Annotated in this window: 47 protein-coding genes and 1 tRNA gene (2 of these 48 only partly in view); 21 read left to right on the forward strand and 27 right to left on the reverse strand. The window is 33.0% G+C overall.

Annotation, left to right across the window (positions count from 1 at the left end; translation table 11 throughout):
- Both ACVCZW_RS16940 and ACVCZW_RS16945 read left to right on the forward strand, forming a co-directional pair.
- Positions 1–679: the 3' portion of a polyprenyl synthetase family protein gene (locus ACVCZW_RS16940; protein WP_452230874.1), read on the forward strand. Its footprint begins 296 nt before the window's first position; 679 of the gene's 975 nt are visible here — the last part of the coding sequence; the start codon falls outside the window, past its left edge; it ends in the stop codon at positions 677–679.
- Positions 680–759: 80 nt separating this feature from the next.
- A complete protein-coding gene (locus ACVCZW_RS16945; protein ID WP_452230875.1) occupies positions 760–1110 on the forward strand; it encodes a hypothetical protein in 351 nt (116 codons plus the stop codon).
- 29 nt (positions 1111–1139) lie between these two features.
- Here ACVCZW_RS16945 and ACVCZW_RS16950 read toward each other — a convergent pair whose 3' ends face one another.
- A complete protein-coding gene (locus tag ACVCZW_RS16950; RefSeq protein ID WP_452232985.1) occupies positions 1140–1685 on the reverse strand; it encodes an alpha-ketoglutarate decarboxylase in 546 nt (181 codons plus the stop codon).
- A gap of 117 nt (positions 1686–1802) precedes the next feature.
- On the opposite strand from ACVCZW_RS16950, the gene ACVCZW_RS16955 reads away from it, so the two are divergent.
- Together ACVCZW_RS16955 and odhB are read left to right on the forward strand one after the other, a co-directional pair.
- Positions 1803–4559 carry a 2-oxoglutarate dehydrogenase E1 component gene (locus ACVCZW_RS16955; protein WP_452232986.1) on the forward strand — a complete coding sequence of 919 codons (2757 nt, stop codon included), beginning with the start codon at positions 1803–1805 and terminating at the stop codon, positions 4557–4559.
- A 21-nt stretch (positions 4560–4580) separates the two neighbouring features.
- Positions 4581–5792: a 2-oxoglutarate dehydrogenase complex dihydrolipoyllysine-residue succinyltransferase gene (odhB, locus tag ACVCZW_RS16960; RefSeq protein ID WP_452230878.1), complete on the forward strand. Its 1212-nt coding sequence runs from the start codon at positions 4581–4583 to the stop codon at positions 5790–5792.
- Between the two features lie 1220 nt (positions 5793–7012).
- Here the strand turns inward: odhB and ACVCZW_RS16965 are convergent.
- From ACVCZW_RS16965 to ACVCZW_RS16990, 6 genes are all read right to left on the reverse strand, one after another.
- Positions 7013–7645, reverse strand: a complete 633-nt coding sequence (locus ACVCZW_RS16965) for a response regulator (RefSeq protein ID WP_452230879.1) — start codon at positions 7643–7645, stop codon at positions 7013–7015.
- Between the two features lie 59 nt (positions 7646–7704).
- The gene (locus tag ACVCZW_RS16970) at positions 7705–8148 is read right to left on the reverse strand and encodes a retropepsin-like aspartic protease (protein WP_452230880.1); all 444 of its coding nucleotides are present in this window, start codon (positions 8146–8148) and stop codon (positions 7705–7707) included.
- Positions 8145–10721, reverse strand: a complete 2577-nt coding sequence (locus ACVCZW_RS16975; protein WP_452232987.1) for a CHAT domain-containing protein — start codon at positions 10719–10721, stop codon at positions 8145–8147. Before ACVCZW_RS16975 ends, ACVCZW_RS16970 begins: the two co-directional genes overlap by 4 nt.
- 47 nt (positions 10722–10768) lie before the next feature.
- Complete coding sequence (locus tag ACVCZW_RS16980) at positions 10769–12730, reverse strand: PKD domain-containing protein (RefSeq protein ID WP_452232988.1); 1962 nt, start codon at positions 12728–12730, stop codon at positions 10769–10771.
- A 248-nt stretch (positions 12731–12978) separates the two neighbouring features.
- A complete protein-coding gene (locus ACVCZW_RS16985) occupies positions 12979–13995 on the reverse strand; it encodes a hypothetical protein (protein WP_452230883.1) in 1017 nt (338 codons plus the stop codon).
- A gap of 77 nt (positions 13996–14072) precedes the next feature.
- Positions 14073–14513 (reverse strand): hypothetical protein, encoded by a 441-nt coding sequence (locus ACVCZW_RS16990; protein ID WP_452230884.1) that lies wholly within the window; start codon positions 14511–14513, stop codon positions 14073–14075.
- A gap of 153 nt (positions 14514–14666) precedes the next feature.
- On the opposite strand from ACVCZW_RS16990, the gene ACVCZW_RS16995 reads away from it, so the two are divergent.
- The 10 genes from ACVCZW_RS16995 to ACVCZW_RS17040 all read left to right on the forward strand — a co-directional run bounded on the left by ACVCZW_RS16995 (position 14667) and on the right by ACVCZW_RS17040 (position 21415).
- Positions 14667–15248: an RNA polymerase sigma factor gene (locus tag ACVCZW_RS16995; protein WP_452230885.1), complete on the forward strand. Its 582-nt coding sequence runs from the start codon at positions 14667–14669 to the stop codon at positions 15246–15248.
- Between the two features lie 4 nt (positions 15249–15252).
- Positions 15253–15999: a tetratricopeptide repeat protein gene (locus ACVCZW_RS17000; RefSeq protein ID WP_452232989.1), complete on the forward strand. Its 747-nt coding sequence runs from the start codon at positions 15253–15255 to the stop codon at positions 15997–15999.
- Positions 16000–16041: 42 nt separating this feature from the next.
- On the forward strand, positions 16042–16809 hold the full coding sequence (locus tag ACVCZW_RS17005; RefSeq protein WP_452230887.1) for a TatD family hydrolase: 768 nt from the start codon (positions 16042–16044) through the stop codon (positions 16807–16809).
- Between the two features lie 104 nt (positions 16810–16913).
- Positions 16914–17945: an asparaginase gene (locus ACVCZW_RS17010; RefSeq protein WP_452230888.1), complete on the forward strand. Its 1032-nt coding sequence runs from the start codon at positions 16914–16916 to the stop codon at positions 17943–17945.
- 75 nt (positions 17946–18020) lie between these two features.
- Positions 18021–18108, forward strand: a tRNA-Ser gene (locus ACVCZW_RS17015).
- Between the two features lie 163 nt (positions 18109–18271).
- The gene (locus tag ACVCZW_RS17020; RefSeq protein ID WP_055443845.1) at positions 18272–19042 is read left to right on the forward strand and encodes a MotA/TolQ/ExbB proton channel family protein; all 771 of its coding nucleotides are present in this window, start codon (positions 18272–18274) and stop codon (positions 19040–19042) included.
- A gap of 30 nt (positions 19043–19072) precedes the next feature.
- On the forward strand, positions 19073–19513 hold the full coding sequence (locus tag ACVCZW_RS17025) for a hypothetical protein (RefSeq protein WP_452230889.1): 441 nt from the start codon (positions 19073–19075) through the stop codon (positions 19511–19513).
- A gap of 1 nt (position 19514) precedes the next feature.
- On the forward strand, positions 19515–20147 hold the full coding sequence (locus ACVCZW_RS17030) for an ExbD/TolR family protein (protein ID WP_452230890.1): 633 nt from the start codon (positions 19515–19517) through the stop codon (positions 20145–20147).
- 20 nt (positions 20148–20167) lie between these two features.
- On the forward strand, positions 20168–20653 hold the full coding sequence (locus ACVCZW_RS17035) for an ExbD/TolR family protein (protein WP_452230891.1): 486 nt from the start codon (positions 20168–20170) through the stop codon (positions 20651–20653).
- A 63-nt stretch (positions 20654–20716) separates the two neighbouring features.
- Positions 20717–21415: a porin family protein gene (locus ACVCZW_RS17040; protein ID WP_452232990.1), complete on the forward strand. Its 699-nt coding sequence runs from the start codon at positions 20717–20719 to the stop codon at positions 21413–21415.
- A gap of 81 nt (positions 21416–21496) precedes the next feature.
- Here the strand turns inward: ACVCZW_RS17040 and ACVCZW_RS17045 are convergent, their stop codons facing one another.
- The 14 genes from ACVCZW_RS17045 to rplM form a co-directional block, all read right to left on the reverse strand.
- On the reverse strand, positions 21497–22105 hold the full coding sequence (locus tag ACVCZW_RS17045) for a hypothetical protein (protein WP_452230893.1): 609 nt from the start codon (positions 22103–22105) through the stop codon (positions 21497–21499).
- Positions 22105–23565 (reverse strand): RNA polymerase factor sigma-54, encoded by a 1461-nt coding sequence (gene rpoN / locus ACVCZW_RS17050; RefSeq protein ID WP_452230894.1) that lies wholly within the window; start codon positions 23563–23565, stop codon positions 22105–22107. The genes ACVCZW_RS17045 and rpoN overlap by 1 nt, the downstream gene beginning before the upstream one ends.
- Positions 23566–23685: 120 nt before the next feature.
- Positions 23686–23877, reverse strand: a complete 192-nt coding sequence (locus tag ACVCZW_RS17055) for a hypothetical protein (protein ID WP_452230895.1) — start codon at positions 23875–23877, stop codon at positions 23686–23688.
- 12 nt (positions 23878–23889) lie between these two features.
- Positions 23890–25323 (reverse strand): asparagine--tRNA ligase, encoded by a 1434-nt coding sequence (asnS, locus tag ACVCZW_RS17060; protein WP_452230896.1) that lies wholly within the window; start codon positions 25321–25323, stop codon positions 23890–23892.
- Between the two features lie 71 nt (positions 25324–25394).
- Positions 25395–27806, reverse strand: coding sequence for an efflux RND transporter permease subunit (locus ACVCZW_RS17065; protein WP_452232991.1), 2412 nt, complete (start codon positions 27804–27806; stop codon positions 25395–25397).
- Positions 27807–27929: 123 nt separating this feature from the next.
- Entirely contained in the window at positions 27930–29207 is a 1278-nt protein-coding gene (locus ACVCZW_RS17070) for a hypothetical protein (RefSeq protein ID WP_452232992.1), read from the reverse strand.
- A gap of 5 nt (positions 29208–29212) precedes the next feature.
- Positions 29213–29953, reverse strand: a complete 741-nt coding sequence (locus tag ACVCZW_RS17075) for a peroxiredoxin family protein (protein WP_452232993.1) — start codon at positions 29951–29953, stop codon at positions 29213–29215.
- A gap of 64 nt (positions 29954–30017) precedes the next feature.
- Positions 30018–30575: a ribosome recycling factor gene (gene frr / locus ACVCZW_RS17080; RefSeq protein ID WP_452230899.1), complete on the reverse strand. Its 558-nt coding sequence runs from the start codon at positions 30573–30575 to the stop codon at positions 30018–30020.
- Between the two features lie 118 nt (positions 30576–30693).
- Entirely contained in the window at positions 30694–31401 is a 708-nt protein-coding gene (gene pyrH, locus ACVCZW_RS17085) for a UMP kinase (RefSeq protein ID WP_452230900.1), read from the reverse strand.
- Positions 31402–31558: 157 nt separating this feature from the next.
- On the reverse strand, positions 31559–32191 hold the full coding sequence (locus ACVCZW_RS17090; protein ID WP_452232994.1) for a DUF6705 family protein: 633 nt from the start codon (positions 32189–32191) through the stop codon (positions 31559–31561).
- 115 nt (positions 32192–32306) lie between these two features.
- Positions 32307–33269 carry a translation elongation factor Ts gene (tsf, locus tag ACVCZW_RS17095; RefSeq protein WP_452230901.1) on the reverse strand — a complete coding sequence of 321 codons (963 nt, stop codon included), beginning with the start codon at positions 33267–33269 and terminating at the stop codon, positions 32307–32309.
- A gap of 96 nt (positions 33270–33365) precedes the next feature.
- Positions 33366–34142, reverse strand: a complete 777-nt coding sequence (rpsB, locus tag ACVCZW_RS17100; protein ID WP_452230902.1) for a 30S ribosomal protein S2 — start codon at positions 34140–34142, stop codon at positions 33366–33368.
- Between the two features lie 211 nt (positions 34143–34353).
- Positions 34354–34740 (reverse strand): 30S ribosomal protein S9, encoded by a 387-nt coding sequence (rpsI, locus tag ACVCZW_RS17105; protein ID WP_452230903.1) that lies wholly within the window; start codon positions 34738–34740, stop codon positions 34354–34356.
- A 1-nt stretch (position 34741) separates the two neighbouring features.
- Positions 34742–35197 carry a 50S ribosomal protein L13 gene (gene rplM, locus ACVCZW_RS17110; protein WP_452230904.1) on the reverse strand — a complete coding sequence of 152 codons (456 nt, stop codon included), beginning with the start codon at positions 35195–35197 and terminating at the stop codon, positions 34742–34744.
- Positions 35198–35441: 244 nt separating this feature from the next.
- Between rplM and ACVCZW_RS17115 the strand changes: the two genes are divergently transcribed.
- The 3 genes from ACVCZW_RS17115 (at position 35442) to ACVCZW_RS17125 (ending at position 40504) form a co-directional block, all read left to right on the forward strand.
- Positions 35442–37073: an ABC-F family ATP-binding cassette domain-containing protein gene (locus ACVCZW_RS17115; protein WP_452230905.1), complete on the forward strand. Its 1632-nt coding sequence runs from the start codon at positions 35442–35444 to the stop codon at positions 37071–37073.
- A gap of 101 nt (positions 37074–37174) precedes the next feature.
- Positions 37175–38344 carry a lipase family protein gene (locus tag ACVCZW_RS17120; RefSeq protein ID WP_452230906.1) on the forward strand — a complete coding sequence of 390 codons (1170 nt, stop codon included), beginning with the start codon at positions 37175–37177 and terminating at the stop codon, positions 38342–38344.
- Between the two features lie 198 nt (positions 38345–38542).
- Positions 38543–40504, forward strand: a complete 1962-nt coding sequence (locus tag ACVCZW_RS17125) for a YgiQ family radical SAM protein (RefSeq protein ID WP_452230907.1) — start codon at positions 38543–38545, stop codon at positions 40502–40504.
- Positions 40505–40717: 213 nt separating this feature from the next.
- On the opposite strand, the gene ACVCZW_RS17130 is transcribed toward ACVCZW_RS17125, so the two are convergent.
- Positions 40718–42988 (reverse strand): aminotransferase class III-fold pyridoxal phosphate-dependent enzyme, encoded by a 2271-nt coding sequence (locus ACVCZW_RS17130; protein ID WP_452232995.1) that lies wholly within the window; start codon positions 42986–42988, stop codon positions 40718–40720.
- A 269-nt stretch (positions 42989–43257) separates the two neighbouring features.
- Between ACVCZW_RS17130 and ACVCZW_RS17135 the strand changes: the two genes are divergently transcribed.
- Positions 43258–44325: a methyltransferase gene (locus tag ACVCZW_RS17135; RefSeq protein ID WP_452232996.1), complete on the forward strand. Its 1068-nt coding sequence runs from the start codon at positions 43258–43260 to the stop codon at positions 44323–44325.
- A gap of 648 nt (positions 44326–44973) precedes the next feature.
- Positions 44974–45777, forward strand: coding sequence for a tryptophan-rich sensory protein (locus ACVCZW_RS17140; protein ID WP_452232997.1), 804 nt, complete (start codon positions 44974–44976; stop codon positions 45775–45777).
- Between the two features lie 28 nt (positions 45778–45805).
- On the opposite strand, the gene ACVCZW_RS17145 is transcribed toward ACVCZW_RS17140, so the two are convergent.
- From ACVCZW_RS17145 to polA, 3 genes are all read right to left on the reverse strand, one after another.
- Positions 45806–49261 (reverse strand): DUF3427 domain-containing protein, encoded by a 3456-nt coding sequence (locus tag ACVCZW_RS17145; protein ID WP_452232998.1) that lies wholly within the window; start codon positions 49259–49261, stop codon positions 45806–45808.
- Entirely contained in the window at positions 49254–49652 is a 399-nt protein-coding gene (locus ACVCZW_RS17150; protein ID WP_452232999.1) for a (deoxy)nucleoside triphosphate pyrophosphohydrolase, read from the reverse strand. Before ACVCZW_RS17150 ends, ACVCZW_RS17145 begins: the two co-directional genes overlap by 8 nt.
- A 62-nt stretch (positions 49653–49714) precedes the next feature.
- A complete protein-coding gene (gene polA, locus ACVCZW_RS17155; protein WP_452233000.1) occupies positions 49715–52567 on the reverse strand; it encodes a DNA polymerase I in 2853 nt (950 codons plus the stop codon).
- Between the two features lie 219 nt (positions 52568–52786).
- Between polA and ACVCZW_RS17160 the strand changes: the two genes are divergently transcribed.
- Positions 52787–53716, forward strand: coding sequence for an isoaspartyl peptidase/L-asparaginase family protein (locus tag ACVCZW_RS17160; RefSeq protein WP_452233001.1), 930 nt, complete (start codon positions 52787–52789; stop codon positions 53714–53716).
- Positions 53717–53969: 253 nt separating this feature from the next.
- Here ACVCZW_RS17160 and ACVCZW_RS17165 read toward each other — a convergent pair whose 3' ends face one another.
- Positions 53970–54266: a GIY-YIG nuclease family protein gene (locus ACVCZW_RS17165; protein WP_452233002.1), complete on the reverse strand. Its 297-nt coding sequence runs from the start codon at positions 54264–54266 to the stop codon at positions 53970–53972.
- A 1107-nt stretch (positions 54267–55373) separates the two neighbouring features.
- On the reverse strand, positions 55374–56234 hold the full coding sequence (locus ACVCZW_RS17170) for a cyanophycinase (protein ID WP_452230922.1): 861 nt from the start codon (positions 56232–56234) through the stop codon (positions 55374–55376).
- A 104-nt stretch (positions 56235–56338) separates the two neighbouring features.
- Between ACVCZW_RS17170 and cphA the strand changes: the two genes are divergently transcribed.
- Positions 56339–57671, forward strand: partial view of a cyanophycin synthetase gene (gene cphA / locus ACVCZW_RS17175; RefSeq protein ID WP_452233003.1) — the 5' portion only. Its footprint extends 1310 nt past the window's final position; 1333 of the gene's 2643 nt are visible here — the first part of the coding sequence; its start codon is at positions 56339–56341; the stop codon falls past the right edge of the window.

Below are 57671 nucleotides of genomic sequence, written 5' to 3' on the forward strand. Positions count from 1 at the left end.
TATAAACACAGGTATTCTTTCTGGAGATGCGATGCTTATTTTAGCATATCAATTTTTCGAAAACTATGAACCAAAGATCTTTCAAGCGCTTGCTAAGTTGTTTAGTAAAACGGCGTTAGAAGTTTGCGAAGGGCAACAATATGATATAGATTTTGAAACCCGCGATGATGTTACTATTGCAGAGTATTTAAAAATGATTGAATACAAAACAGCTGTTTTAGTAGGTGCAGCAATGCAAATGGGAGCAATTGTAGCAGAAGCAACAAAAGAAGATCAAAATACAATTTACCAATTTGGTAAAAACCTAGGAATTGCATTTCAGTTACAAGACGATTTTTTAGATGCTTTTGGTGATCCTGAAACTTTTGGAAAACAAGTAGGAGGAGATATTATTGAAAACAAAAAAACATATTTATATCTAAAAGCTTTAGAATTTTCTTCGGAAGAAGATCAGCAACAATTGGAACATTTATTTAGTATAAATCCAACGGATTCTTCTGATAAAATTGAAGCTACAAAAGAGGTTTTTATTAGTAGTGGTGCTGCGGAAGCTACAAAACAAGCTATTGAAAAGTATACAAACAAAGCATTCTTAGTCTTAGAAACTTTAGATGTTTCCGAAGAAAGTAAAAACGAATTAAAGTTGTTTGGCCGACAATTAATGAATAGAGACGTTTAATTTGATTCCCAAACAGGAAAGCAATCGTATCCATAGAAAATAAATTAAAATCGATTCCCCTTTTGGCTGGAATGACAAAAATGAATATACCTACAACTTTTAACGATTTAATAGCAGAAGCAAATAGTCTTGCGCTTTATCAAAAACTAGTAAAACAACTTAATAAAGATTTTTTGTTTGCAAATATAGATTTAGATTTTGATGAAGAAATTCTACCAGCAAGTTTAAAACTAATGCTTCATGAAACGGTTTATAAGCTCATTCAAGAAAAATTTGCCGAGTATTTAAATCTTCTCTATATTATAGATGTGCCAGAAAAACAAGTAAAAGAGTTAAACGGGAATGATACACTTAAACTGGCAGAAGACGTTTCGTTTTTAATTTTGAAACGCGAATGGCAAAAGGTGTGGTTTAAAAATAAGTATAGTTGATTTCCTTTTTCTAAGGAATTACCATGAGATTAAAAATAAACTCTTACAAAAGGTATCCAAGCACTTCCATATACACTTTTGTCATTGTCATATAATACATCATATCGCATACCAATAGTGAAATTTTGTGATCTGTAACCAGCACCCAAAAATAAAGCTGGAGACCAATAGCTATCGTCTATATTACTAACGTAATTTGCATCAAAGTCTCTGTTTACATGCAGTTGCTCAAACTCTCCAGAAAGCTGTATTTCAGGAATCGGACTGTATAAACCAATAATACCACCACCTAGAATAGTAGATTTATAAAAGTTTTTACGTTTGTTATATGTTCCATTAAGTGTTACACCTAATGCAAATTGATCATCAAATTGGTAAATGGCGCTGGGAGCTAAGGTGCCGCTAAAGAAACCATCTCCAAAACCTAATCCAATTCCGCCTCCAATACGTACTTTTTGCCAAAACACACTTTTCTGTTTTCTAATATTGTCTTGTGCTTTTACAGATGTAGCAAGAAAACAGGAAAAGACTAAAAAAGTAATAATTTTTTTGGTAAAAGGGCTATATTTATTCATAATTGTGTAAAACATTGAATTTTTAATGTTATAAATATACTAAAACTACATCTATTTTTAGTAAAAGTTGTATTTTTGAAGAAATTTTGTTGAAGCTAGATTCTCTCAAAAAAAATAATGGATAAATATTCCTTTTTAAACGCAGCACATACAGCATACTTTGCTGAACTTTACGACCAATATTTAAAAAACCCAGACTCTGTAGAGCCTAGTTGGAGAGCCTTTTTTCAAGGTTACGATTTTGGTTCTGAAACCTTTGGAACAGAAGGGGAAACTGTGGAAACAGTTACCACACAAATTCCCGAAAACCTTCAAAAAGAATTTCAGGTTGTAAAGTTAATCGATGGTTACAGAACCAGAGGTCACCTTTTTACAGCAACCAATCCCGTTCGTGCAAGACGACAATACGCACCAACATTAGAACTTGAAAATTTCGGTTTGTCAAATTCCGATTTAGAAACTGTTTTTAGTGCAGGAGAAATTATAGGTATTGGTGCCCAAACATTACGTGAAATACGCAAACATTTAGAAGCAATTTATTGCAAATCTATTGGTGTGGAGTATATGTATATTAGAAATCCAGAGCGTATGCAATGGATTCAAAATAAGCTAAATGTTAACGATAATCAACCAAGTTTTTCTGCAGAGGAAAAAAGACATATCCTTAAAAAGCTAAACGAGGCAGTTTCTTTTGAAAGCTTTTTGCATACCAAATATGTTGGGCAGAAACGTTTTTCTTTAGAAGGTGGAGAGTCGCTAATCCCAGCTTTAGATGCCTTAATTGAAAAAGCATCCGGTTACGACGTAAAAGAATTTGTAATGGGAATGGCACATCGTGGTCGTTTAAGTACCCTTACAAATATCTTCGGTAAATCGGCAAAAGATATCTTTAGTGAGTTTGATGGTAAAGATTATGAGCAAGAGGTTTTTGATGGAGATGTAAAGTATCACTTAGGTTGGACTAGCGATAGAGTTACAGATGCAGGAAAAAAGATAAACTTAAATATAGCACCTAACCCTTCGCATTTAGAAACGGTTGGCGCAGTAGTACAAGGAATAACGAGAGCCAAACAAGACGATAAATACCCAGACAATCCATCACAAGTATTACCTATTATTGTGCATGGAGATGCTGCAATCGCAGGACAAGGCTTGGTGTATGAAATTGTACAAATGGCGCAATTAGATGGTTACAAAACCAATGGAACCATTCATATTGTTGTAAATAACCAAATAGGTTTTACTACCAATTATTTAGATGCAAGATCGAGTACCTATTGTACAGATGTTGCTAAAGTAACCTTATCTCCAGTACTTCATGTAAATGCAGATGATGTAGAAGCAGTAGTACATGCCGTTTTATTTGCACTTCATTTTAGAATGAAATTTAAGCGTGATGTCTTTATTGATTTGTTAGGTTATAGAAAATATGGACATAACGAAGGTGATGAACCTAAGTTTACACAACCTTTATTATATAAAGCAATAGCAAAGCATAGAAATCCTAGAGATCTTTATGCCGAAAAGCTGATGGCAGAAGGAATTATAGATGATACTTATGTTTCTAAATTAGAAGAAGACTATAAAAGTTCTTTAGAAGAAAAATTAGAAGATTCGCGTAAAATAAAGAAGACAGAAATTACACCATTTATGAGTAATGAATGGGTAAACTATGGTACTTCAGAAGAAGATGGAATGATGAAACCTGTGGATACTACGTATTCTACAGAAGAATTAGCAAGAATTACTAAAGTAATTTCTAACCTTCCAAAGGATAAAAAATTCATTCGTAAAATATCCCGTCTTATTGAATCTAGGCAAACGATGTTTGACGAAAACAGATTAGATTGGGCAATGGGAGAACATTTAGCATACGCAACGCTTTTAGAAGAAGGTTACGATGTTAGAATTTCTGGTCAAGATGTCGAAAGAGGAACATTCTCGCATCGTCATGCAGTGGTAAAAGTAGAAGACAGTGAAGAAGAAATCGTTTTACACAATAAATTAAGTGATACGCAAGGGCGCTTTTTTATATACAACTCCTTATTATCAGAATACGGTGTTGTAGGTTTCGATTATGGTTATGCAATGGCAAGTCCAAAAACATTAACCATTTGGGAAGCACAATTTGGAGACTTTAGTAATGGAGCACAAATTATGTTAGACCAATATATAACAGCAGCAGAAGATAAGTGGAAACTACAAAACGGTTTAGTTATGTTGTTACCACATGGTTATGAAGGGCAAGGAGCAGAGCATTCCTCTGCACGTATGGAACGTTATCTTCAAATGTGTGCAAAAGACAATATGTTTGTAGTAGATTGTACTACACCAGCAAATATGTACCATTTGTTACGTAAACAAATGAAAGCAAATTTCAGAAAACCGTTAATTGTATTTACACCAAAAAGTTTATTACGTCATCCACTAGTAGTATCTACTGTCGATGAATTTGCTAACGGAAGTTTCCAGATGCTAATAGATGATAAAAAAGCAAAAGTTGACCAAGTAAAAACGGTAGTTTTTGTAACTGGAAAGTTCTATTATGATTTATTAGAACAACAAGAAAAGTTAGAAAGAGAAGATATTGCTTTAGTAAGAATAGAACAGTTATTCCCATTACCAACAGAAGATATTCGTAAAGTATTAGGTAAATATACCAATGCAGACGATATTGTTTGGGCACAAGAAGAACCTAGAAATATGGGAGCTTACAGTCATATGTTAATGCATTTAGACGAAGTGAAAACTTTTAGAGCAGCAAGTAGAAGACCTTATGGAGCACCAGCAGCTGGTAGTTCTGTTCGATCTAAAAAACGTCATCAAGAAGTTATTGATTTCGTATTTGATAAAACAAAAAATAATCAACGATAATATAAAATAAAATTATAGCGCATGATTTTAGAAATGAAAGTTCCTTCACCAGGAGAATCTATTACAGAAGTAGAAATAGCAACGTGGTTAGTTGAAGAAGGTGATTATGTAGAAAAAGACCAAGCTATTGCAGAAGTAGATAGTGACAAAGCAACATTAGAATTGCCTGCCGAAGCTAGCGGAACAATTACTTTTAAAGCAGAAGAAGGAGATGCTGTAGCTGTTGGAGCAGTAGTATGTTTAATAGATACAAGTGCTGCAAAACCAGAAGGTGGAGCTGCACCAAAAGCGGAAGCAAAAACGGAAGCGCCTAAGGCTGAGGCTCCAAAAGCGGAATCTCCTAAAACGGAAACCTATGCAACAGGAACAGCAAGTCCTGCGGCAAAAAAGATTTTGGCTGAAAAAGGGATGCAAGCTTCTGCTGTTACAGGAACAGGAAAAGATGGCAGAGTAACCAAAGAAGATGCCGTACAAGCGGTACCATCTATGGGAACACCAACAGGTGGAAATAGAGGTTCTTCTAGAAGTAAAATGTCTATGTTACGAAGAAAAGTAGCAGAACGTTTAGTAGAAGTGAAAAATACGACAGCCATGTTAACTACGTTTAACGAAGTTAATATGACTCCTATTTTTGCTTTACGTAATCAATATAAAGAAGATTTTAAAGCAAAGCATGGCGTTGGCTTAGGTTTTATGAGTTTCTTTTCACTTGCAGTAGTAAGAGCATTAGAAATGTATCCTTCTGTAAACTCAATGATAGATGGAAAAGAAATGTTAACCTATGATTTTGTAGATATCTCTATAGCTGTTTCTGGACCAAAAGGACTTATGGTTCCTGTTATTAGAAATGCAGAGAATTTATCATTCAGAGGTATTGAGTCTGAAGTAAAGCGTTTAGCGCTTCGTGCAAGAGATGGTCAAATCACCGTGGATGAAATGACAGGTGGTACATTTACCATCACTAATGGAGGTGTTTTTGGAAGTATGTTATCTACGCCAATTATTAACCCACCACAAAGTGCCATTTTAGGAATGCATAATATAATTGAAAGACCAATTGCTGTTGCTGGTAAAGTAGAAATACATCCAATGATGTATTTAGCATTATCTTATGACCACAGAATAATTGATGGTAAAGAGTCTGTAGGTTTCTTAGTAGCTATTAAAGAAGCTTTAGAAAATCCAACAGAATTATTAATGAATAATGATATTAAGAAGGCTTTAGAAATGTAAAATCTTTAAAGTATATTAAATAAAAAAGCGCGATATCCCTAAAATCGCGCTTTTTTCTGTTTAAATAACTATAATAAAACTAAAAGAAATTTACATAAATGTTTACTAAAATTATTGTAATGACTAGTACAACTAGACCGGCAATAAGTAGTTTGTGAGTGAAATTTAGGTTGTTTTCCATTTCTAGAGTGTTTTCCATATCTTTCTGAATTTTAACACTAGTAGCACTTTTATACTACAGAATGTCGAGTTTCCCCTTTATAAGTAATTGATTAATAGCTTTGTAAATATAAAGAACATATACGGTAAAAAAAATACGTATATATACGTATTTTTTTAAATGTATTTTTTTTCTAAAAACGAATTAATAAGTTGATTTACAGTGGTTTGTTTTATTTTTAAAGTATAAATTCATAATTTAGCACTTGCGGTAAGCGATACAGGAATACTTTTTTTTTAATTTGGAAAGCTATACGGACAGAAGAAAAGCTTAACCTGAAAAATGCGAAAACTCCACATTATAAGAACGTGGAGTTTTCATGCAAAAATAATTTTCCCTAAAAACTAATTAATAGCATACTGTAAAGATATGTTATGTTATTCATATAAAAAATACGTAGTTCTACGTATTTTTTAAGAAGAACAATGTGATCTAAAATAAAAAAAGGCTCTAGCTTAATTAAACTAGAGCCTTTTACAATTCTCCCTAAGAACCGATTAATAGCACTGTAAAGATATAGTATGTTTACCATATATGAAATACGTAGTTCTACGTATTTTTTAAAGAAATAATATGGTCTAAAATAAAAAAGGCTCTAGTTTAATTAAAACTAGAGCCTTTTACAATTCTCCCTAAAGAACCGATTAATAGCACTGTAAAGATATAGTATGTTTACCATATATGAAATACGTACTTCTACGTATTTTTTATAAGTAATCTTTCTTAAAAATAAAAGGTTCTAGTTTGTACAAGCTAGAACCTTTAGTGATTCCCTAAAAAATCGAATAATAGCATGACAAATATAAGTATGTTATTTATATATAAAACACGTAGTTATACCTGTTTTACCTTCTAACAAAAAAGGGTGTTAAAAAAATAAGGCTCTAGTTTTAATTAAAACTAGAGCCTTTAACAATTCTCCCTAAGAACTGAATTAATAGCAGTGTAAAGATATATTATGTTATGGATATGTGAAATACGTACCTCTACGTATTTTTTGTTAAAATTTATCTTTATTTAGATTGGCCCAAATAGATAAAGCAGTTGGTTTATTATCAAGATTTAGTTTCGCTACAATATTAGAACGATGTTTTTCAATAGTTCTAACAGAAATGAAAAGGGTATCGGCTATTTGCTGACTAGTCATATTCTCTGAAATAAAATGAACAACCCTTCTTTCCGATTTGGTAAGGTTAGCAAGTACACTTGTACCTATGGTAACATCCGATTTATTAAGGTAGTCTGCAATTTCTTCACTAAAATAAGGTTCATCCATTTCTACATGTGCGATACATGTTTCAATTTCTTCAATAGCAAACTCCTTTAATATATAGCCATAAATACCAAGCGCTTTGGCTTTGTCAAAAATAGCTTCTTCCTTATCAAACGTAATTAAGATTATTTTGGTTTCCAGACCGTTTTTCTTGCATTCTTCAGCAACTTCTAAGCCAGTCATATAGGGCATTCGTATGTCTAAAAGTGCAATATCTGGTTTTTCTTTAACAATAAGATTATAAGCCGCTTGCCCGTCTGGAGCACTTCCTAATATATTAAAACCTTTAGAAGTTAAAAAATCTTGAATGCCACGAAGCATTAATGGATGATCGTCTGCTATTATTATAGAGGTATTCATTAAGTAAGAGGGAGTAATTGTTGCTATTACTCGTAAATGTAAGAAATTTGTTTAGTTATTTAAGGTTTTTTTAAATACAAATATTTCTTTTCATAATCTATAATAGCTTTTCCTTTTTTTAATATGTCTGCACCTATAATACCATCTACTGGTTTTGCATTATGATTTGTGAGTGCTGTGTTAACATGGGTAAGGTCAAATAGTATGAGTGGTGTTTTTTCGTTTTTCCAACGACCTATCTTTATTTTATTTTTTTTAGAAATTTGCGTTAGCATATTTGTAGCTCCTGCTCCGGCTGCTTTAATTTCAGAATCCTTTACTTTTAGTTTAAAATTTTCTATAGCTTCAAAACCAACGCAAGAACTAGACGCTCCGGTATCTAAAATGAAAAGTCCTTTTACACCATTTATGGAGGCTTTTATTTCAAAATGATTTGTTTTCGTAAGCTTTAGTTTTATTTTTAAATACTCTTGCTTTAGTAAAAACTCTTGTAAAGTTTTCATGTGTTTTTTCTATTTATTTTAAGGAATAAAAATACAAGTAATATTAGAGAAAGTATCGCTATAATAGAATATAATAAGAAAGGTATTTTTGTTTTTTGGGATATGGTGCCATAGTAAACAAAAGCACTCCAATAATAAGGCGATTTTTTAATGTTGCTTATTTCATCATTATTAAGGTATTCTATTTTTGAAGTATTGTTTGCTATAAATTCAGAATTGTATTTATTATAATTTTTATAAAATGAAGTCATGATTTGTGAAGTAGCTAAGTCATTAATTTGCCATAGCGAAAATAATACGTTTTTTGCTCCAGCATATTGAAATCCTCTAGCAATACTTAAAGCTCCTTCTCCTTTTTGTAATGTGCCAACTCCGGTTTCGCAAGCGCTTAAAACAACTAGATTAACATTCATGTTTAAACTATATAACTCGTTTATAGTTAAAGTTTCATCATAGAAATCGATACTTGCAGGTTCTTGAAAATTACCACTTTTTGCATGTGTCGATAAATGAAGAATAGAATAGTTAGTAGCTTTGTCTATAAAGTTTCTTTTGGTTGCTTGTGTTTGAAAAAGCAGATCTGCGTTCATAATTTTTTCTATGCTTTCCGCTTCTTTTTTAGAATAAATTAATTCTTGATTTGTGCCTTCAAAAACAGGGAAAACACCCAAAAGAGATCCTTTTTTGTTCGTATTTTTTTGGTTTAGGTAAATGGAAGCATTTGCATTATAGACTAGTTTATGTTTCTTCACTAAAAAAGGCATTTTAGAAAAGGATGAACTTGTGGTTTTTGCAGTCAATAAAGCATCAAATGGAATAAAGTTTAGTTTGCTATCTGGAATAATAATAACATTTTCTTGGTCTGCTATTTTATCTAAAAGCAGTGTTTTGTATAAAGTAAATGCATCTTCAGTAAACTTTAAAATATCATTATTTATGGCTGCGCTGGAACCAAAATAAGTAATGAAAGTAGAGATTGCATTATTTGTTTCTTCATTTAATGGAATTCGGTGAAAGCTGGCTGTTTTGGTTGAAAATATAAACTGGTAGAGGTCGTGTTTACCATAAAAATATTCTACTAAAACAGCATGGTCTTGCGTTAGTTTTTTCTTTAAGTCTTCAAAAGGAAGGGCTTCACTATTTTTAAGAACTGCATATTTTTTATCAATGGCATTGTTGCGGGTTTTTAAAGCAATACTTACCGCATTAAGTTCTTGTCTTAATGTGTTTTTTTCTTCAGCCGAAGCATTACTAATAGGTGTGTTTATTAATTTATTGGTTAATCTCTCTTCTTGCTTAACAAGGTTGCTTTGAGTAATTAATAAGCTATCTTCTGGATGAAGTTCTAATAATGATTTTTTAGTTTTAATATCTTTTAATATACTTGCTTTCTGATTTTCTGCATACTGAAAAGCACGTTCTGTATAGTTTGTAGCGTCTGTTGTTGCTTGTAATTGATATAAGATATTCAAGCATTTTTCACTACGTACTCGGTTTGCATAAAGGTTGATAAGTTGCCCTTTTTGTGAAGTGATATTTTGTTCTATTAAAGACGAAGCATAAAAACTTAAATCATAACAAGCCAATGCTTTTTCTGGACTAGTTTGTATTTCTGCTAATAAATCAAAAAGATCTATAAAGGTGTTTTCCGGATATAAAGCTTCTTTGGTTGGTAGCTTTTTATCTTCTAATCCTGGAAGCAATGTTTTTAAAGCAAAGTGGGCATATCTATTTGCTTGTAAAGTGTCTTTTAATAAATAGTAAAGTTGTCCTTCCTGAAAAAATAATTTTGCTTGATCTCTAGAAGATAGTATGTTTCTAGGTTTTTTGTTTTTAAGTTTGTAGAAGTTTTTTTGTGCTGCTTTATAGTCTTTGTTTTTTAGAGCTTGTTCGTATTTTAAAGTGATATCTATTTCCGATTCTTTATTTAAATTTCTAGAAAAAACGTCACCATTGTCTATAATAACAACATTGTTATTTAAAAATAAAGCACTTCTTGATTTTAAGCTTTTTAGTCTTTTTAGCTGATAGGCTTTTATGTCTTTAAACTGTAAACCTTTATTTGCTGTTTCATTTGCTAGTGCATAACTACCAATAGATTGATATAGATTAGCAAGGTTGATGGTTCCTGTTATTTTATGGCTATTATTGTTCTGTTGCTCTGCAAGAAAAATATATTGCTTAATAATATTTTCAGCATTGGTATAATCTTTCGTTTTATGGTATAAAATACCTAGCGGAATTAGGCAGTATTCCGTAATATCATAATTGTAAACTTCCTGTTTTTTGTAAAGCGTCCAAGCTTTTTCATACGTTGCAATTGCTTGTTGCTGTTTATTACTGGCATCTAAGTAATAGGCTTTGTTTGCTAGTAGATTAATGAAAGCGAAATATTCGTCTTCAGAAGTTATTCTACTTTCAAAAACACTTATTTTTTCATTAAGATGAATTAGTGAAGCTTCACTTTTGTTGTCATTAAATATTTCGGTTGCTTCATAAATAGCATTTTCCAGATCTTGAGAAAAAACATTTCCGAAGGCAAAAAAACATATAATGAAGAGGATTCTATTCATTTATAAAATTAAAAATTAAATACGTATTAATGCATTATTTATAGACTCTAGAATTTCCAGATAGCATATAGTTGCAAGTAATTAAAGTCTTCTTTAAAATTAAGTACATAGCGAGCACCAACGCTTGGTCCAATTCTAGCAAATCCAGCTGTAGCTTCCAATAATAATCCGGTTCTAAAATTATTAAACGAGTTACTAGTTTTGTTTGAGGACTCGTTTATGGTAGCGTATGGGCCAAAATCAATACCATTAATATTTTCTGCCTGTTCTATAATAATGCTATTTTCCGTTTTCTCACTTAATGAAAAGGCAGCTTGTAAACCTGCGCCTAAGCCAATGTAATTGTTTACGTTATATCGCGCTAAAACGGGGATTTCCCAGTCTACATTATCGTAACTATTTAAAGTAGTGGTTCGTTCTCTACCAATAAAATCTGGACGGTCTATTTCTTCTACGGTTACCGTTTTATTCCCGTCGTAACTATGAAAGCTGTTTAATAATTCTACTTGCCAATACCATCTGTATGACTTGTAAGGAGATACTGTTGCTCCAACAAAATAACTTTTAGAATTTTCTAGATTGGCATACGAATTATAACCAACTTTTGCTCCAATAGATATTCCAGGAAGAAAGCGTGTTGTAGAATAATTGGTGATTATAGGTTCGTTTTTATCGAAAATAATAGCCGTTTTGCTTTTTGTTTTCTGTTTGTGAAAATCTTTGCCAAATTTCAAGCTGTATTTTACAAATCCTTTAGTAGAATCATATTCTTTTACATTTTTTTGTTCGCTTCCAGGAAGGTAGATATTCTTAAAGGTAAAGATTGCTTGTTTTTCTGTAAAGGTGGTGTCTAGACAACTATATTCTACTTCGCGTTTCGGACAAATTTTACATTTAGGATACATGTCTTCTACAAGAATGGAAGTTTTATCAAACATATCTGGAATGTCTGTTTCTAAGCGAATAGTACTTGCAGGACCTTCTCCGTTATTTTGAAATTTAATTTTAAATTTCGGACGTTTAAAACGAACCAATCTGTAATTTAGAAATGTTGCGGAGGTAGACATTTTATTAGGATCATGAGAAGTTACAATCTCCATTTCCATGTCTTTTACATTATGGTTGTCAAAATTGTCATCTGGAATATATACACCACGAACAGAAATAATAGCACTAGTGTCTTTAAGCATTTCTGGTGTCGTTTTTAACGTGTAGAATACATGACGTTCTTCGTTTGGTTTCATGTTGTCAAATTCTAAAACACTTGCATCTTTATAATATGCTTTAGAGCTTTCTAAAGTAAGTGGTAGGTTGCTTTTTTCTGTGCTGTCTTGAAACTTTAAACGTAGTTTGGCAATATTGTCTTCAATAGATGCGACTACGCTTTCCTTATTATCATAATCATAGGTATATACAAAGTCGGATGCAAAACTTTCTCTTTCGTTATGGTATGTTCTGGTATCTGTTAGCTCAAAATTATTGGCTTGGTATTTTTGTTCGTTGTAAAACAAGTGTAGTTTACCATTTGTAGCATATTCTTTTGTGTTTTTATAACTCAAAATAACTACAATTTCTTCTTCTGGCATTGGTTCTGTGTTGCGTTGCAGATCGAGATTTGCAGTCATGCTAGCCACTTCGCTATAGCTTTGGGTATCTGCATCTTTTGCCATGCTTAGCTTTTTAGGTCTAGAAGTTGGTGGCTTTCCGGTATCGTAATTATTAGTAGACCATAGTTTCACTTCGTAGTCTCCAGCTTTTTTGTAGGTATGCTTCGGATTGGTTTCTTTACTATATTCGCCATCTCCAAATTCCCAATAATGCGTATAAAAAGCTTTTGGCGCTCCTGCTATCTGATTTAGTTCTGGAGCATTTGGAGTAAAGTTTACTTCATTTCCATTGGTGTTATACTCAATAATTGCTACTCGTCTTAAAGTATCTATTACTTGTGCTTCTTGCGAAAAAGAATGCCATGAAAAAATAAGGCAACATAATAATGTAGTAAATTTCATATAAGTTAGATTAAAGCATTTAAGGATACAAAATAGGATAATTTAAAAGGATGACCAATATACTTCAAGGAACATTAAAATAAATCTATGATTTTATAAAGTAACGGTTTCAATCTATCAAAGGCTTTGTTTGTAGTATGAAGTTGTATTTGTTATAGAAAAATATATAATTTTTATTTAGTTCTAGATAACAAAAAAGAGCAGAAAATAAGTTTTCTGCTCTTTTATAAATTTAAATACCCCCTTTTTTAAGGTAGTGCATTTATTAATGCAGTTAAACTAGCTTCTGTACCTGTATTCGTTTCGTTTAATGTAAAAGTAATTACGTCATTGGCAACTATAGTTACCGCTTTTATAGCGTATCTCCATACGCCGTTCTCTTCTGTTGCAAAAATCACATGGCATTCTAAACCAATTGGTATTTGTCCGTAATGCTCACTAAAAATATTTGTAGCATTATCAAAAGTATCTAGATTGGCTAATGCAGGAGCTTCACCATCATACGATAAATAAACAGCACTATTTAAGTTAGTATATCCAGCAGGAGGTTGTACTTGAATTGGTGTTTTAGGTCTCGTGTCGCTATAAAAACGATCTACATTCGTCCAACCAAAATTTAGAAAAACATAATACGATTCATCTTCAACAAACATTTCTTCGTCATCTACACCAGGTAATAATTCTTCCCAAGTTAGATTATCTTCATTGTCTATTTGGCCTTCCCATAAAGTCATTTCTGTATCTGCTCCTCCAGTTAAACTTGCAGGAATAACCATTTGTAAATTACAATTTGTAGCTAATACATTTCCATTTTGTGTAGCTTCCACAAAAAACTCACCACCAGAAATTAATAGCGCTTTATCTCCATTAGGTAATCTTCCCATGGTGGGTTTGTTTGTAGTAAGCATACTTCCTTTTTCAAATAATTCTATAAATTCTATATCTACTTGTCCAGTTACTGCATCTCCGTTTAAGGTTAGGCAATCTGCATTAATGTTTATTTGTACTCCAGCTTCCGATGTAAGTGTTATGTTTCCATCGTCTGCATTAAACTGAAAAGTTTGTGTTGCATTCTCTAAAGCTTGATCTTTTAATTGGGTAAATGCATCTGCATCTGGGACGTATTGTACTGTGGTAGAAGAGCCGTCGTCATCGGGGTTACAACTTGTAAATAGTATAGTTGCAAAAATTAAGCTTCCAAATACTTGCTTTAATGTGTTGTTTACCACATTTCTAATTTTTAATTGTTGATTTAAATGTTTCATAATTTATAGGTTTAATCGTTATACATCTTTATATAAACCGGGTACTCTTTTTGTTACCCGGTTTTTAGATTTGATTTTTATTTTGGGCTACTAGCAATTATTTTATAATTAATGATGTCTCCTTTTGCTACTAGTTGAATCATCCTTTTTGCAGTAAATTCTGTAGAAGCAAATCCCTGTGCTTTTGCTGTTTTGCTATTTACTTCCCAGTAATACAGTCTAGATTCTTTTTTGTTTAGTTCACTTGCAAGCATGTAATAGCTGTTTATTTGTCTTTCTAAAACAACTTCTGCTTGACCAACAATATTTGCCATTCGTTTTGCATCAAATAAGGTTAATGCTGTTCCCGAAAATTCGCCATTTGTAGTTTTTACGGACCAATCATAGACTTGTATTAAGTCGTCTTTTGCAATTTCTACGTTTTCAGTTGTAGTGTTAAGAATGGTGTTACTTGTTGTAGCGTTAACGTTTAATAAACTAAATACTACTGTCGCGATAATTAAAATTGATTTTCTCATGGTTTCTAAATTTTTATAGATTTATAATTTGTTTTTTTATTGAATGCCTGTTTGGCTTTTACAACCTTATATCAAAAGCATTTAAAAATTGTTACCCTTTTTTTATAAAGTTTTTTTAAATTCGTTGGCAATCAACCGAAAACAAAAGGGTTTATGAGTGAGAAAAAAATACACGAAGACCAAAAATATATAGAGGGATTATTAAAAAACAACTCTTTTATTATACAAGCTATCTATGATAGGTTTGTGCCAAAGGTTATTAATTACATAAAACAAAATAGTGGAGATGCCGATCAAGCACAAGATGTAATTCAAGAAACACTTATTACTATATATAATCAGGCTAGTCAAAAAAAGCTACAACTAACTTGTCCTTTTGATGCGTACTTTTTTCTACTATGTAAACGTAAATGGTTAAACGAATTAAAAAAGAAAACCAATAAAGAGGTAACAATAAATGAAGAAGTACTATCTAAAGATGACGACTCACAAGAGTTAGCTTTTGAAACTTCCTTATTTGGTGAAAAACAAGAGTTATTTAATACCATGTTTCAAAAGTTAGGAAACGCATGTAAAGACTTAATAAAAGCAACTTTTAAAATAAAATCTATGGAAGAAGTTGCCAAAAGTTTAGGCGTAACGTATGCCTATGCTAGAAAAAAGAAATCGCTTTGTATTGGTAAATTAACCAAGCTGGTTCAAGAGTCGCCACAATTTAACCAACTTAATTATTAGCAAAATGAAAGAAGAAGATTATATATTATTTGAAGCGTATTTGGCAGGAGAATTATCTGCGGAAGAAAATACAGTTTTTAAAAACCGATTAGAAACTGAAGATGCTTTTCAAGAAAGCTTCAACACGTACAAAGAGTTATCTGGGTTTTTAGAACATAAATTTAAAAATGAAGAAGAAACAGAAGCTTTTAAATCGAACTTAAAGTCTATTTCTAATACACATTTTAGAGCTACTAAAAATACTTCCGAAGAAAAGAAAAAAGATAGTTCATTTCATCTTTTAAAATATGCCATTGCTGCATGTGTCGTTTTGATGTTTGGTATTGTTACTTTTAATAAAATGAACCAACCTGCTTATAGTGATTATAATGAGCATGGTATAATTGATCTAACGGTTAGAGGTGGAAATATTGGTTTACTAATTAAAACAACTAAAGCGTTTAATAATAAAGAATACGAAAAAGCTTCTGGTTATTTAGAGGACTTACTTCAAGAAGAACCAGATAATAAGGAATATCAATTATATTATGCCGTGACTAATTTTGAATTGGATAAGTTTGAGATTTCTCAACCTATTTTACTGGATTTAGCCAAAAGTAATTCTGCATATAAAAACAAAGCAACTTGGTACTTAGCGTTAAGTAACTTTAAACAAGAAAAAGAAGAAGAATCTATAAAATGGTTGAAACAAATTCCGGAAGGAGCAGACGACTATCGTCAAGCGCAGCAACTTTTAAATAAATTAGAATAATAAGCGAAAGCGATACGATTTTAAATTAGCTATTTTTGCAAAATGATAATTACAGATACACATACACATTTATATAGCGAGGATTTTGATGTAGATAGAAATGAAATGATGCAACGTGCTATTGCAGCAAATGTTACCCGTTTTTTTATTCCAGCAATAGATTCTACGTACACAGAATCGATGCTACAATTAGAAACGGATTTTCCGGAAAACGTGCATTTAATGATGGGTTTACATCCTACGCACGTAAAAGAAAACTATAAAGAAGAACTTGCGCATGTAGAAGAAATGCTTGCCAAGAGAAAATTTGTTGCTATTGGTGAGATTGGTATTGATTTATATTGGGATAAAAGTACATTAGAGATACAACAAGATGCTTTTAGACATCAAATTAAATTAGCGAAAAAATATAAGTTACCTATAGTTATTCATTGTAGAGATGCTTTTAATGAAATTTTTGAAATTTTAGAGGAAGAAAAAGACGATACACTCTTCGGAATTTTTCATTGTTTCACAGGAACTTTAGAACAAGCCAAACAAGCAATTTCTTATAACATGAAATTAGGAATTGGTGGCGTTGTAACTTTTAAAAACGGAAAGATAGATCAGTTTTTAAATCAAATAGATGTAAAGCATATTGTTTTAGAAACCGATTCCCCATATTTAGCACCAAAACCATACAGAGGAAAGCGTAACGAAAGTAGTTATATTGTTAAAGTAGTAGAGAAACTAGCCGAAATTTATGCGGTTTCCGAAGAAAAAATAGCTGCCATTACTACAGCGAATTCAGAACATGTTTTCGGAATCTAAATGTAGTAAGCCTTTCTGCGGAATTTGAGGAAATAAATATAATGTTTGGTCCATGGCAGTGCAGACCGTAATAACTTTAGTGAATTTTTAAATTGTAAATCAAATTGTCGACAACAAAACCAAGCATACTTTTAGTATACACCGGAGGAACCATAGGAATGATAAAAGATTCTAAAACTGGAGCTTTAAGGGCTTTTGATTTTAAAAATTTATCGAATAAAATCCCGGAACTCAATTTGTTAGATTGTGAAATTGAAGCTATTTCATTTGACGAACCAATAGATTCTAGTAATATGAATCCAGAATATTGGTCGCAAATCGCTACAATTATAGAAGAGAATTATAGTCAATTTGATGGTTTTGTAGTTTTGCATGGTAGTGATACTATGAGTTACACGGCATCTGCTCTAAGTTTTATGTTAGAAAATCTAAGTAAGCCAGTCATATTTACAGGATCGCAATTACCTATTGGTGATTTACGCACAGATGCTAAAGAGAATTTAATAACCTCTATACAAATAGCGGCTTTACAAAAAAATAATAAACCAGTTATTCAAGAGGTCGGTTTATATTTTGAGTACAAATTATATAGAGCAAATAGAACTACTAAAATTAATGCAGAGCATTTTGAAGCATTTGCATCCTTAAATTATCCAGATTTGGCAGAATCAGGAGTGCATTTAAAAGTAAATAAGGAGCATTTATTAAAGCCCAAAAAAGGAGCAAAGCTTAAAGTTTTTAAAAAATTCAACGAAAACATTGCGCTAGTAAAACTATTTCCAGGAATCTCAAAAGCACTTTTAGAATCTATTTTTTCTACCCCAAACTTAAAAGGGGTTATTTTAGAAACCTATGGCGCAGGAAACTGTTCTACTGAAAATTGGTTTATTGAATTGTTAGAAAATACCATTAAAAAAGGAGTGCATATTATTAACATTACGCAGTGTTCTGGTGGAAGTGTTGCCATGGGGCAGTATGAAACTAGCGAAAAACTTAAAAAAATAGGTATAATTTCAGGAAAAGACATAACAACAGAGGCCGCTATTTGTAAACTTATGTATTTATTAGGACAAAAAATTATGCCTAAAACCTTCAAAATCACATTCGAAACTCCATTAAGAGGAGAAATGGCTTAAAATTAACTGTCAAAATTTTAACATCTAAACTTTTTTTTGTTATTTGAGCCACTGTAATAAAGGATTAAAAATTAGAGAGAGGTGGCCGAGTGGCTTAAGGCGCACGCTTGGAAAGCGTGTATGCGTTAATAGCGTATCGAGGGTTCGAATCCCTTCCTCTCTGCAAAAGAGTTTTTGTACATTATTTAAAAATTCTTTTGTTGTTTTATATAGATAGGATCAAATAATAATAATATTTCCTTCCGTATAAGCTGCTTTTTTATTTTTTAATTGCATTTTTTTTATATCTTTAACACTTTAACTAATAAAATTAAGATCAAGAACCAATGAAAAGATTATTTTCAATTCTAGCCATAGTATGTTTTATGGCATTCGGAACAGCAAATGCAACAACTAATGCAAGCACTATTGCAACAACAGTTGTTACCACTCAAGATGATGCAGCAGATGCAGCAACAGTTGAATCAGAAGGATTTCACCAAGAACTTAAAAGACGATTTATTGAAGGTGGACCAGGATTCATGGGAATCGTATTATTATGTTTAATTCTTGGATTAGCAATTGCTATCGAGAGAATTATCTTTTTAAACTTATCAAGTACAAATACAAAAAAATTAACGCAAAACGTTGAAGACGCATTACAATCAGGTGGTTTAGAAGCTGCTAAAGAAGTATGTAGAAACACAAAAGGACCTGTTGCCTCTATTTTCTATCAAGGATTAGATAGAGCAGACGGAGATTTAGAAGCTGCCGAAAAAGCGGTTGTAGCTTATGGTGGTGTTCAAATGGGTCAATTAGAGAAAAACGTATCTTGGATTTCTTTATTTATTGCATTAGCACCAATGTTAGGTTTCATGGGAACTGTAATTGGTATGATTCAAGCCTTTGATAGAATTGAAGCAGCTGGAGATATGCAGCCTTCACTTGTTGCAGGTGGTATTAAAGTAGCACTTTTAACAACCGTATTTGGACTTGTAGTTGCAATTATACTTCAAATCTTTTATAATTATATCATTGCAAAAATTGATAGTATCGTTAATGATATGGAAGATTCTTCTATTAACTTAATGGATATGTTATCAAGATATAAGAAGTAATAGTAATAATTCTAATTTTTAAATTATATTATGAATTCACAAAAAATAATTACCATAATAGTAGGACTAATTGGTGTAATAGCCATGTTTTTCCTAATTAGAATTATTGGTGCAGGTGATGAAGCTGTTAAAGCAGGGGAGTCAGGCGGTACAGTAAATACGTTTATGTATATAGCTTATGCGATTTTTATTGTTACTATAGCTTTAGTGGTTATATTTACTCTAAAAAACTTATTCACACATCCAGCAATGCTTAAAAGTGCGTTGATGGCTGTTGGAGCCTTTTTAGTAGTATTCGCCATATGTTACTTTGTTTTAGCTAGTGGAGAAGAAACACCAATGAGAGAAGGTAAAATGCTTTCTGCAGGAGATTCTAAATTAATAGGAGCTGGTATATATATGTTTTATGCGCTTGGTATAATAGCAATAGGAACTATGTTACTATCTTCGGTTAAAAAAATGATTAAATAAGATGGCAAAAAGAGCAGCACCAGAAGTAAATGCAGGATCGATGGCTGATATCGCTTTCTTACTCCTTATTTTCTTCTTAGTAACAACAACTATCGAAACAGATTCTGGTTTAACTAGAAAACTTCCACCAATGGAGGATTCTGATGAAGATGTTATTATTAAAGAGAAAAACATTTTTCAATTAGAAGTTAATAGAAAAAACGAGTTGTTTTTAAAGACAGGTGGAGAGGAAAAAAGAATTGAAATCAAAGATTTGCGTGCATCCGCTGTTACTTTTCTAGATAATGGAGCAGGAACAGGAGATAATGCTTGTAAATTTTGCCAAGGAAAGAAGAACCCAAGGTCCTCTGATAATTTTGATAAAGCAATTATTTCTTTACAGAATGATAGAGCCACGGAGTATGACACGTATATAGCAGTTCAAAATGAAATTATTGCTGCTTATAATGAGTTAAGAAATAGAGAATTTAAAAGAGCATTTCCTACTTTAGATATGAACTTTATTGAGGCTGAAAATGCATATTCAGATGCAAGAACAACACCTGCAACAAAAGCAAAACTTAAAGTGAAATTAGAGGAAATTAAAATACTTGTTCCTCAAAAATTCTCTGAAGCAGAGCCAAAGTCTAATTAGATAAAAAACTTAAATAAAATATGTCTAAATTTAAAAAGAAAAAAGGAGGCGAAATTCCAGCAGTGAATACGGCATCTTTACCAGATATTGTATTTATGTTATTATTCTTTTTCATGGTAGCTACTGTTATGAGACAAAACACTTTAATGATTGAGAATAAATTACCTCAAGCAGATCAAGTTGAAAAACTAGATAAAAAGAGTTTGGTAATGTATATTTATGCTGGTAAACCTAGTACAAATTACAAAAGTCAATATGGAAGTGAGGCTAGAATACAGCTAAACGATAAGTTTGCTGATGTTAAAGACATTGCTGCTTTTATTGCTGCAGAAAGAGCCGCTAAAAGAGAAGAAGAAGTACCTTTTCTTACTACTGCTCTAAAAGTAGATAGTAAAGCAAACATGGGATTGGTAACAGATATCAAACAAGAATTGCGTAAGGTAAACGCATTAAAAATTAATTATACAACTAGAAAAGGTAATGCCTTAGAAGGTTTAAAGAAATAATTATAAATCTTAATTTTATTAAAAGGCGTTTTGAGAAATCATTACGCCTTTTTTTTGTAGCAAATGAAACATATTATTTTTATTGTACTGTGCTTTTTTAGTCTAACCAATTCTTTTTCGCAAGAAGAAAAATCTGTAGAACAAGAGGTCGATTCTTTATATAAAGAAGATCAATTTTATATTGGTGTTACCTATAATTTATTGGTGCAAAGACCAAAGGGCGTTTCACAAAGTGGGTTTTCTAGTGGTTTTCATTTAGGATACATTAAAGACATGCCAATTAACGTAAACCGTAATGTTGCTATTGGTGTAGGCTTAGGTCTTTCTAGTAATTCTTTTAATCAGAATATGTTGATAGATAAGGATAGTGATAGTAAGTATACCTACACGGTTTTAGAGGATAGTGAAACATCGTATACTAAGAATAAATTTACAACCTATATGATTGAAGCTCCCATTGAATTTAGATGGCGAACTTCTACACCAACCGAATATAAATTCTGGAGGATATACACTGGATTTAAATTGGGATATGTGCTAGCCAACTCTTCAAAATTTGTTGGTGACACTACTATTAAACATAGTGGTATTAAAGACTTCAATAAGTTGCAATATGGTTTTACCATTAGCGCAGGTTATAATACCTGGAATATTCACTTCTATTATGCATTAAACACCCTATTTAATAAAGATGCACAATTGGATAGCACAAGTTTAGATATGCATGCAGTAAAAATAGGGTTGATGCTTTATTTACTATAAGTGCGATAATTGAATTGTCTGTTCAGTGCTGCTTGAAAGTTATTTATTCTCAAAGAAACTGGAGGAAACCTAACCTTGCTTTTAGTGCAACCAGTAATTCAATAGCGTAAGTTGCGGTAAAAATCCAATACAAAAACCAGCAAGTAACTCCACATAATTATGAGCTTTTAAGTGCAACCTTGAAGTGGCTATCGCTCCTGTAAGTATTGCCATTATAGCTAACGTGCCATTAATATTTATACCAAAGTGTATGCTTAAAGCGATATAAAACATAAATACACCAGATATAGCAATCATGTGTATGCTTGCTTTGAATTTTAATATAGCTAGAATAAAGCAAGTAAGGTTAGATAGCAATACACCAATAAAAAAATAGTAGAGCTCTATAATCTCACTAGGAGGAAAAACACGCTTTACTATTAAATAGATAATAATGCAATTGAGACCTAAAGGCAAAACACGTTCTTTAGCCGTTTTTAAATAAATGCTATTAGTTTTACCTATCGTTTTTAATAAGTAATATATAAGTATAGGCAGTATTACGGTTAAAATAGAAATAGAAATAAGCTTTGCTTGTATTATTTCTTTAGGAATAAATCTTGGTGATTTGGAAAAGTAAAAAATCACACCAAGTAATGGCATGATTAAAGGGTGAAAAATAAACGATATGCTTTTTAGAATGTGATTCATTAAATCTTTTTTCGCAATCTTGCCACAGGGATATCTAATTGCTCTCTATATTTTGCAACCGTACGTCTAGCAATAGGATAACCTTTTTCTTTTAATATTTTTGCTAAAGCTTCGTCTGTTAAAGGTTTTTTCTTGCTTTCTTCTTCAATAACTGTTTCTAATATTTTTTTAATTTCTCTAGTAGAAACTTCTTCTCCTTTATCATTAGTCATAGACTCACTAAAGAATTCTTTAATCAATTTGGTCCCGTAAGGTGTGTCCACATATTTACTATTTGCAACACGAGAAACCGTAGATACATCCATTTCAATCTCATCTGCAATATCTTTTAAAATCATAGGTTTGAGATTACGCTCATCTCCCGTTAAAAAATATTCGCTTTGGTAATGCATAATAGAACTCATGGTTACAAAAAGCGTCTGCTGTCTTTGCTTAATCGCTTCAATAAACCATTTTGCGGCATCTAGTTTCTGTTTAATAAACATGACCGCATCTTTTTGTGATTTGCTTTTTTGTTTGGTTTCTTTATAGCCTTTAAGCATATTGTTGTATTCTCTCGATACATGAAGTTCTGGAGCATTTCTTCCGTTTAAGGTGAGCTCTAATTCTCCGTTTACAATCTTGATGGCAAAATCTGGAACAACGTGTTCTACTCTTCGGTTATTTCCAGCATAGCTTCCACCTGGTTTTGGATTTAAGCGTTCTATCTCGTGAATAGCGTCTTTAAGTTGTAACTCGCTGATATCAAATTTTTGTAAAAGCTTTTTGTAATGTTTTTTAGTAAACTGTTCAAAAGCTTTATCAATAATACTAGTTGCTAATGCTACATCTGGATGCTGTTCTTTTCTGTGTAACTGAATGGATAAACACTCTTGTAAATTTCTAGCCCCAACTCCTGCAGGATCTAATTGATGTACAATTTTTAAAACTCGTTCAATTTTTTCTTCCGTAGTAAAAACGTTTTGAGTAAACGCTAAATCATCCATAATATCTGATAATTCCCGACGGATATAACCACTTTCATCTACACTACCAACCAAAAATTCTGCGATGTCGCGTTCTTCGTCATTTAGTCTGTAGGTATTCAATTGGTTTACTAAATGTTGTGTAAAAGAAGTCCCTGCGGCATAAGGCATGGTTTTTTCTTCATCGTCTGCACTATAATTATTTACTTGTGTTCTATAATCTGGTACTTCGTCATCGCTTAAATACTCATCTACATTAATATCTCCAGCATCTATGGTTTCGTTGTCATCATAATCATCTTTGGTGTTATCGAGATCATCATCATAGTCACTATCATTTTCTTCTTTACCGCCTTCAAGAGCGGGGTTTTCTTCCAGTTCTTGCTTTAAACGTTGTTCAAATGCTTGTGTTGGCAACTGTATCAATTTCATTAATTGAATCTGTTGTGGGGACAATTTTTGCGATAATTTGAACTGTAAATATTGTTTAAGCATTGTTATGTTTTGATTTTACCTACTTATGTTAGAAATGGTAGTAAAGCTAAAAATAAAAAAAACAATCTAGATTATGCCTAATCTAGATTGTTTTAATTAAAATATTTTTATAATGCGTAATTATTCCGAAGCCTTATTCTCTTTAAAATATTTATACAGAATAGTAACAGCAAGAAAACTCCAAATTAGTCGGTATACCCAAATGTTTAATTCCATTCCGAATATCGTAGCGTGTTCTAAGTTGCTAAAAAAGCTATAGATTACGTTTGCAACGGCTAATATTCCTATTATTAAGGATAATGTTCTATTCATGATGTTATATTTTTAAAACTCTGCGTTTTGAGGTGTTCTTGGGTAAGGGATTACATCACGAATGTTGGTCATTCCTGTTGCAAACATTACCAAACGCTCAAAACCTAAACCAAATCCAGAATGTACAGCGGTACCATATTTACGTAAATCTAAATACCACCAAAGTTCTTCTTCCGAAATATCTAATGCCGCCATTTTTTCTTTTAAAACATCTAAACGCTCTTCACGTTGTGCACCACCAACTATTTCTCCTATTCCTGGAAAAAGAATATCCATAGCGCGAACCGTTTTACCATCTTCATTTAAACGCATGTAAAATGCTTTAATGTTTGCAGGATAGTCAAATAAGATTACTGGACATTTAAAATGTTTTTCTACTAAGAAACGTTCGTGTTCACTTTGTAGATCTGCTCCCCATTCTTCAATAATATAATTGAATTTTTTCTTCTTGTTTGGCTTCGAGTTTCTTAAAATATCAATAGCTTCCGTATAACTTACACGTTTGAAATTATTGTCTACAACGAATTTTAATTTTTCAATTAAACTCATTTCACTGCGTTCTGCTTGTGGTTTTGTTTTTTCTTCGTCCAATAAACGAGTTTCTAAAAATTCTAAATCTTCTCGGTTATTTTCTAAAATATGAGTTAAAACCGATTTCATAAAGTCTTCCGCTAAATCCATATTTCCAGCTAAATCCATAAAAGCAACTTCTGGTTCAATCATCCAAAATTCAGATAAATGACGCGAAGTATTGGAGTTTTCTGCTCTAAATGTAGGTCCGAAAGTATATACTTTACCAAGAGACATCGCGTATGTTTCTGCTTCTAATTGCCCCGAAACGGTTAAGTTGGTTTCGCTTCCGAAGAAATCTTCTTTAAAATCTACTTTCCCATCTTCTGTTAATGGAGGCGTTTTAGCATCTAAATTAGTTACTCTAAACATTTCACCAGCGCCTTCTGCATCACTTCCTGTGATGATTGGCGTGTGCATGTAGTAAAAACCGTTTTCATTAAAGTATTTATGAATGGCAAAAGATAAGCTAGAACGTAAACGCATGATCGCACTAAAGGTGTTGGTACGAGTACGTAAATGTGCATTTTTTCTTAAAAACTCTAACGTATGTTTTTTAGGTTGTATAGGATACTCTTCAGGATCGGAGTCTCCAAGAATTTCGATGCTGGTTACAACAATCTCTACTTTTTGACCTTTACCTTGGCTTTCTATCAGTTCTCCTTTAATATGTACTGCAGCTCCAGTTGTGATGCGCTTAAGCGTGTTTTCGTCTGTGTTTTCAAAATCGACAACACATTGTATATTGTTAATTGTCGATCCGTCATTTAAGGCAATAAAACGTTTAGCACGAAAGGTTCTAACCCAACCGTTTATTTCTATTTCTTGACCAAATTGGTCTTTGGCTAATAATTGTGAAACTGTATTAGTGTTCATTGTATTTAATTTTTTTTCATCTACGCCAAGGCTTCGATGTATATGGATGCAAATATAATTTATTGTTGTATTTATTCTTCAGAAACATTTAGATTTTCATCTTCGTCATTTTCTTCAGGAATAATATTTATCGCTGGTTCTCTTAAAACTTCTTTGTTGGCAATACTTCTTTCTAGTGAAAGTAATAAAGATGGTAAAAGTAATAAATTAGAGAGCATGGCAAATAATAGCGTTGTAGAAACTAAGGCTCCTAAAGCTACTGTACCTCCAAAGCTTGAAAAGGTAAACACCAAAAACCCGAAAAATAATACGATAGATGTGTAAAACATACTCACTCCGGTTTCTCGTAAAGCGGCGTAAACCGATTTTTTAATTTTCCAGTGATTGGCAATTAATTCTTGTCTGTATTTTGCTAAAAAGTGAATGGTATCATCTACAGAAATACCAAATGCAATACTAAAAACTAATATGGTAGATGGTTTTATTGGTACTCCCAAATACCCCATTAATCCTGCTGTAATTAATAACGGTAATAGGTTTGGTATTAAGGAAACAATGATCATTCTGAAAGATCGAAACATATATGCCATAAACAATGCTATTAATAAAATAGCAAGCGATAATGAAATGGCTAAGTTTTTTACTAAATATTTTGTTCCTTTTTGAAAAACTAATGCTTTTCCTGTCATGGTAATGTTGAAGTTTTCTTTAGGAAAAACCTTGTCTATTTTATTTTGAAGGTTTTCTTCAATGCGTTCCATTTTGTCTGTACCAATATCTTTCATGAAAGTGGTGATACGTGCATATTGTCCTGTGCTATCCACAAAGTTTTTAAGCAAGTCTACATCAGACGATGAGTTTTTTGCATACGACATGATAAAACTGTTTTCTTGACTTGTTGGCAATTGGTAATATTTCGGATTACCATTATAATAAGCCTGTTTCGAGTATTTTACTAAACTTACTACAGAAATTGGTTTAGAGAGTTCTGGCGTTTCCAGAATAACTTCTTCTAGTTGATCCATTCGTTTTAAGGTAGAAAGTTTCATAACTCCCTTTTTACGTTTGGTATCTACTAAAATTTCTAGAGGCATAATTCCATTAAACTCTTCTTCAAAAAATCGGATATCTTGAAAGAATCCGGACTTTTTAGACATGTCTTCAATTAAACTACCAGAAATTTTGATTTGAAAAATACCAATGATACTCAGTGTTAAAAGTACCACAGAAGTGATATAAATGGTAATTCGTTTTTGTTTTACCATGCGTTCAATCCAATCTACAAAACCACCAATCCATTTTTTATTTAGGTGTTCTAAATGTCTGTCTTTAGGATACGGTAAAAAGGTGTAAATAATAGGAATGATTAGTAAACACAATATAAAAATGGAGATTATACTTAAAGATGCAACAATACCAAACTCTTTTAAAAGCTGACTTTCGGTTAAAATAAATGTTGCAAAACCAGATGCTGTGGTAACATTGGTCATTAATGTAGCATTACCAACTTTGGTGATTACACGTTGTAAAGATCTTACTTTGTTACCATGTAATTTTACTTCAAGTTGGTACTTATTAATTAAGAAAATACAGTTAGGGATACCAATTACAATTATTAATGGTGGAATTAGTGCGGTTAAAACCGTGATTTCATAGCCAAGTAAACCAATAATACCAAAGGTCCACATCACACCAAAACAAACTACAATAAGGGATATAAAAGTTGCTCTAAACGACCTGAAAAATAAAAAGAAAATAAAAGATGTAACTAGCAGTGCTAAACCAATAAACTTGCCGATCTCATCTACAATGTTTTGCGCATTTAAAGTTCTAATGTAAGGCATTCCAGATACTCTAACATCTAGATTTGTTTGTTTTTCAAAAGCAGTAATTTTAGGTATAAGGTTATCAAAAACAAAATCTTTTCTAGCGGCAGTATTTACAATTTCCTTATTCATGTAAATTGCTGTACGTACCGTTTTTGTGTTTTTGTTAAACAGAAAATTGTCGTAAAAAGGATATTTCTCAAACAGTTCTTCTTGTAGAAGATCTATTTGTTCTATGGAGGTTATCGAATCTTTTATAAAAGGTTCTAGTGCAAATTTTTCATTCTTGGTGTCTTTTATCAGTTTCTGAAGATCGCTAATCGAGACTACCGTTTCTACTTCGTCTGTGTTTTTAAAACTTTGGGAAAGTTTGTTCCAAGCGTTTAATTTTTCGACTGTAAAAAGGGTCGTGTCTTTTACACCTAAAACAATTAGGTTTCCTTCTTCACCAAAAATATCAAGAAAGTTGTTATATTTTTGATTTACTTCATGGTCATCTGGTAATAAATTCGCTTCGGTGTATGTAAAGCGCATGTATTTCCATTGGGTAGCAAGTAATCCAGTAGCCAATAATATACCAAGTATAATGGCGATTTTATTACGTAGAATTAGTCTTGCAACAACATCCCAAAAGCTTTTTGTAAATAGTTTGAACATAGTATAATTAAAAAAATGCATCTATTTAAGGACATTTTAAGACTTTTAATTGAGGCAAAATTACGTCGTTAAATTAGAGTGGTAAAGGTAGGAAAAAGCTAGGTATAACAAAGTCTTAAATTGTTATAAAGTAACGTTAAATGTAAATTTTAACGCCATATTATCTTCTAGTTTAGGTAAATGATATCCGCCATATCTGTAGGTGAAACTTAAACCGAAACCAAAAAATAGTTTATTGATTTCTAAACCAGATTCTGTAAAGCCTTTTTCAAGGGTATTAAAGGTAATTTGTTGGTGTCTTTCTGTATTGCTCATGTTACCAATAGCAAATCTAGAAATTAGTACTAATTCTGGATTGAAACGTCTGCTTATTTTAAACGGACTTAAATGATGTTTGAATTGTAAGGTGGTGATTCTATCGGAAAAGAACTCGTTAAAAAACATCGTTTCAAAGCTTGTTACGCCAGCTACAGAAAACCGTTGCATAATAGTTTCCTTATTTATATTATTGGGATACGCGTGATATAAATGTGATAAAGGAGTTTCTCCACTTGCTAATCCAGCAGTAACCGTTAATAAGGAAAATGCTTTGTTGCCATATTCTTTTTTAAAGATGGTTCTAAAATCTAGTTTCGAAAAATTAAAGTCGCCATTAAGAACATCACTAAAACTTTTAGTGTATTGTAAAGTGAATTTAGGATAGCCTTCTTTTAGTATTTTAAATTTATTATCGATAGTTTCAAAAGAACTAAAAGGACTCCATTGCACCGCTGTTTTAGAAGTACTTAAATGCATTTGATTGTATACGTTGTTGTTTACTGCAAAACTATAATCATAGGTTGTATTTATATTGCTAACTGCAAACTCGGTTTCACCAATCAAACTCGGTGATAGTTGATGTTCTAAAGAAATCGCTTTTGTAATATGTTTATAGAACAAATTGATATTTAGAAGTCTTGGTTCAAAAAGCTGGAAAAACCTGCTGTCTGTTAAAAAGGTAGAGCTTCCGGTTTCACTTAAATCGTCGGTGTATGAGAAGTTTAGCCACGTATTTGTTTTTTCGTTTAGTTTAATTCCTGAACCAAAACTATACTTAAAAGCATGATCTCTAAAACCATAAACGAGGTAGGTATTGAATCTTATTTTTTCTGAAAATGCATTATTTGTTTGTCCGCCAAGTCCATTTCTAGATCCTTCATATTGGTTATATTTCACTAAATATCTTAAGTCAATATCAAAATATTTTGTTGGGAAATAACCATTACCTAATTGCTGTAAAAAGGCTTTTCTTTTCAGGGAATCTTTAGTTACAACTTTAATGGAATCTGTTGAAATTGGTGTTTGAGCTTTACTTAAAAAGAAGGATAAACAAAGTAGAAATGTAAAGCAGTATTTTTTCATTAATATTATAGGGATGCATTTATAGAGGTAGCTAGTACTTCTTTGATGTTGGTTCTATAGCCTAATTCTTTTAGAACAATTTCCCCTTTTTTATTAATTACGATACTTGTAGGGTAGCTATTTACGCCATACATGGTAATGACATCATTAGCATCTGCTAAAATAGTATACGCAAACGGGTTACTTTCTAAAAAATCATTTACAACTCCTTTTTTATTGAAAGTAAGCGCTAAAAACACAACTTCTTCCTCTTTAAAATTAGCTGCTAATTTGTTTAGTTCTGGCATCTCTGCAATGCACGGTCCGCATTTTGTAAACCAAAAATTAAGGACAACTACTTTGCCTTTTAGTTCGGATAGTTTATAGGATTTGCCATGTATATCTTTTGCAATAAAATCTAAAGCACGTTCACCAGGAGCAAATATAGCTTCTGCATTTTGTTCTATTAAAATAGGTGCGTTGCTTTTTTTTAGGAACAGAAGACTTTTCAACTTTCCATTTGTATCCGCAAAAAAAATAGGTTTGTAATCTGTGTTTGTCATTAAAGACAAGCTAGCCATAGAAAGCAGTTTACCTTGTTCATTAAACAACAAAACATCTGGCGTAATATTAATTGGGGTGCTTGCTATTTGTGCTTCCGTTAGTTGGTACTGATTGGCAGGTATAAATGGATATTTATTTTGTGCAACACTAATAGCACATTGAAATAAGCAAAGGATTAATAAAAGGCGAAGTGTTTTTTGCATAATTAGATAAACGAAAAATATATGTTATTGGTATAAAAAAAGCGACAAGAACGTCGCTTTTAAATTATACGGTCATGATTTCTTTTTCTTTAACAGCAAATACTTCATCAATTTTTTTGATATAGTTGTCAGTTAAACCTTGTACATCTTTCTCTGCATTTTTTAGAAGATCCTCAGAGATCCCATCTGCTTTTTTCAGGTCGTTATTCGCTTCTTTTCTTGCGTTTCTAATACCAACTTTTGCGTCTTCTACTTCGGCTTTTGCTTGTTTTGCTAAATCACGTCTGCGTTCTTCTGTTAGAGGCGGAACGTTGATAATAATAAGATCACCATTATTCATTGGGTTAAAACCAAGGTTAGCGTACATAATACCGCGCTCAATTTCTTGAAGCATATTTTTTTCCCAAGGTTGCACGGTAATCGTTCTACCATCTGTAGTATTTACATTGGCAACTTGAGCTAATGGCGTTTGTGAACCATAATAATCTACCATTACACTACCAAGCATGGCAGGGCTAGCTTTACCAGCTCTAATGTTGGATAATTGTTTTTCTAGATGCTTCATGGCGTTTACCATTGCTTCTTTTGTTCCGTCTATTATAAATTGGATGTCTTCGTTCATTTTTTAAGAAATTTTAATATACTAGTTTAGTTTTCAAAAACTAAGCCAAAGTTTAGATTCGCTTTTTTAAGGGAATACCAATTTTGGGGTGTACTAAGATAATTACTTGTTATGAAAGTTACAAGTTTACTTTTGTACCAATATTTTCACCAGAAACTACTTTCATTAAGTTTCCTCTTTTATTCATATCAAAAACAATGATTGGTAATTTGTTTTCTTGGCTTAAGGTAAATGCTGTTGTGTCCATTACTTTTAGTCCTTTACGCAATACATCATCAAAAGTAATATGGTCAAATTTAATTGCTGTACTATCTTTTTCTGGATCTGCATTGTAAATCCCATCTACACGAGTTCCTTTTAAAATGACATCTGCTTCAATTTCAATAGCTCTTAAAACTGCTGCAGAATCTGTAGTAAAATATGGATTCCCTGTTCCACCACCAAAAATAACAACACGACCTTTACGTAAATGGCTCATTGCTTTTCTACGAATAAAAGGCTCTGCTACTTCGTTAATTTTTATGGCAGTTTGTAAACGGGTTTTAACATCGGCATCTTCTAGAGCATTTTGTAACGCTAAACCGTTAATAACAGTTGCTAACATTCCCATATGATCTCCTTGTACGCGATCCATACCATTCATGGCTCCAGCAACACCTCTAAAAATGTTTCCACCACCAATTACAATGGCAACTTCTATACCTAGCTCTGTAATTTCTTTAATGTCATGTGCATATTCTGCTAAACGTTCTGGATCAATACCATATTGGCGATTTCCCATTAAGGCTTCCCCAGATAATTTTAAAAGAATTCTTTTGTATTTCATTTTGTTTAGCTAATTGTGAGCTTACTGCTTTTTGCAGAAACTTAGAGTTTAGCAAATATAATCAATATCTTTTTTTACGAAAGCAGAATTGTAGAAATAAAAAAACCACTACGTCATAAATTGAAGAGTAGTGGTTTTTAAAAATGGTGTTTCTTATTTATTCTATTTTAGTTAATGTCCAAATACTATTTTCTGGTATGGTAATCTTTTCATTAGTATTATTAATATTACCAGTGTTGTTAATTCTCATTCTAATTTTTTCTACTCCATTTTCTACAAAACGTGTCATTTTAATTCTACCATAAACACCTGGTTTTGTTTTTTCCTGAATAGCAAGAATAATAAAACGTGTATTTGGTGCACATGCTGGGCAAGGTGGAAAACCTCTATTATCTGTTGTAATATCATCAGATAAAATACTATTATCTTCGTTAATAATATTTAGCACTTCATTTGGTACATCTAGTAATAAAGGAGGAAAAGAATTTACTAAAACTATTCCATTTTCTCTGTATTTATATTCACCAACTAATTCATCAAAAGAATCTCCATCTGCATCAGTGCGGTTTATTTTTTTGTTAAATATTATCTCTAAAGAATTGGTTCCGTTTTCCCATTTCCATCTGCCAATATATGCATCGAAGTCATTATCGATATCTTTAAAATAATTATTAATATGAGTTCTATCGACTTGTTGTCCTTCCTCTACAAATATTGGAACAATATTTTTTTGTGCTTTGCAGCTAAAAAAAGAGACTAATACTAAAGTTATAATTAATATATTTTTCATGATTTTTAAAGATATAAAAAAACCACTACGTCTTTAAAAAAAAGAGTAGTGGTTTTTTAATAATTTATTCTAGTTAACGATTTCCGCTTTCACGGAAATGAAAAAATATAATTTTCTATCCTAAAGATACACGTTTAAATGCAGTAACAGTAAGATTTTTAGATGCTACATATTCTGCAACAGTCATTTTTTCATCTTTAATAAACTTTTGATCTAATAAACATTGTTCTTGATCTAAAGTTGTGTTATCGCTAACAAAACGTTCCATTTTTCCAGGAAGAATTCTATCCCAAATTTGCTCTGGTTTTCCTTCTGCTTTTAATTCCGCTTTAGCAGCTTCTTCTGCTTTTGCTAAAACTTCAGGAGTTAGTTGTGCCATAGAAATAAATTCAGGTACGTTTTTAAGTGTTTTACCTAAACGACCTAATTCAATATTATCTTTTTCTATAACTGCAATTCTTGCTTCTGTTTCACTTGCTACAAATGCAGGATCAAAACCTTTATAAGATAAAGAAGTTGCTCCCATAGATGCTACTTGCATTGCTACGTCTTTTGCTACTGCTTCTGCATCATCTGTTTTTTCAGATAAACCAACTAAAGCCCCAATTTTGTTAATATGTACGTACGTACCAACATAAGGTGCTTCTAATTTTTCAAATCCGTTGATTTCTAATTTCTCACCAACAACACCTGTTTGCTCTACTAATTTTTCAGCAACTGTCATTCCTCCAAAATCTGCAGCTAAGAAATCTTCTTTATTATCAAAGTTGATTGCTATGTCTGCAAATTGGTTAGCTAATGCTAAGAAAGATTCGTTTTTACCAACAAAATCCGTTTCACATCCTAAAACTATAGTTACACCAACAGTGTTGTCTGCATTAATTTTAGAAACTGCTGCACCTTCACTAGAGTCACGATCTGCTCTTTTAGCTGCTACTTTTTGTCCTTTTTTACGTAAAACTTCAATTGCTTTGTCAAAATTACCTTCTGCTTCTACTAAAGCATTCTTGCAATCCATCATTCCAGCTCCTGTAGCTTGTCTTAATTTGTTTACTTCTGCCGCTGTTATTTTTACCATAGCTTGCCTATATTTTGTAATTTAAAAAAGTCGTACCATCAAATTTCTAAAAAGAAAAAGAACGAAACGACTTTTTTAAGTTGTGTTAATGTTATATTATTCTTCCTCGTCTTTTGCTACTTCCGCTTTTTCTGCTTTAGGAGCTGGAGCTGCTGCTTTCTTTTCTGCCTTTGGAGCATCTTTTTCTGCTTTACGCTCTGCTAAACCACCAGCAATTGCATTAGTAACATGCGTTAAAATCTTGTCAATTGATTTAGAAGCATCATCATTTGATGGTATAACGTAATCTACTTGACGTGGATCAGAGTTCGTATCTACCATTGCAAATATTGGAATGTTTAATTTTTGTGCTTCTTTAATTGCAATATGCTCACGCTTAATATCTACAACAAATAAAGCTGCTGGTAAACGAGTCATATCGTTAATAGAACCTAAATTCTTTTCTAATTTAGCTCTTAAACGATCTACTTGTAATCTTTCTTTTTTAGAAAGAGTCATGAATGTTCCATCTTTCTTCATTCTATCAATAGTAGCCATTTTTTTAACAGCTTTTCTAATAGTAACAAAGTTGGTTAACATTCCACCAGGCCAACGCTCAGTAATGTAAGGCATATCTACGCTACCTGCTTTTTCTGAAACGATGTCTTTTGCTTGTTTTTTTGTAGCAACAAATAAAATTTTACGACCGGAAGCTGCAATTTTTGCAAGTGCATCTCCAGCTTCGTCCATTTTAGCTGCTGTTTTATAAAGGTTGATTATATGGATGCCATTACGCTCCATATATACGTAAGGAGCCATATTTGGATCCCACTTACGTGTAAGGTGACCAAAGTGTACACCTGCTTCAAGTAATTCTTTTACTTCTACTGCCATTTTGAAATAGTTTACGTTCTGTTGATTAGCAATGTTCCATTTTGCTTTTCGCTTATAGCGGATAGCTTTTTGGCTTCATTTAGATGCTTAACTAAATCCTGTGCTTTTAAATTAAAGACGCTAGGACAACAATAACTGTTTAAATTTTGTTTTATTTTCAACAGAATGGAAAGACTGTAAAACAGATTTCCAATACTGTTGAAGGATACTATTAACGTTTCGAGAATTGGAATTTCTTACGCGCTTTCTTCTGTCCGAATTTCTTACGCTCCACCATTCTTGGATCTCTTGTTAATAAACCTTCTGGTTTTAAAATTAATCTGTTTTCAGCATCTATTTCGCACATTGCACGAGATAAACCTAAACGGATTGCTTCTGCTTGACCTGTAATACCTCCTCCGAATACATTAACTGTAATATCAAAGTTGCCATCGTTGTTAGTCATAACTAAAGGTTGATTTACTTTGTACTGCAAGGTTGCAGTAGAAAAGTAATCTGTCATGTCTTTTTTATTTACTGTTATCTTCCCAGTTCCTGCGGCAAGATATACACGTGCAACAGCCGTTTTTCTACGACCAATTTTGTGAATTACATCCATGTTATTTGAATTCTTCTAAGTTAATTGTTTTTGGTTTTTGAGCTTCATGTGTATGAGCTGTACCAACAACAACATTTAAATTACGGAATATTGCTGCACCTAATTTGTTTTTAGGAAGCATTCCTTTTACTGATTTTTCTACTAATCTTGTTGGATCTTTTCCAAACAATTCTGTAGCAGTTAAACTTCTTTGACCACCTGGGTAACCAGTATGACGGATATAAGATTTGTCCGTCCACTTTTTCCCTGTTAAGTTGATTTTTTCTGCATTGATAACAATTACGTTATCTCCACAATCAACATGTGGTGTGAAGCTAGGTTTATGTTTTCCTCTTAAAAGTTTTGCAACTTTAGAAGATAAACGACCCAAAGATTGACCTTCAGCATCCACTAAAACCCACTGCTTATCTACAGTAGCTTTGTTTGCTGAAATCGTTTTGTAGCTTAATGTGTCCACGTTATTAATAATTTTTTTACCCGTCTATAGACTAGGTAGATTAAACATTCCTCTCTCAAAAAGAGTTTGCAAATTTACGATTATATATTTGAATACCAAATAGTGAGGTAATTTATTTTTTTATTGATTTTCAATAGGTTAAACTTACTTCCTAAGGAAGGATACTTTAAAATAGATTTTTAAAGCGATACCTATTATGTATTGCTCTCTTTTATTAGCTTTGCATTTCTAAAAAAACATAGATATGATTTCAGTAGATGCTTTAGCAGTTGAGTTTAGTGGGCACACCTTATTTAGTGATGTGTCTTTTACTATTAATGAAAATGATAAGATTGCATTAATGGGTAAAAATGGTGCGGGAAAATCTACTATGATGAAGATTATTGCTGGTGTACAAAATGGAACTCGCGGCCATGTGCGTTATCCAAAAGAAGCGGTAATAGCATATTTACCACAACATTTATTAACCGAAGATAATACTACTGTTTTTGACGAAGCCTCTAAAGCCTTTAGTCACGTATATACCATGCGTGATGAAATGGATGCTCTAAATAAGGAATTAGAAACGCGAACCGATTATGAATCGGATGCCTACATGAAAATTATTGAGCGTGTTTCCGATTTAGGGGAAAAATATTATGCATTAGAAGATGTAAATTATGATGCTGAAGTAGAAAAGGCATTAAAAGGATTAGGTTTTAAACAAGAAGATTTTACTAGACTAACCAATGAATTTAGTGGTGGTTGGCGTATGCGAATAGAACTGGCTAAAATTTTATTACAGAAACCAGACCTTATATTATTAGATGAGCCTACCAATCATATTGATATCGAATCTGTAATTTGGCTGGAAGACTTTTTAGTAAATAAAGCGAATGCGGTAGTTGTGATTTCACATGATAAAGCGTTTATCGATAATATTACCAATCGTACTATTGAAGTAACTATGGGACGTATTTATGATTATAAAGCAAATTATAGTCATTATTTACAATTGCGTGAAGATAGACGTGTACATCAAATTAAGGCATTTCAAGAGCAACAACGATATATTGCAGATAATCAAGCTTTTATTGATAGGTTTAAAGGGACGTTTTCTAAAACCAATCAGGTGACTTCTCGTGAGCGCATGTTAGAGAAATTAGAAATTATTGAAGTCGACGATTTAGATACTTCGGCATTAAAACTGCGTTTCCCGAAAACGCAACGTTCTGGTGATTATCCGGTAACGGTAAAAGATGTTTCTAAATCTTACGATGCACATGTGGTGTTTAATAACGCGAATATGTCTATTGCTCGTGGTGAAAAAGTATGTTTTGTAGGTAGAAACGGAGAAGGTAAATCGACCATGATAAAAGCTATTTTAGGTGAAATAGAGGTGGAAGGTACTTGTTCTTTAGGGCATAATGTGAAAGTGGGATATTTTGCACAAAACCAAGCCGCTTTATTAGATGAAGAGCTAACGGTTTTTCAAACCGTAGATGAAGTTGCTAAAGGAGATGTACGTACACAGATAAAAAACATTCTAGGTCGTTTTATGTTTAAAGGGGAAGATATTGACAAAAAAGTAAGTGTGCTTTCCGGAGGTGAAAAAACCAGATTGGCGATGGTGAAACTTTTATTAGAGCCTGTAAACTTGCTTATTTTAGATGAACCTACAAACCATTTAGATTTAAAATCTAAAGATGTACTAAAGGAAGCTTTATTAGATTTTGATGGTACTTTAATATTAGTATCACACGATAGAGATTTTCTACAAGGTTTATCTAATAAAGTATTCGAGTTTAAAGACAAACGTGTCATCGAGCATTTTGAAACCGTGGATGATTTCTTAGCTAGAAATAGAATAGAAAGCTTAAAAGCTATTGATTTATAATCGATTTATTTTATAAGGGTTTTAAAACGATTTCATTTTTGGAATCGTTTTTGTATTTAACAGTATGCACAATATTTAATTTAACCATTAGTTATATCCTTATGAGAGTATTATTAGCCATCGTATTTCTGTTTTATTCCTTAAGTTCTTTTGCGCAATGGGAACCTGGTTTTGATGTTAAAGAAGCTACTTCTACCATTGCTATGTGTAATAGTTTTAATTTTATAGAACAATATGGAACTAGCGAAAATATAATTCCGCAACATTTCAATTTGCACTATACTTCAGATGTACTAGGAATGGATAATAAGTTTGAAGTTTATGAAAACGAAAATGTAGGCGTTATTAACTATAGAGGTTCTACAGATAAAATGATTAGTTGGGTAGAAAATTGCTACTCTGCTATGATTCCGGCAACAGGAGAAATTATTATAGATGAGAAAGTGCATGATTATACTTTTGCTTCCAATGAAAATGCTGCGGTTCATGCTGGCTACGGATTAACAGTGGTGATGCTTTCCGAAGAAATTATAGAACAAATCCAAGTCTTAAACAAAAAAGGAATTTATAATATTATGATAACGGGTCATAGTCAAGGTGGTGCTTTGGCAAGCCTGACAAGAGCATATTTAGAAAATTTACCAAAAGGCGAAGTATCTAAAAAAAATAGATATAAAACCTATGCGTATGCGCAACCTATGTCTGGAAATAAAGAGTTTGCCGAAGAATACAATACTAGATTTAGTGATGCAGGAACGAGTTATTCTATTATAAATGCCGAAGATCCTGTGCCTTATATGCCTTTTAATTATGAAGAAGAAAAACTAATTACGAAGAAAAAAATTGGGGCATGGATTTTTGGTGATAGCCAATTTAAAGCAAAGAAACTTGGTCAAGATGCTTTTATACGTTTGTTTGAAAGAGGATTGACTGGTTATGTAAAAGGCAGCAACTCGTTAATTAATAAGATTCTAGGATTGAAATTCGGAAAGATTGAAATGCCAGCATTTGTGGCTGATATTAATTATTATCCTACAGGAGAATTGAAAGAGCTTCCTGTATTTGACTATCCTAAAGTGGAAGTAGATGTTCGTGATGTGACCGAAAAAGAATTAAGTGCATTAGAACAAGATGCCAATGGAAAATGGTATAAAAAGGAAGCTAAATTTTTTCAGCATAAGCCTTATAATTATTATGTCGCTGTGTTAAAAAAATGGAATGCTCCTGCGTATAACCAATTAGAAGATAGGTATTTGCTTAGTGATTTGTAAAAGTTACTATTTTTATTCTCAGTTTGTAAACCCTGATTTTATATTTTATATGCGGTAGCATTTCTTCCCAAAAACATAGAAATCAAACTATATTTACTGGCTTTATTTTATTTCTGTAGACTTTACACTTCTAAAATATATGCTAAACCCTTTTATAATAATGGTTAAGAGTCTTTTTTTGACTATTTTTGCAGCAATATGCAAGAATTAAAACTTTCAGATTGGTTACCTACCACAAACAAAGAGGTGAAAATACGCGGTTGGCAAGAGCTAGACGTTATACTTTTTAGTGGAGATGCTTATGTAGATCACCCTACGTTTGGTCCTGCAGTAATTGGTCGTATGTTAGAAAGTTTTGGTTTGCGTGTTGCTATTGTACCGCAACCTAGTGTAACCGATAATTTACAAGATTTTGTAAAATTAGGGAAGCCAAAATTATTTTTTGGTGTCACAGGAGGTTGTATGGATCCTATGATTAGCAACTATAATGCGAATAAAAAAAGAAGGGATAAAGATGCCTATACGCCAAATGGTGATATTGGTTTTAGACCCGATTATGCAACTTCTGTATATTCTAAAATATTAAAAGACAAATGGCCAGATACACCAGTTTTAATTGGTGGAATAGAAGCGTCATTGCGTCGTGTTACACATTACGATTATTGGAGTGATAAGCTAATGCCATCTATTTTAGAAACTTCTAAAGCAGATATGTTAGTGTACGGAATGGGAGAACAACCCTTACGTGAAGTAGTGCGTTTATTAGAAAAAGGAGTTCCTTTTTCTAGTATAAATACCGTGAATCAAACCGCTGTATTAATGAATAAGGATGAAAAAATTCCGAAAAACAGTAATTGGGAAGACATAGAAATCCAGTCTCATGAAGTTTGTTTAAAGGACAAGAAGAAATATGCTTCTAATTTTAAAACCATAGAGCAAGAATCCAATAAGCTTGCAGCAAGAAGAATTTTTCAAAAAATAGGGGATAAGACGTTGATGATAAATCCGCCGTATCCTACCATGACAGAAGCTGAAATTGATGCTTCTTTCGATTTACCATATACCAGATTACCACATCCAAAATATAATAAGCGTGGGCCAATTCCTGCATTCGAAATGATTAAGTTTTCCATCAACATTCACAGAGGATGTTTTGGAGGTTGTAGCTTTTGTACTATTTCTGCGCATCAAGGAAAATTTATTGCGTCCCGTAGTAAAGAGTCTATTTTAAAAGAAGTAGATACGGTTGCAAATATGCCAGACTTTAAAGGCTATTTGAGCGATATTGGAGGGCCAAGTGCCAATATGTATCAAATGAAAGGAAAAGTACAATCTATTTGTGATAAGTGTGTTGCACCTAGTTGTATTTCTCCAGTAATATGTAGTAATTTAGATACGTCGCATAAGCCGTTAACCGAATTATACCAAGCGGTAGATAGTCATCCAAAAGTAAAAAAATCTTTTATAGGTTCTGGAATTAGACATGATATGTTGGTGCCAGAATTTAATAAAAATGCAGATCCGAAAGAATTGGATGCCTATACTGAAGAAGTGATGACGAAGCACGTTTCTGGTCGACTTAAAGTAGCGCCAGAACATACTAGTGATCCGGTTTTAAAACTGATGCGTAAACCATCGTTTAAATACTTCCATAAGTTTAAAGAGCGTTTTGATAAGATTAATGTAGCCAAGAATTTAAAGCTTCAGTTGATTCCTTATTTTATATCAAACCATCCTGCTTGTGAAGTAGAAGATATGGCAAACCTAGCTGCCGAAACGAAAGATTTGGGTTTTCAGCTAGAACAAGTACAAGGTTTTACACCAACGCCAATGACGGTTGCTACGGTAATTTATTATAGTGGTTATCATCCCTACACGCTTAAAAAAGTGAACACACCAATTACTAGAAAAGAGAAAGATGAACAACATCGTTTTTTCTTCTGGTATAAAGAGGAAAATAAAGCGTGGATAAAAAAGACTTTAAATAGGTTAGGGCGTGAAGATTTACTAAAAGTTCTGCTTCCTGAAAAAGATGAAAAGTGGCGTAAAAATAAACCAACAGGGGACGCTAAAAACACATTTAATGATGCTGTTGCACCTATTCCTTTTAATCAAAGAAAGGATAAAGCGAAGTTTAGAGGTAAGAAGAAAAGACGTTAGGTTTTTAAACGTGTTATTTTAAAAATATAGTTTTTTTCTGAAAGTACTTTTTTTTCAAAGTTATGGCTTTCGTTCTTTAAGTTTTGAAGGAGGTTTTAGTGTTATTTCAATTGTTTTTTACTTGAAATCCGAAAATTACTACATGGGTTAAAAAGACTTTTATAATTGCATTATTGGAAGCTATTTGCTTCGTATGCTGCACTCGCAAAGAAATCAAACCTCTTTTTTGTAATAGGTTTCTAAAACAGCATCTATCGTATCTACAACTTGTTTCGCATTCTCTTTCGTGAAACATAAAGGAGGTTTCGTTTTTAGTACACTATCATCGGGACCATCTGTACTAATAAGAATAAAGCGGTGTCGCAGTTCATTTTTAATATAATGCGCCAATTCGGTATTTGGTGCTATACTGTTTTCCTTTACTATTTCAACGCCAATAAATAATCCAGAACCACGCACATCACCAATACAATGATATTTCTCTTTTAGTTTTTTGAAAAGCGACAGGTAATAATCTCCAACCAATTTGGCGTTTTGCTGTAGTTGGCTATTCTCAATTTCTTGTAAAACGGTTAATGCTATTTTACAGGACACAGGATTACCCCCAAAAGAACTGAAAAATTCCACACCTTTTTCGAATGAACTAGCAATTTCTTTGGTAGTAACCACAGCGCCCATTGGATGTCCATTAGCAATTGGTTTGCCTAGAATTACAATATCCGGAATGACCTCTTGCGCTTCAAATCCCCAAAAATGATCTCCTAAACGTCCAAAACCAGTTTGTACTTCATCGCTTATGCAAACACCACCTTGTTTTCTAATGGCTGGATAAATTGCTTTTAAATAACCTTTTGCTAAAGGCACTTGTCCGCCACAACCAACTACAGGTTCTGTGATAAATGCGGAAATTTTAGAAGCGCTATTTTCCATTTGTGCAATCGCATCTTTTGCATATGCTTGCCCAGCGGTTCCATCATTGTTGGTGTATTTTCCTCTATAGGTATCTGGAATTTTGGTTTTAATAATATGATTTTTTTCGCCTTGCCCTTTTTGATTCGCATACTTGTAATGGCTAATGTCTATTGCCATTTGCGTATTGCCATGATAGCCATGTTCCATAACCATTATGGTATTTTGGTTGGTATGTGCATTCGCTAGTCGTATGGCTAAATCACTTGCCGCACTTCCCGAATTTACAAAGAAAACAGTATCCAGTTCCTTTGGGAATTTAGAAAGCAAAGCCTCGGCATATTCCGGAAAAGCGTCAAATAAGTATCTCGTGTTTGTATTTAAGGTTGCGATTTGTAGTGACGCTTTTTTTGTGATTTCAGGATGTGCATGACCAATATGCGGAATGTTATTATAGGCATCCAAAAACGTATTTCCGTAGCCATCATACATATATTGAAAAGCGGAACCTTTCATGTAAATAGGTTCATCGTAACTTAACGATAATATCGGACTCGTTAGCTTATGACGTTCTGTAATTAAATCGGTTATCGATTTTGACGTTTCCACCTTAAAACCTGCTGCCTTGTAAAATGCGTTTTTCGCTTGTATCGGATTTGTTTTTAGCCATTTGTTAAGCATGTTCCAAGCGTTTTTTTCACTAACCGAAGCATAAACATTTTCTGGGTCTGCTTTTTTTGCGTGAGCGGAATTACAAACACTAATACATAATCTACCAGCAATCAGATAATATAAGAGGTCTAATTCTTTTTGTTCTAAAGGAAGGATTTTATGATAACCTTTTATAAAATGAATGGCCCATTCTAAAGGTGCTTCTTTATCATAGCAAGCATAGGTTATAGCAACAGCAACTTCATTAATTAATGGTGCATGTGCCAAATCTCCAAAATCTATTAATCCGGAAATAGCATTGTCTTTTACTAAAACATTCCACTCATTCACATCGTTGTGAATAACCGATTTTCGTAATTCCGGTAGTATAGGAGTTACATGAAATTCATATTGCTGAAAGAAATAAGAAACTAAGTTTCTATCGCTTGCATTCTCAATATCGGTAATATATTTTTTATTCAGCTGCAGGTATTGTAAATCCCATTCCCATTGTCTCGCTTTTAAAACATAGTTATTCCGCTTTAAAAGTTCCAGATCCATTTGCGCAGTGAAAGTTCCAATGGACGTTATCAATTCTGGTGTGTGTTTGGCATCCCCTAAAAAAGTACCATCCAAAAAAGTTAATAATCTACAGATGGTTTTTATACCATTAATTTCTGTGATCTTTATAAACGCACCAGTAGTAAATGCTATAGGTTTCGGAAAAGAGGAACTCTTGTTTAGCGCATTTAAAACGCTGTTTTCAGCTTCAATTAAAGCTAATATGTCTTCCGTAAAGGTGTAGGTTTTAAAAATGTATGTCTCGGAAGTGGTTTTTAATAAATAATTGATATTATCATAACCATGGAGTTTTTTTAAAGCAACAATTTCGAAATCAAACCAATTTTTAATGGTGTTTAGCATACGTCGGATGTATTGGGTAATGCTAATTTAAGGAATTATCAAGTTCTTTTGGTGGCAATAATTAGAGGAATATAATTTTAATTTATTGTTTATGTGAGAAACGATAATACTTTATTATTACTATTTATAATGGCTTTTAAAAAAGTACCTTTGCCACTGTATTATTTACCTATAGATTTTAATTATTAACCTGTAAATACTACCGATTATTTTATTATTACGACTTGCAACGTCATTCGTCTGCAATTCCATTTAACACCATACAAACTATGATTTCTGATATAATTATAAACAAACCAGTACCTTTTTTACCAGAGCAACCATTGCCACAATTTAATCGCTCTATAAACGTGAAGCGTACTATTCGAGGTTTAGAAGCTGGTAAACCTATAATGATAACCGAATTTTATAGTAACGGTTTACAATTACTTAAAGAGTTGCAAAAACATCTTAAAGAGAAGTTTCCTGGAGATTCTTTTACAGAGCAACGTGCATATCGTTCGGCATTTAGAGAACTATCTAGTCTTATTTATATAAAAATTGAAGCACATCAATTAGCCGTGAAAAAAGCACCATCTATTGGTTGGTTGGAAAAACTGTATCCCGAAAACGAGAGTTTTTTATTACCATTTACTAAAGTACAAGGCTTAAATAGCGCTTGGCAATGGCATCTAAACGGAATTACGGTTCCTGTGTTGCGAAATAAAATCCATCCTTTTTATGGTGTGTATTTCCCAACGCGTTTTGATCATTTAATACTTTTAGATAATTGGTTGAAACGTTACGACGGACCAAAAAAATCGGCAATAGATGTTGGCATAGGAAGCGGCGTTTTATCCTTTCAAATGGTAAAGCATGGTTTTCAGAAAGTATTTGGTACAGATACCAACCCAAATGCTATTGTTGGTTTAACAGAAACTATGGGAGATACTAAAATGTCTCGTAAAATAGATCTTGATTATGCACCTCTTTTTGGGAAGTTCGATAAGCCTAGCGAATTGATTGTTTTTAATCCGCCATGGTTACCAGCTTCGCAAGAAATGGATACCAATGACGAAGCTATTTATTATAACGAAACCCTTTTTCCGGAGTTCTTTGTCGAAGCTAAAAAACGATTACTTCCAGAAGGAAAATTAGTGATTCTGTTTTCTAATATGGCACAAATAACAGAGGTTACTAAAGAACATCCTATAGAAAAAGAACTTGCAGAAGGCGGACGCTTTAAATTAGAAAACCGCTTAACACGAAAAGTAAAACTGGCTTCCGATAAAACCAAACGCGACCAAAATTGGCGCGCCGAAGAAGAAGTGGAGCTTTGGGAGTTGGTGGGTGCTTAGGGATTGTTTTTTATTTTAGGTTTCTTGCTCTGACACCCCTCAAGTCCCCTCAAGGGGACATTTATTCACGTTAACTAATTCACATTTTAGGATAATAAGATGCTTAATATTCTTAACTCTAAAGTTTAATATTTAGGATTGTCCCCTTGAGGGTTATTAAAATGAAAATGCATTTTTATTGAAGATATCGAGCATAGCTCTAGGGGTGTTTTTAATGTTTTTTTGTTCCCATTAATTCAATTCAAGTTACTACAAAAGGTTTCATAGATAAAACCAAACGCTACCAGAATTGGCGTGGGGAAGAAAAGTAGTGCTTTTGGAATTAGTGCATGCTTAGAGATTGATTTTTGTTTTATGTTTTTTGCTCGGACACCCCTCAAGTCCCCTCAAGGGGACATTTGTTCACGTTAACTAATTAACATTTTAGGATAATAAGATGCTTAATATTCTTAACTCTAAAGTTTAATATTTAGGATTGTCCCCTTGAGGGGACTTTAGGGGTGTTTTTTATGTTTTTTTGTTCCCATTCATTCAATTCAAGTTACTGCAAAAGGTTTCATAGATAAAACCAAACGCAACTTAAAAAGGAAATCCTAATTTTATGGAAAACCATTTTCTAGGCATTCCATTTTTAATTATATTACTACTATGAAAAAACGACTACAAATAATTAACGGTATTGCATTTGTTTGTGTTATTGTAATGAATTATTTATCCAACACCGGATTATTAAACAATACCACCATAGGAGAAGTTTCTAAGCAATACCATACCTTATTTACACCTGCAGGCTATGCCTTTTCCATTTGGGGACTTATCTATGTGCTCGTATTCGGTTTTGTTATTTACCAAGGACGAAGCTTGTTTGTAAACGTAAGAGATGATGCTTTTGTACTAAAAACAGGTTGGTGGTTTTTAGCGTCTTGCATTGCAAATTGTTTATGGATTATAACCTGGATTTATGGCTATACCTTACTATCTTCTATATTTATTTTTATACTGCTATTCTCCTTATTACAAATTGTGCTTAAAAATAACATGGAATTGGTAGACGAGCCTATTTCTGTTATCCTTTTTTTATGGTGGCCTTTTGTAATTTATAGTGGTTGGGTTACCGTAGCTAGTATAGCAAACGTCTCCGCAGTTTTAGTAAAATACAACTGGGATGGTTTTGGACTCTCGCCAACCGTTTGGACCGTTTTACTTATTGGTATCGCCATGGGAATAAACCTAATTATTACCTGGACACGTAACATGCGCGAGTTTGCACTTGTTGGTGCTTGGGCTTTAATTGCTATTTATGTAGCGAATAGCGATGGGAATACTACCGTAGCGTACACAGCGGTAATTGCTGCTGCTATTTTAATACTTAGCAGTTTTGCGCATGCTTTTAAAAATCGGGAAACGAATCCTGCGATTAAGTGTTTGGAGTATTTTAGGGTCGAGAAATAAAACTCTCAAGCAGAAGTATTAGAGCTTGTTATGCGCTTAGCACCTTTACAAATTCACCTATAATTCTCATTTCTTTAGCACGCTCTTCGTCAAGAATTATATTTTTAAAATTTTTATCATAGGAATTAGGTTTCAGCATAATAGAATCATGTTGATAGCCTTCTTCTGTAACTGTTTTTTCACTTGAATAGGTTTTTACAGTAAAAGCAGAATTGAAATCAGGGTCAAAGTAATCTCTATTTTCTATTAATAAAATTTTCCCACTACGAGAGCCTGTTACATTTTTTTTGAATATACATATGGAGTTATTTGGAATAGTCTTATTCATTGACTCGCCTATTACTCTACATGCGAAATAATCATCTGTTGCATATCTTTCTTGTACAGGAATTAGGTTGTATTCTTTTTCATCTTGCATTTCACTAAAATTACCTGCTGCTGCATGAAAATTGTATAATGGAATCGTGTGATTAGATTCTATTATTGTTTCTGGAATATCCATTTCAAGTTGAATAGCATTGTTTTCTGTTAGCTTTGTAATAACTGATTTATTAATTTTTGAACCTGTATTTTCCTCTAAATATTGATACATGGAGTCAGAAACTGGATTTTCTAAATCAAAACGAATTTTGACTACGGAAACTTTTTTTCCACTATCACTATTCATTTTTGTTTGTTCAACATTAGTTTTTTGTGGGTTAATATCTCCCATATAATAGAAATCAGTTCCTTCGTCGTTGTTTTTTTTAATAAATAGAGGAAGGCGAATTTCACCATTATTTCCTAGAATAGATTGAACATCTTTACTGTCTATTTTTCTATTCGATTTCGACATCCAATCAAACTCTTTTTGATTTACGAATTCGTCTTCATATTTAGTAGATTCAGAGATATCTTCTTCTTTATGATAATTTACAAATATTGGGCAATATTTATTGTCTGGACTTACTAAGTAGCCGCCAACATTTTGAGCAACTGGATTTTCGGAAAAATTTAAAATCCTAAAAACATCTTTTCTTGAATACTTTCTATATAAATGAAATCCATCATTCCATTTGTTGGCATCAAAGTTTTTGTTGAAATTATAAAGAGAATATTCTATTGTGTCTAGTAAAAATTCTTTAAAACTAGAATCATTTAAAAGTGTTTTAAATTCATTTTCCAATGAGAATATATCATTTTCTAATTTGAGAATGTTCAAATTATAAATATCTCTAACAGGTACCAGTTTTCCTTGTTTTTTCTCTCTTACGAATTCAAAATTGATATTTGAAACACAAGAAGAAATAGTTTCTTTTGATATGTTATAATTATACTTTTCTTTGATTTTGGCTTTTAGTTTTTCGATATTAAAACTTCCAGAAATAATCGTTTCTTTTAGTATGACAGACTCTTCTATTCGTTTAGAATTATTTATTTCTTTTGAAAATAATTCTAATAATTTTATTTGCTTTATGCTTAAAACTGCGGTAAAATTCTTTTCGGTTCTATTTAAAAAATTGTAGTACGACTTTGAGTGATTAACATATAAATAAGGGTCTCTAGAATCATTTTTCACAAAATCCATCATCATTGGAATACGCCCGATTCTACTTTTTAAATTATTGTAGTCTATTTTTAAATCCGTTAGCAATTGCATCTTTGCAGAATCAATTGAAGCATATATTCTTTCTTTAGTGATTTCATCAAAATTAATAGTTGATTCACCTGGAATCATACTGCTGCCTTCTGAAATTAACTTTCGTATTTTATCTTTATTGAAAGAAGTGTCACCATATAAAGCGATTGGTATTAAATAATTGTTTTTATAATTACCAATAAAATCAATGATAGTTAAGTAGTACTTGTTGTCTGTTTTTCTTAATCCTCGTCCTAATTGCTGAATGAATATTATTGCCGATTGGGTTGGGCGAATCATAATGACTTGATTGATTTTTGGTATATCAATTCCTTCATTAAAAATATCAACAGTGAAAATGTAATCTAATTTGATTGATAAATCGTCACTTTCTAATAGCTCTATGGCTTTTGTTCTTTCTTCTTCTGAACTATCTCCAGTTAAGGCTTTAGTTTTATATCCTCTTAGGTTAAATTTATCGGATAATTCTTTGGCTTCAATTTTTTTAGAACAAAAAATTAAACCTCGTGTAATTCCGTTGTCCGAACCATAAAACTCAATTTTAGAAATAATTTTATGGACTCTCTCTTCAGCTGTTAAAAGTCTGAAGTCAGATTCATTTTCAAGTATTTCGTTATTAACTGATAAGTCTGTTACGCCATAATAATGAAATGGAATAAGCATATTCTCTTCCATTGCTTTATTCAATCTAATCTCATAAGCTATATTGTGGTCAAACAAGCTATAAATGTCTTTGTCGTCTGTTCTGTCAGGTGTTGCAGTCATACCAAGAAGAAACCTTGGGTTGAAATAATCTATTAATCTAATATATGAATCAGCTCCGGAACGATGGGATTCATCGATAATGATATAGTCGAAGAAATCTTTGTCAAATTGTTCTAAATGATTTGATTTTGAAATTGTTTGAACAGTTGAAAACACAAAGTCTTTATCTAATTCTCTTTGATTTCCGGAGTACAATCCCATTGTTTTAGACTTTCCAAAAATAGTTTTAAAAGTCTCCATGGCTTTCTTGGCAATGTTTAATCGGTGTACAACAAATAGAAGTTTTTTAGGATTAAAAGCTTTGGCATCAAAAGCAGCTAGGTATGTTTTACCTGTTCCGGTTGCAGAGATTATAAGCGCTTTATTATTTTCTTTTCTTAAGTTTTTTAAGTTCTCTAATGCATCAGTTTGCATAGAGTTTGGAGTTATTTCTAAATTGAGCCCTTTAGATAATTCTTCTTCACTCTTTTTATAAACTAGAAATTGTTTTTTATAAATAGCTTCATATTTTTCAATATAAGTTTCATTTACAGTTTCACCTATTTCAAAATCCTCTAGAAATTCAGTTATTACTTTATCTACTATTGAACTTGAGTTTCTTGCGGAAACTTTCATGTTCCACTCTTTATTTGTGGATAGTGCAGATGAGGTTAAATTACTACTCCCAATAACTAAATTATAATATCCGGAATGTTTAAAAATATAACCTTTTGAATGTGAGTTTTCTTTCGTTATTATTTTTAATTCTATATTTTTAAATTGTAACAGTCTTTTTAACGCTTCGGGTTGTGTGAAGTTGAGATACTGAGAAACAAGAATTTTTCCTTTTACACCTTTTTCTTCAAGGGATTTAAAAGTATTTATTAATGCTGCGACACCACTTGTTGTGACAAAAGCAACAGATATATAAAAGCTCTCGCAATTTTCTAGTTCTTTTATTATTGTAGAGAGAACTTTTTTTCTTGGAATTTTTCTGTTTACAAGTAATTCGGGTTGATAAAGTGCATCTGAACCTATTGACTTATCAATGAATCCAGTTAATAGGCTATCTTTAAAATCATCATTAAATGTTTTATTCATTCTCAATTAATCTATTAACTATTGGAATATCAGCTTCCGCCCAATCCAATTGATTTAAGGTTTTTGTTGTGAGCCATTTAGACGAAATGTGTTCGTTTAATTCAATTTCTTTCGTTTCAGAATAACATTTAAAACTATGCATTGTTAATTCAAAATCTGGATACTGATGAACTACAGTCATAAATAAATCATCAATTTTAGTTGGCACAAAATTTAGCTCTTCAATTAGTTCTCTTTTTAAAGCCTCTACTTTTGATTCTCCTTTTTCAATTTTACCTCCAGGAAATTCGAATTTTTCTGAGATATAAGGGAGTTTATTTTCTGGTCTTTGAACGCAGAAAATTTTATTTTCAAAATATATTATTGCTGCAACAACTTCAATCTTTTTCATTTCAAATATAAACGATGATTCTTAAATTATTTTACGGTTTCCCGTATATTCCTAAATTTCTCCTAATGCGCCTCCAACCAATTCAACCCAGTATCCATTTCCACATCCAAAGGCACATCCATCACAAAAGCACTCTCCATTTCCGTTTTAATCAACGTTTTCATTTCGGCTAGTTCCGGTTTATAGACATCAAAAACCAATTCATCATGTACCTGTAGCAGCATTTTGGTTTTATAATTCCCAGCTTCTAGTTTGTTATAAATATTAATCATGGCAATTTTAATAATATCTGCAGCAGAACCTTGAATGGGCGCATTTACCGCATTACGCTCTGCAGCACCACGCACAATCGCATTGGCACTATTAATATCTTTTAGGTAACGTCTTCTATCTAAAACCGTTTTTACATAGCCATGATCCCTAGCAAAATCTACCTGTTCGCTCATGTATTGTTTCAGTTTTGGGTAGGTTTCGTAATAGGTATCAATAAGCTCTTTGGCTTCCCCACGCGATAAATCGGTTTGGTTACTCAGTCCAAAAGCAGAAACACCATACACAATTCCAAAGTTTACCGTTTTGGCATTACTACGTTGCGCTCTGGTTACTTCGTCTAGCGGAATACCAAATACTTTTGCAGCGGTAGAAGCGTGAATATCTTCTCCGTTTTTAAAGGCTTCAATCATGGTTTCTTCTTTACTTAAAGCGGCAATAATACGCAGTTCTATCTGACTGTAATCGGCAGCAAGTAAAATGTACTCGTCATTTCTCGGAATAAACGCTTTTCGCACTTGTCGTCCACGTTCGGTACGGATAGGTATATTCTGTAAATTCGGATTGTTACTACTTAGTCTTCCTGTAGCAGCAACGGTTTGCATATAATCGGTGTGCACACGTCCTGTTGCTTCTTCCACTTGTAATGGTAAGGCATCCACATAGGTGCTTTTTAGTTTTGCCAATCCGCGATATTCTAAAATATCTCTAATGATCTCGTGCTCTTTTGCTAAAGCAGATAAAATATCTTCCCCCGTTTTATATTGTCCCGTTTTTGTTTTTTTCGGTTTGTCTACTAATTTTAGTTTTTCAAATAAGATGATTCCTAATTGTTTTGGCGATGCGATGTTGAACTCTTCACCTGCAACGGCATAAATTTTAGCTACTAAGGTTTCAATGTCTTTGTTTAAGTCTTCGGCTAGGCCATTTAAAAACGGAACATCTAATTTTATTCCTTCTAATTCCATAGCTGCTAGTACGCGCAACAACGGCACTTCAATATCTTCAAATAATTTTTTGGTGTTTGCTTCGCCTAATTCTTTTTCAAAATGTTCTTTTAATTGCAAGGTGATATCTGCATCTTCTACCGCATATTCGGTTTGTTTTTCTAACGGAACATCACGCATCGATAATTGGTTTTTACCTTTTTTACCAATCAGTTCTACAATAGAAACTGGCGTGTAGTTTAAGTAGGTTTCTGCTAATATATCCATGTTGTGTCGCATGTCTGGATTTATCAAATAATGCGCGATCATGGTGTCAAATAACGGACCTTTAACTTGCAGGTTATATTTTGCTAATACTTTAATGTCGTATTTTAAATTCTGACCAATCTTCTGAATGTTTTCTGCTTCAAAAAAGCATCGTAATGCTTCGATGATAGCCTGTGCTTCTTCTTGGTCTTCCGGAAACGATAAATAGAATCCTTTGCCAACTTCCCAGGAAAATGAAATCCCTACGAGTTCTGCGGTCAACGGATTTAAGCCTGTGGTTTCGGTATCAAAACACACACTCGTTTGGTTCATTAAGTTTTTAATGAATAACTTGGTTGCCATTCCTGGCGCTACACTTTGGTAGAAATGCGAGTAGGTGGCTATGGTTTTTCTGGCGAATGGGTCTTGTGTTGTCGCTTCCGCGGAATTGACTTCGCCTCCAAACAAATTAAATTGCCCTGCTCCAGCATTTTCCGCTTCCTTTGGTGTTACTTTTATTTCTGCTTTAACGGAAGCAGTTTCGGTAGTTTTAGCTGTTGCTTCTGCAGGAACAGTAAATGTTTTGGTGAAATTATCTATTAATCTTCTAAACTCTAATTCTTGAAAAATTTCGGTCACCTTCGGAATATCTGGTTCCGACATTTCAAAATCTTTGGCATCAAAAGTCACCGGAACATCTAGCATAATCGTTGCTAGTTTTTTAGAAAGTAAACCAAGTTCTTGATTGGCTTCTATTTTTTCTTTCATTTTACCTTTCAGCTCGTGGGTATTTGCAAAAAGATTTTCCATACTTCCGTAAGCAGCTAAAAACTTCTTGGCTGTTTTTTCTCCAACACCAGGAAGCCCAGGAATATTATCACTAGCATCGCCCATCATTCCTAAAAAGTCAATCACTTGTAACGGATCGGTAACTTCAAATTTCTTTTGTACTTCTGGGATTCCCCAAGTTTCATAACCACCACCAAACATTGGTCGGTACATAAATATGTTTTCACTTACCAACTGTGCAAAATCCTTATCCGGAGTAACCATAAACGTTTGGTATCCTTCTTTTTCTGCTTGTTTTGCTAAAGTCCCAATAATATCATCGGCTTCAAACCCTGCTTTTACTACAATAGGAATATGCATGGCTTTTAAAATCTCCATGATATACGGAATGGCAGTTTTTATACCTTCCGGCGTTTCATCTCTATTCGCTTTATACGCTTCAAACATTTCTACACGATCTGCAGATCCGCCTTTATCAAAACATACCGCTAAATGATCTGGTCTTTCGCGCTTAATAACGTCTAAAAGAGAATTCATAAAACCCATAATGGCTGAGGTATCTTCCCCTTTAGAATTGATTCTCGGATTTTTTATAAAGGCATAGTAGCCACGGAAAATTAATGCGAAAGCATCAATTAAAAACACACGTTTGTTATCTGACATTTGATTTTGAGTATAAGTGTTTGTCTGTTCGAGCGCAGTCGAGAACTCTCTTTTGGGTGGTATTAACCTCTCGACTGCGCTCGAGGAGACAAAAGAATGACGATTCTTAATTAGAAATCTGTTCGACTGCAAATTACAATTTCTTTAAAAACTAAAGAACCTCATTATTAATAAAGTTATTAAAAAATTGCTACGTATTTTTGCGGAAAATATTTTTAGATGAACACATTTTCAATTGCCATTCACGGTGGCGCAGGAACTTTAGTAAAAGGAATGATGACACCAGCATTGGAAGCAAAATATAAAGCAGCTTTACAATTGGCATTAGATGCAGGTTATAAAGTGCTAGAAAATCATGGAACTGCTACCGAAGCTGTAGAAACAGCAGTGGTTGTTTTAGAAGATTCGCCTTTATTCAATGCGGGAAAAGGAAGCGTTTTTACTGCAACCGAATCTCATGAAATGGATGCTTCTATTATGGATGGAAAAACATTAAATGCAGGAGCGGTTAGTTTAATTACCGGAATTAAAAATCCAGTTAGTTTGGCGCGTGATGTGATGGAAAAAAGCGAACATGTTTTTCTTGCTGGCGAAGGTGCTATGCAGTTTGCTAAAGAGTTAGATTATACCTTAGAAGATGCATCGTATTTCTACGATGAATTGCGACATAATCAATGGTTAGAAATAAAAGATACCGATAGTTTTCAATTGGATCACGCTAAAAAGAAGGATTCTAAATTTGGAACTGTAGGCGCTGTTGCTTGTGATAAAGATGGTAATATAGCTGCCGCAACTTCTACTGGTGGAATGACCAATAAAAAATGGGGACGCGTAGGGGATAGTCCGATGATTGGTGCGGGAAACTATGCCAATAATAAAACCTGTGCAATTTCTTGTACTGGAAGTGGTGAGTTTTTTATTCGTGGTGTGGTTGCTTATGATGTTGCTTGCTTAATCGAGCATAAAGGAATGAGTTTAGAAGCTGCATCTAACGAGGTAATTAATAAACGTATTCTAGAAATTAAAGGTGATGGTGGATTAATTGCTGTCGATACCAAAGGAAATATCGCGATGCCTTTTAATACCGAAGGCATGTATCGCGCTAGTAAATCTTCTACAGGAATGGAAGAGGTTTCTATTTATAAATAAAAAAAAGGCTTCTCGATACAATTTGTTCATGCTTCACAAATCACTCGAAGTGACAAGCTAGAACTTTAATTGGATTTCATTGTCAGTTCGAGTGATGCGACCAAAGGAGCATTGTATCGAGAACTATTTGTGTTTGCTTCTCGATACAATTTTTTCATGCTTCACAAATCACTCCAAGTGACAAGCAGTATTTTAATTGGATTTCATTGTCAGTTCGAGTGATTTCGATTTTTAACGAAATAGTATCGAGAACCTATTTATTGTTAAATTTCTTCTTTGAGAGATTAGGTAGTTTTTCGAATGTATTATTTATTAAAGCTTCCTTTTTCGCTCTGGACCATTTCTTAATCTGTTTTTCACAAGCAATAGCGTGATTTGGATTTGAAAATGTAGTATGAAAAACTAATTTGATTGGTCTTCTTTTAAACGTATAACAATCTGGGTATTTGCCTGTTTTATGCTCTATAATTCTAATATTTAATCTAGAACTAAATCCTGTGTAGTAACTTTTATCGGAACACTCTAATATGTAAACGTAATATGTTTTCATGTTTAAAGTTAGTAAAAAAATGTTTGCTTCTCGATACAATTTGCTCATGCTTCACAAATCACTCGAAGTGACAAGTAGTATTTTAATTGGATTTTATTGTCAGTTCGAGTGATGCGACCAAAGGAGCATTGTATCGAGAACTATCGTGTTGACTTCTCGATACAATTTTCTCGTGCCTCGAAAACCACTCGAAGTGACAAGCGGTATTTTAATTGGATTTCATTGTCAGTTCGAGTGATGCGACCAAAGGAGCATTGTATCGAGAACTATTTGTATTGGCTTCTCGATACAATTTGTTCATGCTTCACAAACCACTTGAAGTGACAAGCAGTATTTTTTGGATTAAAGTTCATTGTCAGTTCGAGTGATGCGACCAAAGGAGCATTGTATCGAGAACTATTTGTGTTTGCTTCTCGATACAATTTGTTCATGCTTCACAAACCACTCGAAGTGACAAGTAGTGTTTTAATAGGGTTTCATTGTCAGTTCGAGTGATGCGACCAAAGGAGCGTTGTATCGAGAACTATTTGTATTGACTTCTCGATACAATTTTATCGTACCTCGAAAACCACTCGAAGTGACAAGTAGTATTTTAATTGGATTTCATTGTCAGTTCGAGTGATGCGACCAAAGGAGCATTGTATCGAGAACTTATCGTGTTTGCTTCTCGATACAATTTTATCGTACCTCGAAAACCACTCGAAGTGACAAGCAGTATTTTTTTAATTGGATTTCATTGTCAGTTCGAGTGATGCGACCAAAGGAGCATTGTATCGAGAACTATTTGTGTTTGCTTCTTGATACAATTTTCTCGTGCCTCGAAAACCACTCGAAGTGACAATTAAAGATGAGGTAGTTCCGCGTTAGGGATTGCAGCGGCATCCTTTTTTATGTCAGTTCGAGTACAATTGCTTTTTCGCAATTTTGTATCGAGAACCAGTAAAAAAGATATAGCGGAAAGCCTGACGTTTTGTGGTCCTGCGAGGTTTTTTTAACCTTGTAGGTAGGAGCAAAAGGTAACGCCCAACCCATGTTAAAACTTCGGTGGGCTAATCAAAAAAAATATTAATAGGTATGAGATTCCTGTCTGCGCAGTAATTTAGGAGTTCAGATAAAAGGAGCTTCGATAGGTAGCACTTCTACTTCTTTATTTTTAATATTAAAACGGTCTCCGTTAGATAGAATATGCGTTCTTAAATTGGTTAGAGACATTGGTGTGCCTTCTTTTAAAACCTTATGGTTGTTATGTTTTAGCTTTCTTCCGTCAAAAATAATTACCATTCCAGAGCCTATTACTTCTAAAACGCCATTTTTAATAATAAGTCCGGTGTCTTCTGCTAAGCCAAGTCCGACAAGCTTTGGAAATTGTGCAACCGCTTCCGATATGCGTCCGAAACGACCTCTTTTAATAAAGTGCGTGTCTATAATTAATTCCGGGATTAAAGCTAATCCTTTATACATAGTAACTGCTCCTTTTATAAATGCTTCTGAAGCAGATCCGCCAGCAATCATTTCTTGAGACATCATCATTGCACCAGCACTGGTACCTGCAATAACAAAACCTTCTTCGTTTTTATAGCGATCTACCAAAATAGTATGCATGGTAGTACCTCCAATTTTATCGGTGATTTTAGATTGATCTCCTCCAGAAAACATGACACAATCTGCCTCTTTGATTAAATCGATAGCTACTTGTTTTTCAGAGTCTTCTTTACTTCTTATGTCTAGAATAGTAACGTTTTTACAACCTAAAGTAGTAAATGCTTCCATGTAATTTTCACCAACTTCTACAGGGATACTAGATGCGGTAGGTATCACCACAATATTAGCGTCTATTCCTCCAGCTTCTTCAACTACATGAAACAAAATACCTTCGCTTATAAATTCTAACGTATATTGTTCACTTTCTTCAATTCCTTTATCTTCATTTCCTCCTATAGGAATTAACGTTCCGTTAAATCTATGCATCTATTTATCACTTAAAATTATAATGTGCAAAAATAGGCTAATTTTTTTACAGAAATTGTATATATTTATAATCTTTCACAATAACTAATTAAACCAAAACCTGCATGAAGATACGCGAAATAAATGCCATGAGAGGACCAAACTACTGGTCTATAAGACGTCACAAACTAATAGTAATGGTTCTTGATCTGGAAGAAATGGAAGAATTACCATCGAATAAAATTGATGGATTTCCAGAAAGATTAAAAGCAATGTTCCCAACGATGTATTCGCATCGATGTTCGGAAGGTTGCGAAGGTGGGTTTTTTATGCGCGTGGATGAAGGTACTTGGATGGGACATATTATAGAGCATATTGCTTTAGAAATTCAAACATTAGCTGGAATGGATACTGGTTTTGGAAGAACCAGAGGTTATGGCGAACATGGCGTGTATAGCGTTGTTTTTTCTTATATGGAAGAATCTGTTGGTCGCTTTGCAGCAAAATCTGCAGTCCGAATTTGCGAAGCTTTAATTGCTGGCGAAGACTACGATTTAACCGATGATATTCAAGAAATGCGAGAACTTCGGGAATCGGATCGATTAGGTCCGAGTACAGGTTCTATTATTGAAGAAGCCGAATCTAGAGGAATTCCTTGGATTCGTTTAAATAAATATTCGCTTTGCCAATTAGGTTATGGCGCAAATCAAAAACGTATTCAAGCAACAGTTACCAGTGAAACAAGTAGTATTGGTGTAGAATTAGCCTGTGATAAAGAAGATACCAAATACTTATTAGAACAAGCGGAAGTAGAAGTACCTCGTGGTGATATTATTAGACGCGAACGTAGTTTAGAAGAAGCATGTAGCTATGTTGGTTATCCGCTAGTGATTAAACCTGTAGATGGCAATCATGGAAGAGGAATTACAGTAGACATTAATAATTATGAAGATGCACTAGCAGCTTTTCATCATGCAAAAGAAAGCTCACGAAGCGGTGCTATTATTGTCGAAAAATTTATTACAGGTCGAGATTATAGGCTACTTGTAATTAATAATAGGTTAGTGGCTGGAGCGATTAGAACGCCTGCACATGTTGTTGGTGACGGAAAATCTACCGTGCAAGAATTAATTGATAAAGTAAATAGCGATCCGCGTCGTGGTTTCGGACATGAAAATGTGTTAACCAAAATTACTACCAACGAACTAACGCAAACCATCATTAAAGATGCTGGTTATACTTTAGAATCGGTTTTAGCAGCTGGTGAAAGATTGATATTAAAAGATACCGCAAACCTAAGTACTGGTGGAACTGCGGAAGATATTACCGATATAATTCATCCTGCAAATATTGCCATGGCAGAACGTATTTCTAAAATTATAGATTTAGATATTTGCGGAATTGATATTATGACCACGGATATTTCTAAACCACTATCCGAAACTGGTGGTGCTGTTT

It is taken from the genome of Lacinutrix sp. MEBiC02595, from assembly GCF_053601555.1.

What these genes read in the sequence shown, in the direction of transcription:
- ACVCZW_RS16945 (WP_452230875.1), top strand. Translation starts at nt 760, where the DNA reads ATGAATATACCTACAACTTTTAACGATTTAATAGCAGAAGCAAATAGT.
- ACVCZW_RS16950 (WP_452232985.1), bottom strand. Translation starts at nt 1,685, where the DNA reads ATGAATAAATATAGCCCTTTTACCAAAAAAATTATTACTTTTTTAGTC.
- ACVCZW_RS16955 (WP_452232986.1), top strand. Translation starts at nt 1,803, where the DNA reads ATGGATAAATATTCCTTTTTAAACGCAGCACATACAGCATACTTTGCT.
- odhB (WP_452230878.1), top strand. Translation starts at nt 4,581, where the DNA reads ATGATTTTAGAAATGAAAGTTCCTTCACCAGGAGAATCTATTACAGAA.
- ACVCZW_RS16965 (WP_452230879.1), bottom strand. Translation starts at nt 7,645, where the DNA reads ATGAATACCTCTATAATAATAGCAGACGATCATCCATTAATGCTTCGT.
- ACVCZW_RS16970 (WP_452230880.1), bottom strand. Translation starts at nt 8,148, where the DNA reads ATGAAAACTTTACAAGAGTTTTTACTAAAGCAAGAGTATTTAAAAATA.
- ACVCZW_RS16975 (WP_452232987.1), bottom strand. Translation starts at nt 10,721, where the DNA reads ATGAATAGAATCCTCTTCATTATATGTTTTTTTGCCTTCGGAAATGTT.
- ACVCZW_RS16980 (WP_452232988.1), bottom strand. Translation starts at nt 12,730, where the DNA reads ATGAAATTTACTACATTATTATGTTGCCTTATTTTTTCATGGCATTCT.
- ACVCZW_RS16985 (WP_452230883.1), bottom strand. Translation starts at nt 13,995, where the DNA reads ATGAAACATTTAAATCAACAATTAAAAATTAGAAATGTGGTAAACAAC.
- ACVCZW_RS16990 (WP_452230884.1), bottom strand. Translation starts at nt 14,513, where the DNA reads ATGAGAAAATCAATTTTAATTATCGCGACAGTAGTATTTAGTTTATTA.
- ACVCZW_RS16995 (WP_452230885.1), top strand. Translation starts at nt 14,667, where the DNA reads ATGAGTGAGAAAAAAATACACGAAGACCAAAAATATATAGAGGGATTA.
- ACVCZW_RS17000 (WP_452232989.1), top strand. Translation starts at nt 15,253, where the DNA reads ATGAAAGAAGAAGATTATATATTATTTGAAGCGTATTTGGCAGGAGAA.
- ACVCZW_RS17005 (WP_452230887.1), top strand. Translation starts at nt 16,042, where the DNA reads ATGATAATTACAGATACACATACACATTTATATAGCGAGGATTTTGAT.
- ACVCZW_RS17020 (WP_055443845.1), top strand. Translation starts at nt 18,272, where the DNA reads ATGAAAAGATTATTTTCAATTCTAGCCATAGTATGTTTTATGGCATTC.
- ACVCZW_RS17025 (WP_452230889.1), top strand. Translation starts at nt 19,073, where the DNA reads ATGAATTCACAAAAAATAATTACCATAATAGTAGGACTAATTGGTGTA.
- ACVCZW_RS17030 (WP_452230890.1), top strand. Translation starts at nt 19,515, where the DNA reads ATGGCAAAAAGAGCAGCACCAGAAGTAAATGCAGGATCGATGGCTGAT.
- ACVCZW_RS17035 (WP_452230891.1), top strand. Translation starts at nt 20,168, where the DNA reads ATGTCTAAATTTAAAAAGAAAAAAGGAGGCGAAATTCCAGCAGTGAAT.
- ACVCZW_RS17040 (WP_452232990.1), top strand. Translation starts at nt 20,717, where the DNA reads ATGAAACATATTATTTTTATTGTACTGTGCTTTTTTAGTCTAACCAAT.
- ACVCZW_RS17045 (WP_452230893.1), bottom strand. Translation starts at nt 22,105, where the DNA reads ATGAATCACATTCTAAAAAGCATATCGTTTATTTTTCACCCTTTAATC.
- rpoN (WP_452230894.1), bottom strand. Translation starts at nt 23,565, where the DNA reads ATGCTTAAACAATATTTACAGTTCAAATTATCGCAAAAATTGTCCCCA.
- ACVCZW_RS17055 (WP_452230895.1), bottom strand. Translation starts at nt 23,877, where the DNA reads ATGAATAGAACATTATCCTTAATAATAGGAATATTAGCCGTTGCAAAC.
- asnS (WP_452230896.1), bottom strand. Translation starts at nt 25,323, where the DNA reads ATGAACACTAATACAGTTTCACAATTATTAGCCAAAGACCAATTTGGT.
- ACVCZW_RS17065 (WP_452232991.1), bottom strand. Translation starts at nt 27,806, where the DNA reads ATGTTCAAACTATTTACAAAAAGCTTTTGGGATGTTGTTGCAAGACTA.
- ACVCZW_RS17070 (WP_452232992.1), bottom strand. Translation starts at nt 29,207, where the DNA reads ATGAAAAAATACTGCTTTACATTTCTACTTTGTTTATCCTTCTTTTTA.
- ACVCZW_RS17075 (WP_452232993.1), bottom strand. Translation starts at nt 29,953, where the DNA reads ATGCAAAAAACACTTCGCCTTTTATTAATCCTTTGCTTATTTCAATGT.
- frr (WP_452230899.1), bottom strand. Translation starts at nt 30,575, where the DNA reads ATGAACGAAGACATCCAATTTATAATAGACGGAACAAAAGAAGCAATG.
- pyrH (WP_452230900.1), bottom strand. Translation starts at nt 31,401, where the DNA reads ATGAAATACAAAAGAATTCTTTTAAAATTATCTGGGGAAGCCTTAATG.
- ACVCZW_RS17090 (WP_452232994.1), bottom strand. Translation starts at nt 32,191, where the DNA reads ATGAAAAATATATTAATTATAACTTTAGTATTAGTCTCTTTTTTTAGC.
- tsf (WP_452230901.1), bottom strand. Translation starts at nt 33,269, where the DNA reads ATGGTAAAAATAACAGCGGCAGAAGTAAACAAATTAAGACAAGCTACA.
- rpsB (WP_452230902.1), bottom strand. Translation starts at nt 34,142, where the DNA reads ATGGCAGTAGAAGTAAAAGAATTACTTGAAGCAGGTGTACACTTTGGT.
- rpsI (WP_452230903.1), bottom strand. Translation starts at nt 34,740, where the DNA reads ATGGATGTAATTCACAAAATTGGTCGTAGAAAAACGGCTGTTGCACGT.
- ACVCZW_RS17115 (WP_452230905.1), top strand. Translation starts at nt 35,442, where the DNA reads ATGATTTCAGTAGATGCTTTAGCAGTTGAGTTTAGTGGGCACACCTTA.
- ACVCZW_RS17120 (WP_452230906.1), top strand. Translation starts at nt 37,175, where the DNA reads ATGAGAGTATTATTAGCCATCGTATTTCTGTTTTATTCCTTAAGTTCT.
- ACVCZW_RS17125 (WP_452230907.1), top strand. Translation starts at nt 38,543, where the DNA reads ATGCAAGAATTAAAACTTTCAGATTGGTTACCTACCACAAACAAAGAG.
- ACVCZW_RS17130 (WP_452232995.1), bottom strand. Translation starts at nt 42,988, where the DNA reads ATGCTAAACACCATTAAAAATTGGTTTGATTTCGAAATTGTTGCTTTA.
- ACVCZW_RS17135 (WP_452232996.1), top strand. Translation starts at nt 43,258, where the DNA reads ATGATTTCTGATATAATTATAAACAAACCAGTACCTTTTTTACCAGAG.
- ACVCZW_RS17140 (WP_452232997.1), top strand. Translation starts at nt 44,974, where the DNA reads ATGAAAAAACGACTACAAATAATTAACGGTATTGCATTTGTTTGTGTT.
- ACVCZW_RS17145 (WP_452232998.1), bottom strand. Translation starts at nt 49,261, where the DNA reads ATGAATAAAACATTTAATGATGATTTTAAAGATAGCCTATTAACTGGA.
- ACVCZW_RS17150 (WP_452232999.1), bottom strand. Translation starts at nt 49,652, where the DNA reads ATGAAAAAGATTGAAGTTGTTGCAGCAATAATATATTTTGAAAATAAA.
- polA (WP_452233000.1), bottom strand. Translation starts at nt 52,567, where the DNA reads ATGTCAGATAACAAACGTGTGTTTTTAATTGATGCTTTCGCATTAATT.
- ACVCZW_RS17160 (WP_452233001.1), top strand. Translation starts at nt 52,787, where the DNA reads ATGAACACATTTTCAATTGCCATTCACGGTGGCGCAGGAACTTTAGTA.
- ACVCZW_RS17165 (WP_452233002.1), bottom strand. Translation starts at nt 54,266, where the DNA reads ATGAAAACATATTACGTTTACATATTAGAGTGTTCCGATAAAAGTTAC.
- ACVCZW_RS17170 (WP_452230922.1), bottom strand. Translation starts at nt 56,234, where the DNA reads ATGCATAGATTTAACGGAACGTTAATTCCTATAGGAGGAAATGAAGAT.